Genomic DNA, 56898 nt, shown 5'->3' on the forward strand with positions numbered 1-56898 from the left:
CGACGGCACGAAGGTCGCCACCATCGACGGCGGCAACCAGCAGCCACCGGCGACCGTGTCGCACCAGGTCAACCTCGGCAACTTTACCGGCAGGCACAAGATCCTCGCGGTGTGGAACATCGGCGACACGTCCAACGCCTTCTACGCCTGTATCGACGTCAACATCCGCTGAACGGGGGGCCGCCGCCCGCAAGTCCGCGCCGACCGGGCTTGCGGTTGCGGTTGGTTGCGGGGTCCGCCCTGACGGGCCGGATCGGACAGCCCCGACGGGACCGGTGGCGGCGGAGAGTCCGCTCACCGGCAGCCCGAGGGCGGCGACGGCGCCGGAGGCGGCGGGCGGCGGGGCGAAGTCGGCGGCCTGCGGCAGGCTCGTATAGACCTGGCGGCTGGCGGCGAGACCGCCGGTCACGTACTTGTCGTACAGCTTGAGCTGGTGGACGGCGCCGGTGACGGCGGGCGGCGCGGCGGCGCTGACTCCGGTGCCGGTGGGCGGGGGAGCGAGGGCGTCCAGGGCCGGGATGCGGGCGCCGACGGAGAGCAGCCGGGGGTGTGCGGCCAGCCGTCCGGCGGCCGAGAGCTGGGCGGAGGCGGCCTGCGACGGCTCGGCTCCGACCCGCAGATCGGTGATGTCGACCGTGGACTTCTCGTCGGTCGTGCTCCTGTCGGGGGCGAGTTCGAGGCGGCCGGTGGCGGGCAGCGGGAGGTCCTTGGCGGTGTTCTCGTACGTGATGAGGGGGCCCCTCAGGTCGCCGTGGGCGAAGTTGCCCCGGATGAAGACGAGGGGAGCGGTGAAGTGGACGCGGTGGCCGAGCCGGTCATCGGCGCTGAGGGCGAAGGGCAGCGTCGTGGAGGGCGCGTCGGCGCGGTGCACCCAGTAGCCGACCCGATCAAGCGGGTCCCGGCGGAGATCTCGGTGTCGGTCGGCTGGTCGACCCGGACCCGGACGAAGGGGAAGGCCCGGCCGGCGTGGGGGGAGGGCGGCGACGCCCTCGTAGGTGATCTCCGGCTTCAGGACGGTCAGCCGCGTCGACTGGACGAGTCCGAGGTCGAGCCGCCGCTCGGTGCGGGTGGTGACGCGGACCGGGAACCCGAACGGCAGCAGGTAGCCCTGTTCGTCGACCTGGACGACGAGATCACGGCCGCCTGTCGAGCGGTGGTGGTAGCCGGTGACGCCGAGCGCGGGGTCCCAGACCCCGGTGAGGTCGGCATGGGCGCCGAGCGCGGACAGCACGAGCCCGTTGGCGGTCACCGGCCGGGCGCTGGTGGCGTCGTGGATCTGCTGCCGTTGAGGGGCGGTGAGCGAACTGGTGAAGGGTTGCCAGCCTCGCGGGGGCACGACCCCCACCAGGTTCACCGGGCCGTCCTCATGCGGAAGCGTGCCCGCGGGGGCGATCCGGGTGTGCCAGATGCCGGTGGCCCCGGAGCTGCCCGTGACGGGGGCGGTCACGTGCCGCCACACCAGGCCGGCGGAGGCGGGGCCGAAGAAGATGCCCAGACGCATTTGAGGACGGTGCCCGCCGGGGCGGCCTGGAGCGCGGCCCAGGACAGCAGTCCGTCCGCGGTGAACGGCACGGACGTGCCCGAAGGCACGCGCAGGGCGACGGTGCTCTCCCCGGAGTACCGCACCCGTTTGACGCCGATGGACGCCGCCGTCAGGGACGTGGCCTCCTCCAGAGCGGACTGCGGCGGGAAATGGGCGGTGATCGTTCCCGCGGTGCCGGGTGTGCTGGGCCCGAGGACGAAGGCGCCCGCCGTACCCGAGCGGGAGATGTTGGAGAAGGTGAAGTCCAGGACGAGCATGTCCTCGCGGCGGAGGAAGGTGACGGTGGTCCCGTCCATGGGCGTCCCCGAGATTGCGGCGCACATCGGCACCAGCTCCCGTGTCTATGGAACTCAGCCGGGAAGTACACCCCCTTGGGCAAGTACTTAACCGCCGTCAGGGGCCTGCCAGCGGCCGATGTGGTCTCCACCGTGGGCTGGGAACAGGTGAAGGGGACGAAGCGTCGAAACCGATCGGAGACCCATGCCGTACGACGAAGAACGCCATGAAGAAGGCGGTCAGGAAGGCAGCCCCGCCGCGCTCCTGCCGCTGCTGCGCACCAGCGTCGACCGGCTGCTCTCGACCGCGGCCGCGTTGTCGGACGAGGACGTACGGGCGCCTTCCCTGCTGCCCGGCTGGACCCGCGCCCATGTCCTGACGCACCTCGCCCGCAGCGCGGACTCGCGTACCCGGCTGCTCACCTCCGCCCGTACGGGCGCCGACGTGCCGCAGTACGCCGACGACGAGCAACGGGAGCGGGAGATCGAGGAGGGCGCCGGACGGCCCGCCGACGCTCTCCTCGGCGACCTGGACACCGCGCTCCGCCGCTTCCTGGCGGCCGCCGTCGACCACCCCTCGGACGCCTGGGACGTGCCGGTGCGCTGGCTGGGGGCCGGTCTGCGCCCGGTGCGCCGGGCCGTGGGCAGCATGCTGCGCGAGGTGGAGGTGCACCACACCGACCTGGCCACCGGTCACGGTCCGGCCCGCTGGCCCGCCTGGTTCGTCGCCCGCGAACTGGAGACGACCACCGCGCGACTGCGCGCCGACCCCAAAGCCCCGCCCATGACGGTGTGCGCGGACGAGGACCAGGTCCTTCGGGTGGTCGGTGACGGGCAGGGGCCGCGCGTGACCGGGCCGGCCGCGGAACTGCTGGGGTGGCTCACCGGGCGGAGCGACGGGCACACGCTGACCGTCGACCCGCAAGGCGCCCTGCCGGTCCTGCCGGTCTGGCGGAGCTGACCGTTGCAGCGGTTCGGCACGTCTCCGCAGGCGTGCCACCGAAGGCCTTCGACCGCGAGCTCCACCAGGGCCGCGACATGGTCGAAGGCCGCGTCAGCCGTGCGCCGGTTCGTCTCGGCAGGACTGGGCCTTGATCCGACTCTCCTTGGGCCGGGCCTCACCCATGCCGCGCTCATACGCGGTGGGCAGGCGAATAAGGGCGCATGGGTGACGCACAGGCCCGCCCGCTTCACCTCCCTTCAACACGCGCCGGCCCCTCACCCCCCTGGGACTCGAAGGTGCGCAGGAGATCCGCGGCGACGCTCACGGCGATCGTCGCGGGTTCCTTGCCGGTGATGTCCGTCAGCCCTATCGGGGTCTTGATCCTGTCGATGGTGGCGTCGTCGTGGCCGCCCTCGTGGGAGAGGCGTTTGCGGAAGCGCGCCCACTTGGCCGCCGAGCCGATCAGGCCGATCGAGCCGAGGTGGGTGGTGCGCAGGGCCGCGTCGCAGAGAGCGGCGTCCTCGGCGTGGTCATGGGTCATGATCAGGATGTGGGTGCCGTGCGGCAGGGCCTCCAGCACCTCCTCGGGCAGCAGCGGCGTGTGGTGCACGTGTACGTGCGCCACCGCGTCCGCCAGTGCGTCGAGCCGCCCAGGTGTGAGCATGTCCGCGCGGCTGTCGACCAGATGGAGGTCGAGGTCCTGGCGGGCCAGGATGCGCGCGAGTTCGAGACCGACATGGCCCATGCCGAAGACGGCCACCGCCCGTACCACCGGCAGGGGTTCGAGCAGTACCGAGACCGTGCCGCCGCAGCACTGCACGCCATGCCGGTTGGTCACCTTGTCGTTCAGGGCGAAGTCCATCAGCTCCGGCTCCGCCGTGGCCGCGGCGAGCATCTCCCGGGCCCGGTCGATCGCGACGGCCTCCACATTGCCGCCACCGATCGAGCCCCAGGTCTCGTCGCGCCCCACCACGAGTTTCGCGCCCGCGTCGCGCGGGGCGTGACCGCGCACAGTCGCGACGGTGACCAGCACGCCGGGCTCCCGGCGTGCCCGCAACCGCGTGACCGCGGCGATCCACGTCATGTCAGGCACCGTTCAGTGCCGCGGCTCCGGCCGCCCGGCCCCGGCCGTCGACGTTGCCGGCATCGGCGTTGACGGCATCGGCGTCCCCAGAGCCGGCCATCCCGCCCTCGGCGTTCCCGCCCTCGGCCGACGCGTCGGGCACGTGCCCCCCCGAGGTGGCCGCCGACGCGCCCCGCGCCGCCTCGATCGCCCAGAACACGGCCTCCGGCGTCGCGGGCGAGGCCAGTTCGACGCCGACCCCGTCCGGCCCGAACGCGGCGGCGGCCTGGCGCAGCGCCTCGCGTACCGAGAACGCCAGCATCAGCGGCGGCTCGCCCACCGCCTTGGAGCCGTAGACCGCGCCCTCCTCGGTGGCGTGTTCGAGCAGCGTCACGTTGAACTCCTCGGGCATCTCCGAGAAGCTCGGCAGCTTGTAGGTGCTCGCCGCCTGGGTCAGGAGCCGGCCGCGGTGAGGGCCGTCGCCGGTGTCCCAGCGGAGGTCCTCCAGCGTCAGCCAGCCCGCGCCCTGCACGAAGCCGCCCTCCACCTGACCGATGTCGATCATGGGGGAGAGGCTGTCGCCGACGTCGTGCACGATGTCGACTCGCCGGATGCGGTAGGCGCCGGTGAAGCCGTCGACCTCCACCTCGGTGGCGGCGGCCCCGTGGGCGAAGTACTTGAACGGCGAGCCCCGGAACGTCTTCGCGTCCCAGTGCAGGCCCTCGGTCCGGTAGAAGCCCGCGGCCGACAGCTGGACCCGCTGGAAGTAGGCGGTGCGCACCAGGTCGTCCCAGGCCACCTCCTGGTCGCTGCCCAGGGCCCGCGCGACGCCCTCGACGATGCGTACGTCCGAGGCGTTCGCGCCCAGTTGGGTGGCGGCCACCTGCAGCAGCCGTTCGCGCAGCTGCTCACAGGCGTTCTTGATCGCCCCGCCGTTGAGGTCGGTGCCCGCGCTGGCCGCGGTGGCGGAGGTGTTGGGCACCTTGTCCGTGCGCGTCGGGGCGAGGCGCACCTTGTGCAGCGGGATGCCCAGGGTGGTCGCGGCCACCTGCATCATCTTGGTGTGCAGGCCCTGGCCCATCTCGGTGCCGCCGTGGTTGATCAGGACCGAGCCGTCCTTGTAGATCAGCACCAGAGCGCCGCCCTGGTTGAAGGCGGTGAGGTTGAACGAGATGCCGAACTTGATGCCGGTGACGGCCAGCGCCCGCTTGGTGTGCGGGTGCGCGGCGTTGAACGCGGCGATCTCGCGCCGGCGGTCGGCGACACCGGCGCTGTCCTGCACCTGCTGCCAGACCGCGGAGATCCGCTCGGCCTGCGTGACGGGCTGTCCGTACGGTGTCGTCTGGCCCTGGCCCGGCCGGTAGAAATTGCGTTCCCGCAACACCATGGGGTCAAGACCGAGCTTCGGTGCGCAGCGGCCCAGGATGTCCTCGATCACCAGCATGCCCTGCGGGCCGCCGAAGCCGCGGAAGGCGGTGTTGGAGACCGTGTTGGTCCTGGCGATGCGGCCCGCCACGCGGGCGTGGGGAATCCAGTACGTGTTGTCGATGTGGCACAGCGCCCGGGCGAGGACCGGCTCGGAGAGGTCGAGGCTCCAGCCGCCGTCGGCGACCAGGGTGGCGTCCAGGGCCTGGATGCGGCCCTCGGCATCGAACCCGATCTTCCAGGTGGCGTGGAAACCGTGCCGCTTGCCGGACATGGTCAGGTCCTGCGTCCGGTTGAGCCGGAAGCGGACCGGCCGGCCGGTGAGCTTGGCGCCGAGCGCGGCGACGGCCGCGAACCCGTGCGGCTGCATCTCCTTGCCGCCGAAGCCGCCGCCCATCCGCAAGCACTGCACGGTCACTTCGTGCGCGGGAACGCCGAGCACGTGCGAGACGATGTCCTGGGTCTCCGAGGGGTGCTGGGTGCTGCTCTGGATGAACACCTGACCGTTCTCGTCGATCTGGGCCAGCGCCGCATGTGTCTCCAGGTAGAAGTGCTCCTGTCCGGCGAACTGGAACTCACCGCTGAACACGTGTGCGCTGTCGGCGAAGCCCGCCTCGATGTCACCGGTCTCCATCAGGGGCCGGGCCCCGTGGTAGCTGCCGGCCTCGATGGCTTCCCGCAGTGTGACCAGGGAAGGCAGTTCCTCCAGGTCCACCTCGACGGCGGCCGCGCCGAGCCGGGCCGCTTCCAAGGTCTCGCCGAGGACCCAGGCGACCGCGTGGCCGTGGAACATGACCTCGTCGGGGAAGAGCGGCTCGTCGTGCTTCATGCCCGCGTCGTTGACGCCGGGCACGTCGGCACCGGTCAGCACGCGCACCACGCCCGGCACGGCGAACGCGGGCTCGGTGCGCAGCGCGGTGATCCTGCCGCGGGCCTTCATGACCTGGACCGGGTAGGCGTGCAGGACGTCCTTGGTGCGCTGGACCAGGTCGTCGGTGTAGAGCGCGGCGCCGGTGACATGCTGGACGGCGCTCTCGTGCGGGATCGAGACACCGACGACGGGCTTCTCGGGACGCTGGGACAGATGACTCATGACGACACCGCCTCGGTGGTCTGTGCGTGCAGTTTCAGCAGGCTCTGGCCGAGCATCGCGGAACGGTAGAGGGCGCTGGCGCGGTGATCGCTCATCGGCGTGCCCTCCCCGCGCAGCACCCGGGCCGCGGCTTCGGCGGTCCGCGCCGACCACGGCTTGCCCTCCAGGGCCGCCTCGGTGGCCAGGGAGCGGATGGGCGTGGCGGCCACACCGCCCAGGCCGATACGTGCCGTGCGTACGAGCCCGTCCTCGATGCCGAGCGCGAAGGCGACGGCCACGCTGGAGATGTCGTCGAAACGCCGCTTGGCGATCTTGTGGAAGGCCGTGACGGGTGCCAGCGGCAGCGGGACGCGCACCGCGCGGATCAGCTCCCCCGGCCGGCGCACACTCTGCCGGTAACCGGTGAAGTAGTCCGCCAGCGGCACCACGCGTTCGCCGTCGGCGTCGGTGAGCACCAGCGACGCGTCGAGTGCGAGCAGGACCGGCGCGCTGTCACCGATGGGCGATCCGGTGCCCAGGTTGCCGCCGAGCGTCGCGCTGTTGCGGATGAGCCGGGAGGCGAACTGCGGGAAGAGTTCGGCGAGCAGCGGGACGTCGCCGTCCAGACGGCGCTCGATCTCGGTGAGCGTCAGTGCCGCGCCGATCTCGATGTGGTCGGACTCGACGCGCAGCTCCCGCAGTTCGGGCAGCCGGTCGATGGCGATGACGCAATCCGCCCGTCGGGCACGGATGTTGACCTCGACGCCCCAGTCGGTGGAGCCGGCGACGACGACGGCGTCGGGCCGTTCACGCAGCACCCTCAGGGTCTCGGCCAGGGTGCTCTTGCGCAGGAACACCGCGCCGTCCCGGGCGTGTTCGGTGGTGACCGGCGCGGGCGGGGGCAGTTCGCGGCGCCGGGCCAGCGGGTCGTCGTCGGTGGGTGCCCCGACGGCGAACGCGGCGTCACGGATGGGGCGGTAGCCGGTGCAACGGCACAGGTTTCCGCTGAGGGCGTGCAGGTCGAAGCCGTTGGGCCCATGTTCGGCGTCTGCGCTCTGAGCCGTCCCCGTGGCGGCGGCGGAATGCTCGCAGCGGCCCGGGCGGTAATACTCCGCGGCCATGCTGCAGACGAACCCCGGTGTGCAGTAGCCGCACTGGGAGCCGCCGCGGACCGCCATCTCCTCCTGTACGGGATGCAGGGCGGGCGCCGTGCCGGGCTCACCGGCCGTCGCGAGCCCTTCGGCGGTGACGATCTCCTGGCCGTCGAGCGCCGCGGCCGGAACCAGGCAGGCGTTGACCGCCACCCAGTCGGTGGGCTTGTGCACCCCGGGGCGGGCCACCATGACGGAACAGGCGCCGCACTCGCCCTCCGCGCAGCCCTCCTTGGTGCCGGTGAGGCCGCGCTCGCGCAGGAAGTCCAGCGCCGTGGTGTGGGGTGCGCACGGTGAGATCGGTGTCTCCGTCCCGTTCACCGTCATCCGCGCCCCGGTCGTGCCGGGCATCGGTTCGGGCGTCCGTTCCGGTGCGTGCTCGGTCGCATTCATGTTCGCCAATTTCAGGCAGCTTTCTGTGTTCAGACGCGCCTCACCGGAGCGGCGGGCGCAGCAGGGCACGGGACAGCGACGTGCCGGAAGGTGGTGGTGACGGTAAACCCGGAGAGTGCCGCAGCGGGGCACATCAGAACGGCGTACTCAGCAGCCGTGCGCGATCCGGCCCGGAACCCAGGCGGTGCACTGGGCGAGACGACCGAGGTCAGAGCTGGTGCGCATCTGCTGGTCGCCTCCATTCGAAGCCAGGGGTCAGTGGGATCGGAACCTAGTGGCTGTGTCGCCGCAGGTCAAGGGTTCCTGCCCTTGCGTACGGCGCGGCTGGCCCTCCTGGGAGACATACGTGTGGAGGCGACGGGGACGGCAGCGCGGGAGTGCGCGTACCGCGCGTTCATCGTGCCGGCACGTGGCTGGCCCGCCTCAACTTCTCCGACGGGCGTCTGCCACCATGCTGCTTCAAGGTGTCACTCGGATGGGGGGCGTGCCGAGCGTGTGTTCGCTGGAGTACCGGAGCGAACGGCCGCCGTTCCGGGGCGGCACCCTCACAAGAACGTAAAGGTGAAGCGAGGGCCCATGCCACAGCGCGCAGCGACCATCGTCGGCGGCGGGATCGGTGGTCTGGCCGCGGCCATCGCCCTGCACCAACAGGGATGGCACGTCGAAGTCCTGGAAAAGGCACCGGAGTTCACCGAGATCGGCGCCGGCATCTCCCTGTGGCCGAACGCGCTGCGCGCACTCGACACCCTCGGCCTGGCCGACACCGTACGAGCACTCGGTGCCGAAGAGGCCACGGGCGGCGTGCGGGACCGCAGGGGCCGCTGGCTTTCTCGTACGGACAACGCGGAGCTGGCCCGACGCTTCGGTCACCCGCTGGTGGTCCTGCATCGGGCAGAGCTGCTGCGGGCGCTCCGGGAGGCCCTGCCCTCCCGGAGCCTGAAGCCGGGCAGCGAGGTGTCGGGCGTCCGCGAAGAGGGCGGCCGCCTGGTCGTCGACCATCGCAACGGCGAGTCCCTGGCCGACCTCGTGGTCGCCGCCGACGGTCTGCGCAGCCCCGTTCGCCGGGCCCTCTGGCCCGCGGCCCCCGCCCCGCGCTACGCCGGTTACACCGCCTGGCGCGCGGTGACCGAGCCCCTCGCCGAGCCACCTGCCGAGGGCGCGGTGACCTGGGGGCGCGGGGAGAGGTTCGGTTTCACGGCGCTGCCGGGCGGTCGTACGTACGTCTTCGCCACAGTGACGCTGCCCCAGGCGACGGCCCTGGGCACGTCCGAGTACGCGGAGCTGCTGCGCCGGTTCGGGAACTGGCCGGATCCTGTCCCGGCCTTGCTGGCCGCCGTCCCTCCCGACGCGGTACTGCGGCACGATCTGTACGACCTGCCGCCCCTGTCCACCTTCGTCCGCGGCCGGGTCGCGCTGCTGGGCGACGCGGCACACGCCATGACCCCCAACCTGGGCCAGGGCGCGTGCCAGGCGCTGGAGGACGCCGTCACCCTCGCCCACTGTCTCGGCACCACCGCCGGCACCGACGCGGCGCTGCGCTCGTACGACCGACTGCGCCGCCCCCGGACCCAGGCCATCACGCGTCGCTCCGCGCGCCTGGGCACGGTCGGCCAGCTGGCCTGGCCACCTGCCGTGCTGCTCCGCGACGCGGCCGCGCGGCTGCTCCCGGCACGGGCCACTCTGCGGTCCATGGCGCCGGTGCTCCACTGGAGCCCGCCCGGCACCCACGCTCCCGCCACGGCGGGGGAGGGCCGCTGATGCCCGACTGGACCTACCACCCGCTGCGCGGCGCCGCGGCCGCCGTACTCGGCCGACGCCGCTCCCAGCTGACCGCGCTGCGGTTGCTGGCCTCCATCGGCTCCCGCCCCGGAGGCGCCCGGCTGATCGCGCGGGGCTTCGGGCACCGCCATCCTCCCGAGCGGCTCGCCGGAAAGGTCGCCGGCGTGCCCGTGGCCGTGCGCCTCGGCATATCCGTTTCGCCCCCGCTCGCCCGTGACGTGATACGCGCCATGCCGCCGCTGGGAGCCGGCTTCGTCGAGGTGGGGCCCGTCGCGGCGGCCGACATCGAGACCGTGCGCGAGGCCGCCGCCGACCGCTCGATCCCCGTGGTGGTGCGCGCCGCCGACCCGGAAGCCGAGGCCGCCCTGGGTTCCCACGTCGACGGGTTCACCCACGACGACGACGCGCACCTCGTACGCGTCGGTGACCCGTCGGTCACCGCGGCGGCGACCGTTCTGGCGGAACCGGGAGCCGCGGTGCTCGCCGGCCCCGAGGTGCTCGTCGCGGCGGGTCCCGGCTGGTTCGCACGCGTCACCGAGGCGGCCACACCCACCACGCCCGCCCCACGGTTGCGGGACGTCGGCCGCGACCCCCGGCGCTGGCCCGCCTGGTGGTGGGGGCTGCTCGTCGGACTCGGCATGACCGGCGCCGGGTTCGGCGCGGCCGTCATCACCCTGGGGCCCGTGCTGCTCTGGTACGACCGCGACTACCTCGGGATGACGGTCCACGAGCTGCACGCCGCCAACCACCATCTCGTGCACTTCCTCCAGCACGACCGCATCACGATGGCGGGCACGATGGTGGCCATCGGCGCCCTCTACACCGGCCTCGCCGTGGGCGGCATCAGACGCGGGTGGCCCTGGGCCCGCGAGGTGTACCTGCTCTCCGGGGCGGTCGGCTTCCCCACCCTGCTGTACTTTCTGGCCACCGGGTTCGTGGAACCCCTGCACGCGGCCACCAGCGTCGTGCTGTTCCCGATGTACGTGGCGGCGGTCCGCCGCGCCCCGCACACACCGAGGTGGCGCCCGGTGCCCGAGGGACCGGAGCCGGAGCGCCGAAGGGCGCTGATCGGACAGCTGCTGATGATCGTCACCGGGGCGGGCCTTTTCGTCGGCGGAGCGGTGATCTCCGTGGTCGGCCTGACCGGTGTCTTCGTACCGAGCGACCTGACCTTCATGGGAATCAGCACCGCGTCGCTGGACGGCGTCAACCCCCGCCTGGTCCCCTTCATCGCGCACGACCGCGCGGGCTTCGGCGGCGCGTTGATGTCGGCCGCGGTCGCCATCGTGCTGCTCAGCGCGTGGGGCTGGCGGCGGGGCGAGGCGTGGGTCTTCTGGACCTTGGCGGCGGCCGCCGCCGCGGGCTTCCTGCCCGCCGTCGTGGTGCACGGAGCGATCCATTACACGGATTTCCTCCACCTGGCGCCGGTGTACTTCGGCATCGCACTGACCGGGACGGCTCTCCTGCTGGCCCGCCCGTACCTCTGCGCCAAGACGCGGTGAAGCCGTTCGCGACGCGCGGTACTTCGGGCCGAGCTGATGGGTCGATCACCTCGAACAGAAAGAGTGGCCAGCGCTGACGTACCACCGCGACACCTCGCCCTTCCCCGAGGACCGGGTGCCTGTCATCACCTACGAGGACATCCGGAACTGGAGTGACTTCGACCCGACCCGCCACCCGTTCGCCTGGGACGAGGACGAGGAGGCCCGCTTTCGCTCACTGGTCCGCGAGTGGGTGCCTCCCGTGCTCTCCGGTCAGGCCGGCTGGTGGCAGGGCGAGCGCTGGTGCGAACGTCAGGTCGACGCGATCATCCGGGAGCGATACGGCCCCTGGGCCTGGGGCTGGAACTGGTGCTACCTCGACGGCGGACCCATCGGTGGCTGGGTCAGCGGGCCGACCTCGGTGACGACCCCTGAGGAGACCGCGACACGCGTCGTGGCCGCGCTGTTGGAGTGGCGGGAGTGGTTGGAGCGGACGGCTGAGCGGTTCGCCGAACTGGCGCCACCGCCGGACGCCTCACCCGAGGACCGCAGCTGGCACCTGGAGCGGGCCTGCGTCCGGCTCGTGACGCACGTACTCGACTCGGGAGCGGAGGGCGGCTGGCACGGGCAGGCCTCGATAGTTCTGGGCTGGTTCCTCACCCACGCCGGCATGGACCAGGCCGAGGCGGGGCGAGCGGTGGAGAGCGCGATCGGCGGCCGGTTCGAGAGCTGGGTCACCCCCGAACGGACACTGATCGAATCCGTCGGCGAGGACCTCGCCGTCGGCCTCACCGGCCATGCCCCCTACCACGACCACCGCGAGAGAGCGGCTTTGGAGGATCTCCATGACCGCCGCTGACAGTCTCGCGGTCTGGCTGCGCGTGCGTCGTGAGACCGACTGGCGACACGCACCGGCCCTCCGACGGGTCCCGCCGTCGAGCGACGGCTTCCAGGCCTGGTGCGAAGGGCCGGTGTGCCGCCGCGACCCCGTGCGCGCCGAGCGGCTGCTCGCCGCCCACGCCGTGGCCCGGTCCGATGCCGCACGCCGCGCGCCACTGACCTTCGCCCTGCTGGCCGGCTGGCAGCGCGAGGTCCTCGGCGTGCGAGAGGCACCGTTCCGCGTGACGGATGCCCACGCGAAGGCCGGCCGCGAGCGTTACGGGCTGACGCCGCGTACCCAGGCCGACTTCGCCGCTTGCCTGCGCGAGGCGACCACCCCGGACCTCCCACTGGCGGCTCGCGCGGCCCGCGCCTATCTCGACGTGGCGTTCTTCCACCCCTTCACGGATGGCAACGCCCGCGCCGCCCTGCTGACCTTGGTCCACGTCCTGGCCCGGGAAGGCGTCGTCCTCTCCCAGGTCGGCCCCCTTCAGACCACGCGCTACGCGGATGATCCGAGGGGCGCCGCCGACCTCGCCACGCTCATCGGGGTGCTTCATCACCGCGGGGCGGGCGGGAGTGGTGACGCTCCCTGACCGTGCAGGGCCGAGTCGCTCGCCGAAGTGGTTCGGGGCAGGCTGGGAGGGGTGGCCAGCGGGCGCCGATCGTCGTGTCGGCGGCTTCCCGGGGGTCCCGCTGTGAGAGGACTGCGAGAGGAGAAGACAGTAGATGGACGATGACACGCACGGTATGGCGGCCCGCCGAGTACGGCTGCTGCTTGTCTCGGACACCCATGTGCCGCTGCGCGCCAGGCGGCTCCCCGACGAGCTGCTGCGCGCGGTGGACCGGGCCGATGTCGTCATCCACGCCGGTGACTGGGTCGACGTGGCCACGCTGGACCTGCTGGAGGGACGCGCACGCCGCCTGGTCGGCGTGTTCGGCAACAACGACGGCGCCGAACTGCGCGCGCGGCTGCCGGAGGTGGCCCGCGTCCGGCTGGGTGGCCTGCGGTTCGGCGTCGTCCACGAGACGGGGGCGGCCCGCGGCCGGGAGGCGCGCTGCGCCGCGCTCTACCCCGACCTCGACGTCCTGGTCTTCGGCCACAGTCACATCCCCTGGGACACCGAGGCGCCCGGCGGGCTGCGCCTGCTGAACCCGGGCTCGCCGACGGACCGCAGGCGGCAGCCATACCGTACGTACATGACGTGTGTGGCGGCGGACGGAGCCCTCGGCGAGGTCGTACTGCACCGCCTGCCGACGCGCTGACCGTTCCGTGCCGCGGCCGGCGCGAGGGGCCTGGAAGGTGAGTTGCGAAAAAAAGTCCTCCGAGGGCCGATGAGTTTGGCCGCGGCCCGCCGTCTATCCCTGCGTAACAAGCATCCGATGCGTCACAGGCATCCGATACTTCACGAGTAACAACGATCTCTTCGAAACAGGAGTGGACGGCATGACGGAGCACGCCTACCAGCAGATGGTCTTCATCAACCTCGCCACCAAGGACATCGACGCGGCGAAGAAGTTCTACACGGAGCTCGGATACACCATCAACGCGCAGTTCAGCGACGAGAACACCGCGTCCGTGGTGATCAGTGACAGCATCGTGGTCATGCTGCTCTCCGAGAACAAGTTCCAGCAGTTCGCCTCGAAGCCGATCGCCGACGCGAGGGTCGCCAATGAGGCACTGATCTGTCTGAGCGCCGAGAGCCGCGAGGCGGTCGACGAGCTGTGCGACCGCGCACTCGCCGCCGGCGGCTCACCCGCGAAGGACCCCCAGGACTACGGCCAGATGTACGGCCGTTCCTTCCAGGACCCGGACGGTCACCACTTCGAGGTCATGTGGATGGACCCGGCGGTGGTGCAAGGCTGACCCGAGGTTGCGTCGACGTCCTGGACAGCGACGATGCCGGTATCGACACCACTTCCGTACGGGGTGACTGCGGTACCGGCACCAGCAAGAACAACTCGATGCCCTCACCGGGCACGTCCACGCGTTCGGGAAGACGCTCACCTAGGTTCTCTCCGCCGGATCATGTGACTTTCCGGCCGGGGCGCTCGCCCGGATGGCCGGGGCCACCCTCATGCACCACGTGCGCGGCCTCGACCACACCCGCGGCCACGTCGCCGGCGGCACCGCCGGCTTCCCCGAGCGCGCGCCGTACGACCGGACCGTTGCCTGGTGCATACCGCCGCCGCTGCGAACGCATGGCGGGCCAAGTCACCAACTGCGGCCTCAATGTCGCCTGCTCCCGATCGCGACCGTGCTCGACGTGACTGTCCAGCAAAGATCCCGAGGGAGACCCTCGACCTCGCACCGAGCCATACGCCGAGGCGAGCTGAAGCGTGCGTTCTGGGGGCTTTCGGCGTCACCCCCGCCCTCGCCCGCGGAGCGGAGGGTCGGGCCCCCCACCGGTGCCGGGGCCCGGGCGGGGAGCATGACGGCTCCCGCCCCGGCCGTGTCACCGGGCTTCTCGGAAGGGCTACTGCAAGAAGCTGCTGATGGGTGCCGCGTCGTACTTCCTCGCACCCGATGTGGTGATGCCGGTGGGCGAACCGGGCAGCCGTGCGCTGTCGGCGCCGTTCACATACAGGTCAGCCGTTCCGTCGCCTTCGGTGTCGCGCAGCCGCACCAGGGCACCGAACTGGTCGTCGGACGTCAACGGGCCCGGCACACCGGGGGTGTTGCGGGCGAACCACTGTGAACCGGCGCCGGACAGGCCGCCCTTTCGGCCCTTGAACACGTGTACGCCGCCCGCGTAGTCGTGGCCGTCGATCTCCTCGCCCCGCGCGCCGACCGCGAGGTCCGCGTAGCCGTCGCCGTTGGTGTCGCCTGCCGAGATGGATGAGCCGAACTCGTCGTCGTTCTCCGGGGACCCCATCACGCCGCTCGTCGTCTGGGTGAGGCGGGCGCTTCGGGACGGGCCGCCTGCCGAGCCGTACCAGACGCTGACGCGGCCCTTGTGCCGGGAATAGAGGGAGGTGCCGATGGCTATGTCGCCGTAGCCGTCCTTGTCGAAGTCGGCGATGACACCGTCGCCGCCGCGATCGGTGCTGCCGCCGTTACTGGCCTCGGATTCCAGGCGCAGGGTCTTGCCCGGGGTGAGCGCGCTCGCGCCTCCCTTGATGAACCAGGCGTCGGACGCGATCTTCTCGGGGTTGACCACGTCGCCGATGATCGCGAGGTCGGTCTTCTTGTCGCCGTTGACCTTGCCGGAGATCAGGGCGGTGGCAGAGAAGGCTGCCGTCTTGTCGAGCTTGGTCACGGTGCCTGTGGCGCCGGAGCGCTTGAGCGGGCCGCGGTAGACGTAGGTCTTGGACTCGTTGATGACGGCCAGGTCCTGCTTGCCGTCCCCGTTGAAGTCGCCGGTCGCGAGGTCTTTGCCCATCTGGTTGTAGCGGCCCGGGCTTTTGTTCGGGAGCGTCGTGCCCTTGGACAGGCCGGAGGCGGAGCCCCACAGGATCGTCACGGCACCCTCGTCGGCGCCGCGGGAGCCGTTCTCGCCGGTGGCGCCCACCGCGAGGTCGCCGTAACCGTCGCCGTCGAAGTCCGCGGCGGCCCGTACCTCGCCGAACATGTCGTCGGCCTCGTCGGCGCCGGGCACGCCCGGGCTCGCCTGGGTGATGCGCTGCTCCCTGGAGCCGGGGCCGGCGGCGGTGCCGAAGACCACGGTGACGCCGCCGCCGTCTCTGGCGCTGAAGCTCGAATACGCGTAGTCGCGGTAGCCGTCGCCGTTGAAGTCGTCGCCGTGCTTGGCGGGCGCGGCGCTCGCTGCCGCGCCGGGCAGGGTGAGGGGGGTCAGGCCCGCCACCAGGAAGGTGGTGAGCGTGGCTGTTGTGCGGATGCGCATGGGTGTTGCGGTTCCTTGCGTGTCGAGAGGCGGAGCGGGTGAGAAGGTGAGGCGGTGGGGTTGGGTTGGCTGGTGATCCGGCGCCGAGGCGAGATACGTGGCCGGGTGGCGCGCGGGTTCAGCGAAGCTGAGACCGCTGCCGGGGCTGAAAGGTTGTACGGGACGCCGTCTTCCTCCGCTCGGCACTGGGCGATGCTGGGTACTGGGCGATGCTCTGCGCGGGCGGAGTGGGTAGCGGGTAGTGGGTAGTTGTTAAGCGCCGTCTGCTTTGCCGGGCGTGCGCGGCCGGGGCAGCCGGCTGTTGCCGCGGGGGCCAGCCGTAGCGGGATCGCCTCCGGGCCTGCTCGTGCTCGCGTACGGCCGAAGCGGCCGCCCTGGACTTCACGCACAGCATCAGCGGGCGTCGTGTTTCTCTGCGTACGCCCGCTGGCTCGATGGGCAGGTCAGGGCCGGCTCTGCCGGGGGTGATCCGGACACCAGATACCTCAGCCCTCAGCCCTCAGGCTTCAGACGTTCAAGCCGTACGAACCGGTTCATCACCCGCTGACGTCGGCTCGGCTTCGTACCCTCCTGCCTCGGAAAGATCTCGGCTGCGGGTCTCGTCGGCGCAGCCGAGGGCGATGACGGTGAGCAGGACGGCGGCCATCACGTAAAGGGCGATCGGCGCCGCGCTGTTGTACTCGGCGAGCAGCGCGGTGGCGATGAGCGGGGCCGGGGCTCCGGCGGCCACGGAGGAGAACTGGGCGCCGATCGACGCTCCGGAGTAGCGCATGCGGGTGGCGAACATCTCGGAGAAGAATGCCGCCTGCGGGGCGTACATCGCGCCGTGGAAGAGCAGGGCCACGGTGACGGCAGTGATCATGGCGGGAAAGGACTGCCGGTCGACCAGGGTGAAGAACGGGTAGATCCAGATCCCCATGCCCAGGGCGCCGATGAGGTAGACGGGGCGGCGCCCGATCCTGTCCGAGAGGGCGCCCCACAAGGGGATGGTCACGAAGTGGACGCCGGATGCGATCAGGACGGCGTTGAGTGCGGTCTGTTTGCTGGTGTCGGCGTGCTCGGTCGCGTACACGAGGATGAACGCGGTGACGACGTAGTAGGAGATGTTCTCCGCCATGCGGGTGCCCATGGCGATGAGGACGTCGCGCCAATGGTCGCGCAGCACGGCGAGGATGGGCGGCTTCTCGGCCGCGGCGTGGACGGCCTTGCGGCGTTCGGCTGCTGCCAGGGCGGCTTTGAACACGGGCGATTCATCGACGGAGAGCCGAATCCACAGCCCGACGAGCACCAGCGCGCCGGACAGCAGGAACGGCACCCGCCACCCCCAGGAGTCGAAGGCCGCGTCCGACAGCGTCGCCGTGAGCGTGGCGAGGACACCCGTCGCCAGCAACTGCCCGGCCGGCGCCCCGGTCTGCGGCCAGGAGGCCCAGAAGCCGCGCCGTCGGGCGTCGCCGTGCTCGGCCACGAGCAGGACCGCGCCGCCCCATTCGCCGCCCAGGGCGAAGCCCTGGACCAGGCGCAGTGCCGTGAGCAGGAGCGGGGCGGCCGAGCCGACGGTGGCGTGGGTGGGGAGCAGGCCGATCAGGAAGGTCGCGCCGCCCATCATCAGCAGGCTGTACACGAGGAGCTTCTTGCGGCCCAGCCGGTCGCCGAAGTGGCCGAAGACGAGGGCTCCGATGGGGCGGGCGGCGAAGCCGACGGCGTAGGTCAAGAAGGACAGGAGCGTACCGACCAGCGGGTCGGAGTCGGGGAAGAAGAGTTTGTTGAACACCAGTGCGGCGGCGGCGCCGTAGAGGAAGAAGTCGTACCACTCGATGGTGGTGCCGATGAGACTGGCGGCCACGATCTTCTTGAGGCTGCTGGGAGTCTCGGGCTGGACTGCGGGTGGGGACGGCATGTGAGGCACCACTTTCGGGAGGGTGGCGATGTCTGTCTGCGCTCTTGCGTCAGAGTGGGATCGGTGGCCCGCTATCCGTTATGTGCGCGGCGCATACTGATCCTGCGGGGATGTCCTCACCGCGGCCATACCGGGTCGGGTCAGGTCGGGGGCGGCGTGCTGTGACAGGTGAAGCTGTGCGCGGAGGCGGGATCGCCGTGACCGCGGTACTTGGGCCAGGAGGGGTAGGCGCACAGCGGCCGGGTGCGGGCGTCGTGGGCGGGGATGGAGTCGATGACGACAGGCCGTACGGGCGCCTTGCCGGCTTCGGTCCAGCTCTCCAGGGCGCTGAGCGAGTCGTAGCTCGCCGCGAAGGACGCGTCGACGTTGACGTGGTTGGCGCCGGGGATGAGGTAGAGACGGGCGAAGGCGCCGGTGGCACGTGCACCCATGTGTGCGTGGACGCGTCGGAAGTATTCGACGGTGGAGCGGTGGCTGACGAGTTCGTCGGCGGTGCCGTGCAGCAGGAGGAGCTTTCCGCCTGCCTCGGCGAAACGGCGCAGGTCGGGGTCGTTGACGTCCTGTAGGGCGGAGAGACGGCTGATGCGCTGCTGCCAGGGGCCGGGGCGGCGGGGGTTCACGGCCAGCGCGTCGTGTGCCGGGTCGCGGGTGACGAAGTAGCGTGCCCACTGGTCCCAGAACTGGACGCCGTAGCCGCTGTCCTTCGGCATCGGATGGCCGGGGGCGCGGGTGCCCACGCCCAGCAGGGGAGTGCTCATGTCGGCGCCCGAGAGGAAGGGAAAGCCGGGATAGCCCCGCTCACCGCTGGCCAGGCGGTATTTCCAGCGCAGTGGCGAGGAGAGCGCCTCGACGGCGCGGATCTGGCGATCCGACAGACAACTGCCGGTGTCCCTCGCGTCCTTGCCGCCCGGGCAGCGCAGGGTGCGGGGCTGGAAGCGGCAGCCCGCCTCGTGGGAGATCACGCCGTCGCGCAGGCCGTCGTCACCGTCACAGGATGTGATGACGGCGCGGTGCAGAAGCGCCTGTTCGGCCGGGTCGAGGAAGGCCCCAGGACGGGAGAGGAGCTGCGCCTCGTAGCCGAAGAAGAGGTTGAGGCTCGCGGCGTTCCAGGCGAGGTAGGCGGCGATGACGCCGTCGAAGTCGGTGGGCCATCGCTGGGCGACGGCGAGTCCTTCGCGTCCGCCGCTGGAACCGCCGGCGAAGTACGTGTGGGCGGGGGCGGTGCCGTAGTGCGTGCGGATGATGTGGCGCGCGGCGTCGTGGGTCTTTTTCAGCGCGTCGCCGGCGAAGTTGCGCACGGCCTCGTCATTGAGGCCGAAGGAGCCGTCCAGGGAGGGGGTCGGTGTGAAGTCGGGGGCCGCCTGGTGGCCGGAGTCGCCGGCGTAAGTGGCGTAACCACGGGCCAGTGGGCGCGGGTGGCCGACCGGGCCGAAGGGGACGTTGCCCGTGACATCGGGGATGGTGCCGTCGTAGCCCCCACCGCCGAACATCATCGACTTCTTGTTCCACTGCCGGGGCAGCGCGACGCGCAAAGTGATGTCGGGAGCCGTGGGGTCCACCGGGTGGATGACGGCCTCGACACGGCAGTACGCGCCGGTCGCCGAAGAGCCACTGTCCGAAGAACCACTGCCCGTAGAGCCGCTGCCCGAAGAGTCACCGCCCGAAGAGCCGCTGCCCGAAGGGAAGATGGTGTCCGCCGCTCTCACCTCACCGCCCCCGGTGGGCAGTCCGATCACGGAGGCGGGCAGCCGCAGGCCGCGCAGGCTGCCGCAGTCGGCCGGTTGCCGGGCGGCGTGTGCTGCCGGAGGCGGGAGGGTGCCGCTGCCCAGAGCGCAGGCGAGCACTGTCGCGGCGATGGTCTTCTTCATGGCGTCTCCGTCGCTGATGCCTCGTGCCTCGTGTCTCGTGCCTCATGTCACGAGGCGCAAAGGCTACGAAGCGTGCCGCCATGGACGGTATGGGCCGGACGCACATAGGGGCGCCCTGTGAAGTGTGCCCGCGCCCCGGGGGAGGGGCCCTACGACTTGCTCACTTTCAGCAGGCGCAGGGCGACCTGGATCTCCAGGAGCCGTTCCGGGTCGCGCCAGGTGGCGCCGAGGAGCCGGCCCACCCGGCCCAGGCGCTGGGTGACGGTGTTCACGTGCAGGTGCAGCAGGTGTGCGGTGTTGCGGGCGTGCTGACCGGTGCGGCAGTACGTGTCGAGTGTGTGGACCAGGTCGGAGTGGTGGGTGCGGTCGTACTCGATGACCGGGCCGATGACGGAGTCGATGAACGAGGCGGTGGCCGGCTCGCCGCTGAAGAGGGCTCCCACGAAGCCGAGTCCGCGGGTGTCGGCGATCTCGCCGGCTCTGCCGAGGGCGATCAGGGCGTGCAGGCAGTTGTCCGCCTCGTGGAAGGCGGCGGCGACGTGGCCGACGTCCGCGGCTCGCGCCGTGCCCGCGGTGATCGGGTGGCGTGAGGTCCGCGCGAGTTCGTCGACGGCCCGGCGCGCCACGCACTGCGTGTCCTCTCCGGGCAGCAGCAGGATGACGTTGTCGCGCCGGAACGTGGCGAGGCCGTGGGAGCGTCGGGCGATGGTCGCGGCGGCGGCACGGACGCGCTCGCGCGGTTCGTCGGCGACCCGGGCCACCACCACGGTGCGGCAGGTGGCGAGGTCGACACCGAGCAGGGCGGCCCGGTGCCGCAGCAGGTCGTGGTCCTTGCCGGAGGTGGCCAGCAGGTCGCCGAGCAGTTCTCCGCGTACGCGCGCTTCGGCCTCCGCCATGCGTCTACGGGTGACGAGCACGAGGGAGGCCACCAGGGCGGCCCTCTCCAGGATGCGCCGGTCGGTGACGTCGACCTGTGCGGTGGCGCTCAGGATGATCGTGCCGAGCGGCTCGGATTCGGTGATCAGGGGGACGGCGCACCGCGTCGCGCGGATCACGGTGTGTCCGGCCTGCCAGGCGTCCGCGCTGAGCCGGCCGAGTTCGTCGGCCGGTACCGCCTCCTGGCCGCAGGACCGGGCCACGACAGTGCCTTCCTCGTCGAGTACGACCACCGTGCCCGCGACCGCGGCCGCGGTCGCCTGGACGACTTCGTCGACGTCGTTGCCCTGGATCACCAGCCGGGTGAGGCGTTCGTGGACCTCGGCGGTGCGTTCCAGGTCGGCCATGTGGGAGCTGATGGTGTCGTTGGCGACCCGCAGCTCCGCCACGGCCTGCTGGGCGGCGCTGAGCAGACGGTTGTTCTCGATCGCCACGGCCGCGTGTGAGCCGAGCATGGTCAGAACGCTGATGTCCCGGCTGCTGAACTCCTGTTGACTGCGGTGTGCGGCCAGGAGGACTCCGATCACCCCTTGGCTGAGTTTGACCGGCACTCCCAGCAGGGACTCGATCCGCTCGGCGGCGACCGTTCTGTCGATCTCGGGGGTGTGGGCGAAGGATCGGTCGGTGAGATACGTGGCGACGGCGTACGGTTCACCGGTCCGCGCGACGATCCCTCCCACGCCGGTGCCGACGGGCAGCCGCAGTTCGCGCAGCAGGCCGGAGATGTTGCCGGCGGCCGCTTTGATGTAACTGTCGCCCCGGCCGCGGTCGCTGAGGCTGATGTAGGCCAGGTCGCACTCGAGCAGCCGCCGTGCGCGGTCGGCGATCGCCTGGAGGATGGAGTCCAGATCCCGCAGGGAGGCCAGGTCGTTCGCGGTGTCGTTGAGCAGGTGGAGCTCCGCCTCGTTGCGGCGGTGGCGCAGAAGCCTGTCCCGCAGACGCAGCGCGACGGCTCGTTCCTGCTCCAGCGCGTCGAGCCGGTCAGTCGGCTCCCCCTTGGCGCGGGCCTGCGCCAGTATCTCGTCGAAGGCGTCGATCTCGGTGTCATTGAGCAGCAGTTGCAGGTACGACGTGCCGTAGGTGTGTGCCATCGATCCTCCCGTCGAGCCGTGCTCCAGGCGGCCCGGCAAGTATGGCGCCGTAACGAGGCAGAGACACCGCGGAATAGGTATCGCGGGGAAGAACTGAGGGCAGGCACTGAGGGAAGGGCGCCGCGGGGCGCCCTACGGCTGGGCGAGGTTGCGGCGGATGCCGTTGTCCAGGCGCTGTGCCACTTCTTCGCCCCGCCCGGCCTGCCAGGTCAGCAGCCCGGCTCCGGAGGCGCGGCCTCGATGGCCGGCGCTGAGAGGCTTGTCGAGCGCGGGAAAGGTGACAGCGGCCGAGAGATGGGGCGCCAGGGCGTCGAGGATGTTCCTGGTCAGGTCCAGCCCGATGAAATCCGCGTTCTCCATGGGGCCCACGGCCGCCCAGCGCAGGCCCAGGCTCGACCGCACGACCGTGTCGATCGTCGCCGGGTCGCAGACTTCCTGCTCCAACAGATGCAGGGCCTCCCGTACCAGTGCGAACTGGAGCCGGTTGCCGATGAACCCCGGGACGTCGCGGTGCAGGCGCACGGTCGTCTTGCCCATGCCGTTCAGTGCGTCGCAGGCTTCTTGTACGAACCGGTGGTCGGTTTCCGCGCCCGGGGCGACCTCGACGAGCGGAACGAGGTAGGGCGGGTTCCACCAGTGCACGCCCACCAGCCGCTGTGGGTGCCGCATGCCTTTGGCCGCCTCGGTGAGCGAGAGCACCGAGGTGTTGGACCACACCGGCAGCACGGCCGGGATCTTGGCCTCCAGCGCTTCAAGGACCTGTTGCTTGACGTCCAGGCGCTCGGGCACGGCCTCGATCACGGTGTCCACCCGCGGCACCAGATCGGCCAGGGTTTCCGCCGCTGTGACGCGTGCGGTGACCAGACCGACATCACCGGGCGGCATGTCGCAGCGTTCCAGGGCCCGCACCATGCGTTCATCGAGCGAGGCCAGCGTCGCGGGGTCCGCGTCGTACACCACCACCCGATGACCTGCCTGGGCGAGGGCGACGGCGATCCCGTGCCCCATGAGTCCGCCGCCGATGATGCCGAACCGGGTCATTGTCTGTCCTCCGAGAGAGCTGGGCGGATGCCGGTGCGGAAGTGCGTCCTCGGGAGCGGGAGACGCACGGCGAGAGGCGCGGGAGCCGCAGCCGCGGAGCGTGGGTTCACGGCCGGCGGCCCGTGTGCCCGGTGGCTGCCCGCTACGGCGGGCGCCACCCAGGACACCTCGCGGTCGTTGCAGCCCCGCCGGTCCGCTACGACGGTATGCCGCCCCGCCAGACCGCCACGAGAGCGGCGGCGCACATACGCGGAGCGCCGCGTGTGTGTCCGATGCACACCTGTCCCGCTCGCACGGCCCGGCGCCGACGGTGCGCGCCAGCCCGCCTCCACGGCCACCCCGACGTCGGCGGTGCGCGCACATCCCGGCCAACGAGGCCGGGACGTAATGGCCCGAGCGCACACCACGGGCAGTGAAAGACGTGTGCTGCGCCCATCTGCCCCCGCGACAGGCGGTCCTAGCGTGTTCTGTGCCACACCACCCCCCAGCCCTGTCGGCGCCTCTCCGAGTGCTTACGAGGTACGAGCCGCACAGCAGCACTCGGCGACCGCACGACGGTAAGGAGATCCCCATGCTGTTTACGTCCACCGGGCCCAGCGGGACGGCACCGGCCCACACGAGCACCCGGCGAGCAACTCCCAGGCGCCGGGCGCTCAGCGCCTCCGTCGCCGCCCTGCTGGCCACGAGCCTGCTGGGCCTGGCCTCCCAGACGTCCGACGCGGCGCCCCGGCCTGCTCCCGCCGCCGGACACGACCCCGTGATCATGATCCCGGGCATGACCGGCTCACCGGCCAACATGAACACCATGAAGTCCAACCTGCAGAGCAACGGCTGGCCCGCGAACCGGCTGTTCACCTGGACCGACAGCAGCTCCATGACGCAGGACCTGGCCGCGGCGGCCCGCCAGCTCTCAACCAAGGTCGACCAGGTACGCGGCCAGACCGGGGCCGACAAGGTCGTCCTCGCCACGTGGTCCGCCTCCACCCTGGCCGCCCGGTACTACATCAAGAACCTCGACGGCGCGGACAAGGTCTCCCAGTACATCGGCTTCGCCGGACCGCAGCACGGCACCACCAACAACGGCTGTCAGTGGTACGTGTCCTGCCAGCAGTTCGCCTCCCCGAACACCCCGTTCCTCCAGGCGTTGAACAGCCCCTCCGAGGTCCCCTTCAACGACAAGATCGACTACCTCACGATCAGGTCGACGGCCGACTACAACGCCACACCGACCGATACCGCGAAACTGGCCGGCGCGGACGAGAACTACCTCATGAGCGGGCCGATGGCGCCCAGCCACCTCTCGATCATCTCCAACGCCACGGCGCTGGCGAAGATGCGCTCCTTCATCACCGCGCACGAGAACGACTGACACACCGCCCCGTCAAGGAGGGTGTGCGCCGGGGGTACCGGGCGCCGCACCTGACAGCGCCCGGCACTCAGCCGGACCGCCGCCCTCCTCCGCACGCCGACACGAAGGGCCTTCCCACTTCCATGGACAAGACGATGGCGTCGGCCGCACGAGCGGTGGCCGACATTCCCGCCGGGGCGACACTGGCGGTCGGCGGGTTCGGCCTCAGCGGCGTACCCGACACACTCATCCGGGCGCTGCACGAGCAGGGCGCCGATGACCTCGAAGTCGTCTCCAACAACTGCGGCGTCGACGGGCGCGGCCTGGGAATCCTGCTTGGTTCAGGCCGCATATCGCGCGTCACCGGCTCCTACGTCGGCGAGAACAAGGAGTTCGCCCGCCAGTACCTGAGCGGAGAACTGGAGGTGGAGCTGGTCCCCCAGGGCACGCTCGCCGAACGGCTGCGGGCAGGCGGCACGGGCATTCCGGCCTTCTACACCCCGGCGGGCGTCGGCACACAGGTCGCCGCCGGCGGACTGCCCTGGCGCCACGCCCCCGACGGCACGGTCGCCGTCGCCTCCCCGCCCAAGGAAACCCGGGTCCTCGCCGGACACACGTATGTCCTGGAGCACGCGATCACCACCGACTACGCCCTCGTGCGGGCCTGGCGGGGCGACCGGCACGGCAACCTCGTCTTCCGCCGGGCCGCCGCCAACTTCAACCCGCTCGCGGCCATGGCCGGCCGCATCACCATCGCCGAGGTCGAGGAACTGGTCGAACCCGGCGAACTCGCCGCCGAGCACATCCACGTACCCGGCATCTTCGTCCAACGCGTCGTACAGCTCACGCCGGAGCAGGCGGCCGACCAGCAGATCGAGAAAAGGACGGTCCGTTCCCGATGACCTGGACCCGCGAGCAGATGGCGGCCCGAGCCGCCGCCGAACTCACCGACGGCTCCTACGTCAACCTCGGCATCGGCCTGCCCACCCTCATCCCCGGCCACCTGGCACCCGGCGTACACGTCGTCCTGCACTCCGAGAACGGCATCCTGGGCACCGGCCCCTACCCGTACGAGGACGAGGTCGACCCCGACCTGATCAACGCGGGCAAGGAGACCGTCACCGTCCTGCCGGGAGCCGCCTTCTTCGACTCGGCCCTGTCCTTCGGCATGATCCGCGGCGGGCACATCGACACGGCGGTCCTCGGCGCCATGCAGGTCTCCGCACACGGCGACCTCGCCAACTGGATGATCCCCGGCAAGATGGTCAAGGGCATGGGAGGCGCGATGGACCTCGTCCACGGCGCCCGCCGCGTCATCGTCCTCATGGACCACACCGCCAAGGACGGCACCCCGAAGATCGTGGAGGAGTGCGGCCTGCCCCTCACCGGTGAGCGGTGTGTCCACCGCGTCATCACCGACCTCGGCGTTCTCGACGTGACACCCCGCGGCCTGGCCCTGGTGGAGACCGCCCCGGGCACAACCGTCGAAGACGTCGTCAACAGCACGGCCGCGCCCGTGCGCCTCGACCACGTCTCGGCCGCCTGCTGAGACAGGCAGGCCAGACCGCCGCCCCGCTGATCACGCGGCGCGCCGCCCAACTCACCGACGTACAGCCCTTCTTGAGTAGAGGAGAAACATGCCCTTCCTTCCGCGCGCCCTGAAACGTCGTCACCCGAGCCGCCGCATCGGCACCGTGCTCGCGGCCCTGGCCCTGCTGGCGGCCGGCGGCACCACGGGCACGGCCACGGCCGCCGCGACGGCCTCGACCTGCCCGTCGGTCAACGGCCAGTGGGCCGCCCCCGGCCCGTTCGCCGTCAGCTCCGCCTCCAACGGCCGGGGCACGACCGTCTTCCGGCCGACCGACCTGGGGACCCTCGGATGCACCACACACCCGGTCATCCTGTGGAACAACGGAGCCCGCTCCGGCCTCGACCGGTACGCCCCGTTGCTGAACCACCTCGCCTCGCACGGCTTCATCGTCGCCGCGGCGGAGGGCAACGCGGGCACCGGAGGCCCCATGCTCCGGGGACTCGACTACCTGACCACCGAGAACGGGCGGGCCGGCAGCCCCTACCAGGGCAAGGTCGACCTGGCCGACGTGGGTGCCACGGGCCACTCCTTCGGCGGCGGCGCGGCGGTCGACGCCGGGGCCGACCCCCGGGTGGACACGATCGCCCCGATCTACCCCCTCGCGTTCAGCAGCGGCAGCCGGGTGCGGGGCCCCGCGGTGTTCTACGCCGGCCAGAACGACACCATCGTGCTGCCCTCGACGGTCCGCAGGACCTACGGCCAGGCCACCCAGGTGCCCGCCATCTACGCCGAGCAACGCGGCGCCGACCACTACGGCATACCCGGCCTGCACGGCCCCGTCACCGCGTGGTTCCGCTTCCACCTCATGGGCGACGAGCAGGCCCGCGGCCTGTACTTCGGCCCCGACTGCACCTACTGCTCGTCTCCGCTCTGGTCGGCCTTCGAGCGCAACCCCCGCGCCAGGGCCGTCCCTGGCCCCTGACCCGCCGGCCCCTGACCCGCCGGGACGACGACCGGGCGACGGCTCTGCCACCGCCCGGTCCGACGATGGCCCGGAACGCCCCCGGGCCTCAGCCCCGGCGGCCGGAGCCCGGCCGCACCATCACTTCCACCTCCGCCCCGCCGGAAGCCCACACACGCACCTGCCGTGCCTGCCCGGGCGGCACACTCCGGGCGCTGGGGTGTGCCGTGCGGCCCGACACCTCGATCCGCCAGCCGGTGGTGCTCGGCGGCAGGGACAGCACGGTGGTGCCGGGGCGGCGAGCCGACCGGTAGGCGAGGCGGTACGTGGCGTCGGCCGGGTCATGGGTGTCGGTGCGTACGGTGCCCGCGACCGCCGGGGCGTACGGCGTGGCGGTGCGTTCCTTGTTCGTACGGAAGCGGCCGTCGCGGTCGAGGGCGCAGTAGCCGCCGCCGTAGCACCAGACGTAGGCCGCCCAGCCCGAGGAGTAGCGGGTGAAGGAGGCGAGCGCGTCGTCGTGGAAGCGGCGCATGTTCGGCAGGCCGCTGTTCAGCGGGCCCCACTCGCCCACCACGACGGGAACCGAGTGCTCGCGCGGATAGGCGGTGACGGCGTTCTCGTACGCCGTGATCCACCCGGCCGCCGGGTCGTAGTCGGCGCCCGCCTCCATCGCGGTGTTGTAGAAGTGCGGGGCATAGACGACGCGTTCGTCAGGAACGCGGCCCAGGCCGGTGGGGACGCCTTCGCCGACGATCGGGGTCGGCTCGATGAACAGGTGGTTCGAGCGGTCCCGCGTGCGGATGGCGGCGGCGAGGCGGCGGTACATCGGGGTCAGCTGCGTCGCCTCGATGCGGCGTGCGGCACTCGCCAGGTCCTCGCCCGCGCGCAGCTCACCCATCGGCTCGTTGATCAGGTCGTAGCCGAACACCGCGGGGTGCCCGCCGAAGCGGTCCGCCAGCAGGCGCCACATGCGGGCCTGCGCGCGTCGCAGGTCCGCGTCCTCGTAAAGATGGGTGAAGGCCCGCTGGACGGCCGGTTCGAAGTACTCGGCGAACCAGTCGTCGGGGTGCGGGGTGAACGGCAGCCCGTCGGTCCGCGTCGCCCACGCCGGGATTCCGCGGTGGCCGAACGCGGGCCCGAACACGTCCTGGTGGGCGTCGATGACGACGTGAACCCCGTACTCGTGCGCCCAGTCGAGAATGCGTCCGATCTTGCGCAGGTACGCCTCGCTGTAACGCCCGCGCCGCGGCTCCAGGTCGTCCCAGAAGACCAGTAGGCGGGCGAAGTTGAAGCCGTGGGCCCGCAAGTCGGCGAAGTGCCGCTCGGTGATCGCGCTGAGGGCGTCCGGGCCGCGGTGGATCTTGTCCTCGACGTTCCAGCCGCGCAGGGTGAGTGTGCGGCCGCGGGCGTCGGTGAGGCGGGGTATATCGGCGGCAGCGGGGGCGGTTGGGGATCCGCGGCCGGACGTGGCCCCTGTGACGGCGCCGGAACCGGTGCCGACGCGCCTGCTTTCCGCTTCCCCTGAAGTGGCCGGGGCCAGGCCCACACCGAGCAGCGCGGTGACCATCAGGGCGATCAGGGCCACGGGGCCGAGGTGCTGCCGTGTGAAGCGCTTGCCCATGAGGGACCTCCGACACTCGGGGACTCGGGGATACGCGGTCACGTACATGTGTCCGTTCGGCACGCACCGTACCTATCAGGAACCGCTCTGACAGACCAGCGAACCGACAGCGCTCGGGCGGCCGCGCTGCAACTGACGCGACGGAAGCTCCAGGTGGGGAGCGGCCACCCGGGCGCGCGGGGCCGGGTGCTCTCAGACGCGCCCGGGCCACCACGCCCGGTCGCCGATGTCGCGGACCAGCGCGGGGACGAGGAGCGAGCGTACGACCAGGGTGTCGAGGAGGACGCCGAAAGCGACGATGAAGGCGATCTGGAGGAGGAACGCGAGGGGGATGACGCCCAGGGCGGCGAACGTCGCGGCCAGGACGACACCGGCCGAGGTGATGACACCCCCGGTCGCCGTCAGCCCGCGCAGGACTCCCTCACGCGTGCCGTGGCGTACGGACTCCTCGCGGACCCGCGACATCAGGAAGATGTTGTAGTCCACGCCGAGGGCCACGAGGAAGACGAAGCCGTAGAGCGGTACGGAGGCATCGGTGCCGCTGAAGCCGAACACGTGCCGGAAGACCAGTGAGGACACCCCCAGGGTGGCGACGAAGTTGAGGGCGACCGTCGCGACCAGGAGCAGCGGCATGAGGAGCGAGCGCAGCAGGCCGACGAGGATGACGAGGATGATCGCGAGGACCACCGGCATGATCAGCACGCGGTCGTGCTCCGCGGCCTGTTGGGTGTCGTACCGCTGGGCGGTGTAGCCGCCGACGAGGCCGTCGGCGCCGTTCACCCCGTGGACCGCGTCGCGCAGCCGCACCACGGTCTCCTTGGCGGCGTCGCTGTCGGTGGGGTCCTTCAATGTGACGTCGAGGCGTACGCGGCCGTCGACCACGAGGGGTTCGCCCGCACCGGGGCGGCCGGACCTGGTCACGGCCGCGGCCTCGGCCACACCGTCCGTCTCCTTCACCGCCGCGGTGACCCGGTCGAGCCGCGAGGCGTCGACGATGACGACGGCCGGGTTTCCGGAGCCGCCGGGGAAGTGCTCGCCCAGGGTCTTCTGCGCCGCCACGGAGGGCGCGTCGTTGACGAAGATCTCGTCCAGCGGGACGCCCTTGGAATGCAGGTTCGGCGCGAACGCGGCGCACACGCACAGTGCGGCGAGCGTCCATGCCCAGACCTTGCGCGGCGCCCGGTCCACGGTCCTCGCCACCCTGCGCCACACGCCGTGCCCGGCCGTGCCCTCCCGCGCGGCACGGGGCCTGGCGGGCCAGTACGCGGCCCGCCCGAGCAGCAGCAGCGCCGCAGGCAGGAAGGTCAGCGCGCTCAGGACGGCACAGGCGATGCCGATGGCGCCGACCGGGCCGAGCGCCCGGTTGTTCGCCAGGTCGCTGAGCAGCAGGGCGAGCAGGCCGAGGGCAACCGTCGCGCCACTGGCGACGATCGGCCCGGTCGAGCGGCGCAGCGCCGAGCGCATGGCGGCCACCCGGTCGCCGTCGAGCGCCAGTTCCTCGCGGAACCGGGCTGTGAGCAGCAGCGCGTAGTCGGTGGCGGCGCCGATGACGAGGATGGACAGGATGCCCTGCACCTGCCCGTCGACGCGTACGACGTCATGGTCGGCCAGCGCGTAGACGATCGCGCAGGCCAGTCCGAGCGCGAACACCGCGCCGACGATGATGACGAAGGGCAGCAGCAGACTGCGGTAGACGAGCAGCAGGATCAGCAGGACGGTGACCAGGGCGACGCCCAGGAGGATGCCGTCGATCCCGGCGAAGGCGTCGGACAGGTCGGCCTGGCCGGCCGCCGGGCCCGCCAGCCGCGCGGTGGTGCCGGGGACCTTCGCCGCCGCCTTCTCGATCCGCTCCAGGGCCTTGGGCAGCTCGTCCCCGAGATCAGGCCGTAGCTGCACGACGCCCTGCAGCGCGCGGCCGTCCTCGGCGGCCAGGGCCGGCGAGGCGCGGCCCGTCGTGCCGGGGGAGCCGTCCAGCGAGCGCAGGGACCGGGAAGCCGCCTCCTTCTGTGCGGCGGTCAGACGTTGTGCCCGCTCGTCGTCGGCGGTCCACACGACGACGGCGGGCAGGGTCTCCTTCTGGTCGAAGGCGCGTTGCGCATTGATGACCTGGGTCGATTCCGCGTTCTGCGAGAGGAAGGCGGCCTGGTCGTTGGTGGCGACCTCTCCGAGCTTCCCTGCGTAAGGACCGAGCACTCCGCCGATGCCCAGCCAGGCGGCGAGGAGGACGACGGGGACGAGCCAGCGGGCGATACGTGCACCGGCGGACATGTAGCTCCTCAAGGTAACTCAACCAAGAACTATCTCAATGATTGAATCAAATACGGGGTGAGTTCGGGGTTCGGGTGGTGGCGGCCGCCCCTGTGGGGCGGTCGGCTCGGCTTCAGGGGGACGGAGGGCGGCGTACGTCCGAGAGTTCCTCGTTGAGCGCCGTCAGAAACCGCATGACAACGGTCAGTTCCTCGGTGTCGAAGAGGGCCCGGGCGCTCTCCGTGGCGACCGCGAGCGGCTGGAAAAAGGCGCGGGCCGCGGAACGGGCGCTGTTCTCGTAGTGCAGATGAACGACCCTGCGGTCCTGGCTCTCCCGGGAGCGCCGGATGTGCCCGGCGCGTTCGAGCCGGTCCAGGCACGCGGTGACGGCGCCCGAGGTCAGCCCCAGATGTGTCCGCAGCCGCCCCGGGGTCATCGGCTCGTCGGCGTCCAGGATGGCGCTCAGGGCCTGCACATCGGTGGCGTGCAGGTTCTGACCGGCCGCGAAGGCGTGCACCACGCGGTTGAGCTCGCCGTTCATACGGCGCAACTGAACCGCGAACGACTGCAGGTCCGTCGCGGTGCCGCTCTCGTCCGTCGAGTCTTCGGTAGGTGCCACGTGATCAGCCTATATATCTGTCACCGGGCCTCGGGGCGGGGGCTTCGGGGAATGGAAGGGGCGCGGTGAGAGCTGCGAGGGTGTGCTGACGGGTGAGCCCTACGGGTGCCTCGGGTGGTCCACTCCACACCTCTCCACTTCATTGCAGGCGTCCAGTAGCGCGGTCAGCCGGTGGGACGGGGGGCCCGAGCGTACGGCCAGGCAGGTCCGTACGGCCGGGGCGGGTTCGGCGAAGGGCCGGAAGGTGACGCGGGGAGCCGGCTGTATCTGGGCTTGGGCCTCGTAATAGACCGTCCAGCTCGGCCTGCCGGAGGCGATGGCGGCCAGGGTGTCCTGATCGGTGGTGAAGGCGGGGCCCATGACGGGTTCGAACCCGGCTGTCCGGCAGGCGCCGACGACGATATCGGCCAGATGCGGGTTGGCTTCCCGGGGCGCGAGCCGCAGGGGCAGGTCGGCCAGGTCGGCGAGAGCGACCTCCCGCTGTGCTGCCAGGGGGTGCCGCGAGGGCAGGGCGGCCACAAGGACGTCGCGCCACAGGGGGAGTAGCTCCAGGTCCGGGCTGTGCTCGACTCCGCGGATGAAGGCGGCGTCCAGCTCCCCTTCGCGGACCTGCTGGAGCCGGGTCGCCGAGGACACGCTGACCAGGTCGACCACGAGTTGGGGAGCCCGTTCGGCCAGGGCCGTCAACAAGGCGTCCAGGCGGGTGCCCAGCCCGACGTGGGTGCCGAGGCGCAGGGTCGATTCCTGTTCGGTGCGCAGCCCGGCCATCGCCTCGGTCGCCGCGCGCTCGGCCCTCAGGAGGGCGCGGGCATGCGGCAGGAAGGCCCGCCCCGCCGCGGTCAGGGTCACCGTGCGGGTGGTGCGGTCGAACAGATCCAGCCCGAACTCGCGCTCCAGCCGGCGGACCTGCTGGCTGACGGTCGGCTGCACGATGTGCAACCGCTCGGCGGCACGTCCGAAGTGCAGTTCCTCGGCCACGCCCACGAAGTAGCGCACCTGACGCAGTTCCACGGGCACCTCTCATCCATCACGGTTCGTGATCAGTCTAGGAGCGGATCACTCCTTGGTCGTCACGGACCGCTCCGCTGGAATTGCCCACGTCAGCGCAGTTCGGCGAGAGCGGCCCCGCGAGGCGGGACCGCTGAGGGAAGGACGAGAAGATGACCTGTGCGACCGTCAACGGCGCCCGGCTCCACTACGAGGACCACGGCACCGGCCGCCCCCTGGTGTTCCTGCACGGCTGGGGCACCAGCGGCCGGGTGTGGGACGCCCAGGCCGCGGACCTGATGGCCGACCACCGCGTGATCACCGTCGACTGGCGAGGCTGCGGCCGCTCCGACCGGCCCGCCACCGGCTACACCATCGCCGAGATCACCCACGACATCCTGGAGTTCCTCGACGCCCTGGCACTGGACGAGCCTGTGCTGATCGGGTCGTCGATCGCCGGGGCGTTCACCATCGAGACCGCCCTGGCCGCTCCGGACAAGATCGGTGCCATCGTTCCCGTCGACGCCGGCATCCACCATTTCTCGGGCATGCAGAACGCGATGGACAAGCTGCTGGCGGACCTGCGCGCCGGCCGAGCGGGAACGCTCGCCGACCTCGTCCCGCAGTGGTACCGCCCCGGCGTCGGCGCCCCGATGATCGACTGGACGATACGGCAGCTCCTGGATTCGACCTTCCTCATCGACCAACTCCTCGTCGACCAGGCCACCTACGATCCGCGCGGCCGCCTGGGCCGGGTGCGCGTGCCCACCACGTTCCTGCACGGCGAACTGGACACCGAGGTACCGCTCGGCATTTCCCGTGAGTGCGCGAGCCTGATCCCCGACGCCCGGCTGACGGTCATCGAAGGCGCCGGCCACATGTCCCAGCAGGACCAAGCCGAGCGTTTCAACCAGGCGCTGCGCGAGGCCCTGCGCTAGACGGCCCGGCAGGCCGCCGGCTTCGAACTGCCGGGTCACACCTCCGCAGGCAGTTCCTCCGGCTCGGGGCGGCGAAGCCGCGATGCGTCGACAACCACTGCAGGGGATCAACTCGCAACGGCGGTCAGGGCGTCCTCCCGTATGCCACGTCCGGTGAGAGAGGGAGAGCCCTTCATGGCCACGTACGCCTTACCCCGCACTCTGGTCGCCCTGCTACTGGCGGGAGCGGTCGCCGTGACAGCCGCCGTCCCGGCTACCGCTGCACCACCTACCGCCTCACGCCATCCCACTCACTCCGCGACGCAGGACACCCTCCAGGCGATCACTCGTGCGGGGACCCCCGGAGCCATGGCCCGGGTCGACCGCGCACACGAGAGCTGGCACGGGACTTCCGGCGTAGCGGATCTGCGCACCGGCCGCCCCCGCCTGCCGCAGGACCGGTTCCGCGCCGGCAGCCTGATGAAGCCCTTCATCGCCACGGTCCTGCTGCAGCTCGCCGCAGAGCCCGAGTACGGCCTGGCGATCGACGACACGGTGGACAAGTGGCTGCCCGGCCTGGTGCGCGGCAACGGCAACGACGGACGCCGGATCACCCTGCGTCAGCTGCTCCAGCAGACCAGCGGGCTCCATGACTACATCAAGGATTCCGGACTCCGCGCCAAATTCACCGGTGAGGCGTTCTTCGCCCACCGATACGAGGGGGCCACGCCGGAGGAGCTGGTGCGGGTCGCGCTCGCCCATCGGCCGCGCTTCGATCCCGGTGAGCAGTGGGAGTACTCCAACACCAACTACATCCTGGCCGGCATGGTCATCGAGAAGGCCACCGGCAACAGCTACGCCTTGGAAGTGGAGCGGCGCATCATCAAGCCCCTCGGCCTGCGGGGGACGACGCTCCCCGGCACGTCGTCGTCAGTCCCCGGCCCGCATGGGCGGAATCACTCCAAGCTGTTCGTGGACGGCCCCGCCGCCCGAATTTACGATGTCACCGATTTCAACCCCTCGGTCTCCGGGGCATCGGGCGAAATCATCTCGACCGCCCGCGACCTGAACGTCTTCATGCGCGCACTCCTGCGTGGCGAGTTGCTTCCCCCGGCCCAGCAGAAAGAGATGTTCACAGTCCGTGACCTTGGGGGCGGCAGGTCGTACGGCCTCGGGATCAGGTCGCAGACGCTCGAAACCTGCGGCGTGGAGGTATGGGGGCACTCAGGCGACACCTTCGGCTCCGCGACCCGGACGGCGGCCACCGCTGACGGCGAGCACGTCATCACTCTCAACCAGAACAGCGATTGGGGCGACCACACACTCAAGCAAGCGGTCATCGAAGCAGAATTCTGCGGACCGCGACACCGTTGACATGAAGCCGACAGCGCGAAACTGCTTGGCCGCGCCACTGATGCTCGCGACCGTCCGGATTTGCTCGGACAGAGGGGGAGGGGATTCTCTGCCGTTTGGGCCGCAGGCTGCCGGACAATTCGACATGGTGGAACCCTCGGACCAGTACCGGAGGGGCCATGTGGACGACTGATCAGTACGGGGCCGCGCACGAAGGGTACGTCGGCGCTGTCCTCAACGACGGCACCGAACCCGAGCCCGCCTACCTCGATCCCGGTAGCAGCGCCAACTTCCATGAGACACGCGAGTGGTGGGCCTACAACGGCATCCTGAACCGCCCGCAGGCCGCACGAGGACGAGGCGCCTGCTCCTGCGGGTGGCGCGGAGTGGATGAGTACGACATCAACTGGGACGCCATCGGCAGGTTCACCGAGGTGTTTCCCTCGACCGGGCCGCGCGAGGCCTGGCACCAGCACATCGCCGATGTCGACGCCAGTACGGTCCCGCTGCCCACCGAGATGGTCGCACTCCTGGAACAGCTGGACGACCGACTGACGCGCCTCACCGATGAGACGCCGCTCGCTGCCCTCAAGGTCGTCGCCATCCTGGAGACCCTGGTCAAGCAGGTGGCCCCTGTGGCCGCGCGGTATGCGGAGAACGACGGTCTCTCGGACGAGGTGCTCGGGCAGGGGCTCGGCGTATCCCCCTCGGACGCGAAGTCGCGCCTCCTGAGGTACCGCCTCATGAGGTAGCCGTACGTACACGCCTCGCCTGGGCATGACGAAGAGCCGGGGGAGTGGGGCCGTCCTGAGCGGCATGGATTTCCAGCTGGTTGAGCGCGCTCTGGAGCTCGCGATCCGCCGAGGCTGTGACATGACGCCCCGCCCGGACGGCACCGCTCGACGTGTCGCGCCGTCGATTCCGCGGCGGCGCCTACCGGCGCGGGGGCACAGCGAAATTGCGGGTCACGACCCCTCTCGTGGCTCCGTGCGGAAGTCGAAGTATGCCCACGCGAAGATCCCGACAGCCGCCACCACGCCCACCACCAGGGCCTGCACGAGGGTTGGCGCGCTTCGCGTGAGGTAGCCGGCCAGGCCCGCCGCCAACCCGCCCACCAGCATCACCATGCGGCTGACGAAGTACTGCCCTGGGGCGGCGCCGACACCACCTTGCCGCTCCGCGAACAGCCCTCTCGCCGCCGCCTTCACCGGCTTATCCGCACCTCGGCGCCGCTTCGTCCGATACTCCAACACGAGACCGACCGCCAGATAGAGCACGAGAATCCCGATCACCAGGGCCCAGTCAGCCGGCCCGTCCATGCTGTTTCCGCGCGCCGTCGTCGTGGTCGAGACAGCAAGACTCATCAGAGCACCCCGTTCTTCCTCAACGGACAGGCCCCTCCGGCCTGACCGGCACAGGAATCCCAACTACCCCGTATCTGCGTTTTGTTGCCGGGTCCGCTGGAGGGGAGGGGATCAACTTCCCACCGTGCTGCGGGCGGTCGCCTCAGGCCTACCGGCCCGCGATGACTCGGCTGCCCTGGCCGCCATGGGAACCGGGGCGATGTCCCACACCGACACCTCCAGCCGCCCACCGAGCAGCTGAAGATCGACCACGCATGGGCTAAGGGACCTGTTCCTCTCTCGCGTAACGCTACGTCGAAGCTGCAGCATGCTCGGCGGCTGTGATGCCCAAAGCATCAGGGGGAAGGAGGTGTACAACGTGAGGAGGCTGTTGTGCAGCGTGATCGAATGGGACTGGCCGAGGTACTGGCAGCGGCGGAGGATGCCGCGCCGGTACGTTCTCTGGATGTCGTGGCGCACAATCTGCGCACACGGTTCGGCGCGCGTTACGTCTCATTCCTGTTCGTCGACGTCGTCGGCCGACGCCTGCTGCGGGTCAACGAGGAGAAGACGACGCGAGAGGAACGCGGCGCGGATCAGGTCCCTCTGGACGGCAGCGTCTATGACGAGGTCCTGCGCACCCAGAAGGTGATGCTGGCACCGCAGGATGCGCAAGGGCAGCGCGTGCTCGCCCCGGTCACCAACCGCGGCGACGCCATCGGCGTCCTGGAGCTCTACCTCACCTACGTCACACAGGACGTGCTGGAGCAGGTCGAAGAGGCCGCGCACGCGCTCGCGTACATCATCGTCACCGACCGTCGCTTCACCGATCTCTACCACTGGGGCAACCGCACCGCCACCGTCACCCTGGCCGCGGAAATCCAGCGCCAGCTCCTGCCCTCCGCGCCGTCGTGCGAGGCCGACGAGTTCGCTCTCGCCGGAGCGCTGGTGCCGGCCTCCGACATTGCCGGCGACACCTATGACTACAGCCTGGATGAGGACACCCTGCATCTGTCCATCACCGATGCCATGGGCCACGACGTCGACGCCTCCCTCATCGCCACCCTCCTGGTCAACGCCTCCCGCGGCGCCCGCCGCGCCGGCGCCGGACTCGCCGAACAGGCCCGCCAGGCCCTCCTCGACCACAGCCGCCGGACCTTCGCCACCGGCCAGCTCCTGCGCATCGCCCTGGACGGGTGCGGCGCCCAGTTCGTCAACGCCGGTCACTCATGGCCCCTGCGGTTGCGCGACGGCACGGTCGAGGAGATCAAGCCGCACATCAACCTCCCCTTCGGGGTCCCCGGTCAGGGCCCCTACCAGGTGCAGGACATCGACCTGCGCCCCGGTGACCGTCTCGTGCTCTACACCGACGGCATGCAGGACCGTCAGGCAGGAATCGTCGATCTGCCCGGCCTCATCCGGGACACCGCCCTCGAGCACCCTCGTGAGGCTGTGCGGGCCATGGTCGCCGCAGTCTCCGACGCCTGCGACGGCGATGTCGCAGACGACGCCACCGTGCTGTGCCTGGACTGGCGCGGCCCCCGTCCATAGGGTTCACCGGGCCCATGTGGGTGGGGGGCAGGGCATCCGCCCACGCTGTAACACGCCTCGAGGGGTTCACCAGCCGGACGAAACATCGCCAAAGGGGCCTGTTTGCTCCGCTATGCACGGCGCACCATACGCGAGCGCAAGCGCCCAATGGGCACTCTGTGCGCCCTCCCGGTTCCCATGAGTGACGGAAATGATGAGCACACTGCACATGAACCCGGTGACGACCCGCGTCCCCCGGTCCCTCGGCCGGTACGCGGGCCGACGGCGAAAGGAGTTCTGGGTGTTGCTTCTCATCTCCCCGGACGGTGTCGAGGAGGCTCTCGACTGTGCGAAAGCGGCGGAACATCTCGACATCGTCGACGTCAAGAAGCCTGATGAGGGCTCTCTCGGGGCGAACTTCCCCTGGGTCATCCGGGAGATCCGCGACGCGATACCGGCGGACAAGCCGGTGTCCGCCACCGTGGGCGACGTTCCGTACAAGCCGGGCACCGTTGCGCAGGCCGCGCTCGGCGCGGTCGTCTCCGGCGCCACGTACATCAAGGTCGGTCTCTACGGATGCACGACGCCCGATCAGGGCATCGACGTCATGCGCGCGGTCGTTCGGGCGGTGAAGGACCACTGCCCGGAGGCGCTCGTCGTGGCCTCCGGTTACGCCGACGCCCACCGGATCGGCTGTGTCAACCCGCTCGCTCTCCCCGACATCGCCGCCCGCGCCGGTGCCGACGTAGCCATGCTCGACACCGCGATCAAGGACGGGACGCGGCTCTTCGACCACGTATCGCCGGACGCGTGCGCCGAGTTCGTCCGGCTGGCTCACGCCGCCGGCTTGCTCGCCGCCCTCGCGGGGAGCATCAAGCAGGCCGATATCGGCCCGTTGACCCGGATCGGCACGGACATCGTCGGGGTACGCGGAGCGGTCTGTGAGGGCGGCGACCGGAACACCGGCAGGATTCAGCCGCATTTGGTGGCCGGCTTCCGCGCGGAGATGGACCGACACGCCCAGGAGCATGCGGCCGGCGTCACCGCCGTGAGTTGATCACCGGCATGCCGACTCGCGAGCCCCATCGCGTGCCCGGACGCCGGGCCGGACGTCTCCCCGCTGTCGACCCGGCCACCGGAGAGGTCTATGCGGAAGCCCTCGACGAGCAGCCGGTCGGGCCCGGCCTCGCCCCGGACACCCTGCTGGGGGGCCGGTCAACAAGGTCACCCCAGCTGGTGATCGAGGAGCAGTTCGGGCCGGTCCTGCCGGTCCTGCCGTACGGGAGCCTCGACGAAGTCGTCGACGCCGCCAACGGAGCCGGCTTCGGACTGGGTGGCTCCCTGTGGGGGCTGGGACACCAACCCGCCCGGGCCGAGGCGGTGGCCGACCGGCGCGGATGCGGCACGGCCTGGACCAACCACCGCGCCGAACTGTCCTTCGCCCAGCTCTGCACCGCAGGCGCCGAAGGCAGCGGTGCCGGCATGGCGGGCGGACCGAGGGGGACGTACGGCGGCGACCTGCGGCCGCTCGCCGTCCACCACCTGCGAAGGGCGTGACCATGAAGTTCCAGGCGGCCGTACTGCGCTCGTACGAGGGCCCGTTCACGATCGAGGAGGTGGGCCTGCAGACCGAGCCCGCCGTCGGCGAGATCCTGGTGGAGATCGCGGGCACCGGGATGTGCCGGACCGATCTCGCGGTCCGGCGACCCGCCGGCCGCAGCCCCCTGCCGGCTGTCCTCGGCCACGAGGGTGCCGGAGTCGTGGTGGGGACCGGCGGCGGCCCTGACACCGCGGTCGATGTAGGTGACCACGTCGTGCTGAGCTTCGACTCCTGCGGGCACTGCCGGAACTGCCGCAGCGGGGCTCCCGCCTACTGCGACTCCTTCGCCTCCCTCAACCTCCTCGGAGAACGCGACGAGAAGCCGCCGCGGCTCACCGACGCGACCGGCAAAGCACTGGCCCCCCGCTGGTTCGGCCAGTCCTCGTTCGCCGCATACGCGCTTGTCCCGGCGCGCAATGCCGTACGGGTGGACCCCGCACTGCCGCTCGAACTGCTCGGGCCCCTCGGCTGCGGCTTCCTCACCGGTGCCGGAGCCGTGCTGAACTCCTTCGGCGCGGGCCCCGGGGACCACCTGACGGTGCTCGGCGCCGGAGCCGTGGGCCTGGCCGCGGTGATGGCGGCCACCGCCGCCGGAGTACCGGCCATTGCCGTCGACCGGCATCCCGAGCGGCTCGCCCTGGCCGAACGGTTCGGCGCGACCCCGCTCCACGCCGGCTCAGCCGATCTGCCCGGATGTATCCGGCGCCTGACCGATGGTGGCGCCCAGTACGCCCTGGACACCACGGCCGCGCCGCCCCTCATCAACGCGGCGCTCCAAGCCCTGCGCCCCACCGGCATCCTCGGCCTGGTGGCACGCCTGCACACCCCCCTGTCCCTCGAACCGGGCGCACTCGACCGGGGCCGCAGCATCCGTCACATCTGCGAGGGGGACGCCGTACCCGCAGTGCTGATACCCCGGCTGATCCGACTGTGGCAGGCCGGCCTCTTCCCCTTCGACCAGCTGCTCCACACCTACCCGCTGGCCGGCATCAATGAGGCCGAACGCGACTGCGACGCGGGCCGGGTGGTCAAACCCGTCCTGCTCCCGGAGAGGGTGAACCGATGAGCGAGGCACACGGCATCAAGGACGCACCCCATCCGACGAGTGCGCACACGAGTACACACACGAGTGCACACCTCGCGTCCCCACCACCCCCGCCGACGGAGGAAGCATGAGCGACACGGCGTCGCAGCACACAGACGTGGACGGTGTGAACGGAGGTGTGGGCCTGACCGCCCTCCTGGTCGCCGCGGCACGGGCGATCGAGACATACCGCCACGACAGCCTGGCCCAGGACGTCCACGCGGAACACTTCGTGCGCGCGGCCCCCGCCTGCGAGCACTGGCCGGTGCGCATCGAGCAGGTTCCGGACGGGGACGCCGACCCGCTGTGGGGCCGGTTCGCCCGCTACTTCGGTCTGCGGACGAGGACCCTCGACGACTTCCTCCTCCGGTCGGTCGGTACTGGCGCCCGCCAAGTCGTCCTGCTGGGAGCGGGGTTGGACACCCGTGCCTTTCGGCTGGACCTGCCGTCCGACTGCGTCGTCTTCGAGATCGACAGGGCGGGCGTGTTGGCCTTCAAACAGCAGGTGCTCACGGACGTGTCAGCCGCCCCGAAGGTGACACGTGTCCCCGTACCGGTCGACCTGCGCGCGGACTGGGTCGGTGCGTTGACCACCTCCGGCTTCGATCCGGCCGTGCCGAGCGTGTGGCTGGCCGAGGGGCTGCTCTTCTATCTGCCGGGCCCTGCCGAGACGTACCTCATCCACACGGTGGACAGGCTGACCACCGCCGGGAGTGCTCTGGCCTTCGAGGCCAAGCTGGAGAAGGACCTGCTGGCGTACCGCGACAGCGCGATCTACACGGCGACGCGAGAGCGGATCGGCATCGACCTGCTCCACCTCTTCGACAAGGGGCCACGTCCCGACTCCGCTGGAGACTTGAAGGCCAAGGGCTGGTCCACCGCCATGCACACGCCCTTCGACTTCACCCGCCTCCACGGACGTGGCCCCCTCCCCGAACCGAACGACGCGCTGGAGGGCAACCGGTGGGTGTTCGCACACAGGCCCCGGCCATGACGGGGCCCGCGGCCATGACGGGGCCCGTCGCAAGCCCCGCCCGGAAAGACGTGCCCCGATGGAGGCGGCAACTCGGGTGCGGTCGGAACCCGGGTGCGGTGGAGCGGTTGCCGCCTCCGCCTGGCGAGGCCGTGGACGGGCCGTGTCAGACGGCCTGGGCGGCCACCAGTCGGTCACCGGGAATCCCGGCCATGTCCGGCGCGTAGTAGTCCTCGATGCCGGCGGCCCACGTGGCCACGGTGATGCGGTCCTGGGCGTCCGGCTCGAAGGCGTCGAAGAGCGCGTGGATGTTCGCCTCCTCGAAGCCGATCGCCGTCATCAGCGACACGAAGAGGGGGCGCTCGATCAGGCCGTCCCCGTCGGGATCGCCGAGGGCGGAGAGTGCCTGCGCGAACTCGGTGATCGTAGGCCCGAAACGCTCGGGGTCGAGCACGAACGGACGGAACTCGTCCACGGTGATCACACCGTCGCCGTTGGCATCCAGTTCAGTGGCCAGTGTCGTCCAGTAGCGACGGAACGCGGCACGGATGGCGGCCTTGGCGTCGTCGTCCGACGCGGTCGCCGCCTCCAGAACACGGTCCGTCATGAGATCGAAATCACCGGAGTCGATGACTCCGTTGCCGTTGGCGTCGAAGAGAGAGAAGACCAGTTCCACACGCTTGGCGGCCTCGATTCGCAATGTCCTCACCTGTCTGCTCCGACCCGACGATTCCGGGCCTGCCCAATGGGTGCCTCTACCTGACCGTGTGGGGACACACGCCCAACCCGGCTCGTATAGCGGCCATGAACCATGGAACCGCCACGGAGGGCCGCGGACCATGCGATCTCCGCTTGTAGTGACAGAAGGACTGCGGAATGAGCGTGTGTGACAAATCAGATGCTTACATGTGTCAACCGGACTGCTTCCACCGATCCCGTTCATCAGCTCATATGACCCCACTGGTGGACTGGCCGACGACTCCACGGCCCCGGCGGAGCTCGCGTAGCGGGAGCGCAGCATCGGCGGGGAGTTCGGTCAAACGATGTCGCCGGTGTCCGGCGCGTAGGTCGTAGGCGATGCCCGTCGGCGGCGCGGCGGTGCGCAGCGGGACGATGCTGGACACGCTGACGCAGACCGGGCCCCGCGACGGTGACGAAGCCGCCGCGACGAACTCGCGCCGCGCGCCGGTGGGTCCGTCCAGACCAACGTCGACGCCTGGCTCGCGCGCACCAAGGGCCGCGCCCTTCGGGCACTATCGCGCCCGCCCGCAGTCCGCGAGCCGCCGCCGGCCTCCTGACCCCGCCGGTTCTCGCGCACTCCGGGCATCGGCCGGCGTACGCGCAGATACTCGGCGTGAGACCAACCGGCGTGCGGGAGGCGGCCCGACCAGCGGAACCGCGCTGCCAGTTGCAGGTGTCTTCGGCACAACAGACGGAGTGCACATGAGCCAGCCACAGCGTGATACTTCGAACCTTTTGTCCGAGAACCTGGACTACGCCCTCAGAACGGCTGCGAGTGAACTCACCCGCGGCGAGACGAAGGCGAGCATTCTCCTGGCCATCAACAGCGTCGGCCTCGGCTTCGCCACGACGAGCCTCGACAGCGAACAACCCGTTGCTGTGCTGGTCCTGGGAGCGGCCGGTGCAGTCTTTCTCCTGCTCGCCACTCTCACTCTGCTCGTCGCCGTTCGCCCCAACCCTGTCGACCGAGCCGGCACCTCGTTGGGCTGGTCTCGCTGGAGGACGATGGACGTCGACGAGTTACGGGCCCATCTGGATGTGGAGAGGCGAGCGGAAACGATTGTTTTCTTGTCACGCGGGGTCAACTTGAAGTTCCAGATGTTGCGACGTGCAGTGAACTTCATTCTGGTCGGCGTCACCTTCGTGGCCGCTGCCGCGCTACTGAGAGCCTTTCTCTGACCTTCCATCTGCGCCCCCGGTATCCGGCACACGGACTCGGCGTGTGTACGCCGGGGGGGCAAACCGTGAAGCAGGCGAGGGGGCTACGTGCGCCCGCTGCACCAGGCTGTGGACCGGACGCGAGGTATACCCTCCAGCGTCAACTGGCGCACGGCGGCCACCTCGGCAGAGCCCAGGCGGCGGTGCAGTCCTGGCCGTCCCCCACCGCTCGGGGCCAGAGAGACGGCCGCGCATGTGGGTGGGGCCGCAGAGCAGGATGTCGTCGCGGGGGTCTGATGGAACCGCTTCGGCGCGATGGGCGAAGGACAGGTGAAAGCCCACGTATTCGAGCATCGTCCCCTGGACGAGAGGAGCCCCGATGACCGTCGGACCAGGCGTCGACATCGGCACCGCGCGTGCCGATGCGGAGAGCGACGCCTCCGTGATCGCGCGGTCCCGGGATGAGCCCGAGGCGTTCGCCGCGCTCTTCGACCGGCACGCCGACGCCGTGCACCGCTACGCGGCCCGCCGCCTCGGTGGCGAGGCCGCCGATGACCTCGTGGCGGAGACCTTCACCACCGCGTTCCAGCAGCGGCACCGCTACGACCCGGCCCGCGGTGCGGGCGCCGACGCCCGGCCCTGGCTGTTCGGCATAGCGACCAACTTGGTCGGTCGGCATCGGCGGGCCGAGGCGCGCCGGTTCAAGGCCATGGCCCGGGTCCCGGCCCCCGCCGACCACGACGAGCCGCTGGCCGACCGGGCTGCGGACCGGGTGGTGGCGCGGGCCGTACGCCGTGAGTTGGCGGCGGCGCTGGCCGCGCTGCCCGCTCGGCACCGGGACGTGCTTCTGCTGGTGGCCTGGGGGGATCTCAGCTACGAGGAGGCGGCCCAGGCCCTCGGTGTCCCCGTGGGCACGGTGAGATCACGGCTGCACCGGGCTCGCACCAAGCTGCGCGAAGCATTGGGCGGAACCAATCCGACGGCACTGCGAGAGGTATCCGACCATGAATGACGAACTCGAACTCCTGAGGGAGTGGGACGCGGACGCGGCGCCGCTCACCGGCCAGGCCCGGGACCGGGCCCGGCACCAGCTGCTCAACGCCATGGCCCACGCGGACCAGCGCGCCGGCATCAGCCCCGGTCGCCGCCATGTACTGCGCTTCGCGGCGGCCGCGGTGGTCGCCACGGCCGTAACGGGGACGGCGGTGCTGATGGGCACGGACGGCTCCGGCGAGGGCAGTGCACCGGGCACGAGCTCCCCGCGGGTGGAGATCGCCGCCGCGACGGTGCTGAACGGGGCGGCGGCGTGGGAACGCAAGCAGGAGAAGGAGCCGGTGGCGCCGCGCGACGACCAGTTCATCTACTCCAAGCGGATCATCAAGGAGACGGAGCAGAAGACAGGCAAGGTCAAGACTTACACCGACGAGATGTGGGACTCGGTGGACGTCTCCAAGCCCTCCTTGTCCATGGAGCTGGGCCGCGAGATGTGGGAGGAGCCCGCGGGCAAGGGCGGCGGGGTGTGGCCACCCCGGAAGTGGAGCGAGCTGAAGAAGCTGCCCCATGACCCGGAGCAGCTCATCTTGGCCATCATCTCCATGGGCTCCCGCACCGACGACCGGTCGGTCAGCGATCTCGACAAGATCGAACGGTACGAGGCCTACTGGCTGCTCGGCGAACTCCTGAAGAACCCGGTGCTGCCCCAGGGGCTTCGGCCCGCGGCGTACGAGGCGCTGGCCGTTGTGCCCGGCGTCAAGACGATCCCGGGAGTGAAGGACTCCGCCGGGCGGACCGGGGTGGGGATCGCCCATACCGGGCGTGGGTCCTCCGAAGACAAGTACCTGATCTTCGCCCCGTCGTCGTATGAATTCCTGGGTTTCCGCGACGAGCGCATCTCCGCTTCCGGGAAGAGGAAGTACATCCAGCTGTCGCACGTAGTGGACTGGGGGATCGTCGACCGGGTGAAGCAGCGCCCGTAGCCGCCGTCCCGCGGCGGGGGCCCACTGGGCTGTCGGCACCGGTAGATGGTCGCCGGCAGCCCAGTGGCGGCGGCCGTCTGGATAGCAAGCAGTCGGTGTAGGAGCGACAGCGGCTGCATCGGCCCCGGGCGATTACGGGCGTTAGGTTCCTGAACCGAGGTTCGATACGTGCCTTACGAGAAACAACCGAAGGTGTGGTGATGCCCGGCTAGGGCCTGTTCCGGAAGTGGACCTGTAGATGACTGCCGACCGGGCGGGCGCCCGAGGGCGTCCGCCCGGGAGTGTCAGAGTTGGCGGAAGTAGACGGTGCGTGGGTGGCGAGTGCAGTCGAGCGACTCGTAGAGGGCTCGAGCCGGTGCGTGGAACTGGTCTCCTCCGGTGCCGATCTCGACGACCTCGGCTCCGAAGGCCCGCATCTGGTCGAAGGCGTGCTCGCACAGTGCCGTGCCCACATGGTGACGTCGATGCTGGGCCGAGACGGCGAGGACCTTGACCTCACCCTTCTTGCGGTCCGGGACGACGTTCCACGCCACGTAACCCGCGATGGTGCCTTCTCCTTCGGCGATGGCGACGTGCGAGTGCCGTTTGGGAGAGTGGAGCTCGGCGACCTGTTTGCGGTAGTCGTCGCGCCAGCTGCCGTGCTGAACAGCGAAGACGGCCTCGCCCATCAAGGGGCGGAAGGGATTCCTCATAGAAGGGCCGGAACGTGTCGATGGTCAGTTCGGTGAGTGGTGCCAGGTCGTGCTGGGTGAATGCGCGGATGAGCACGGAAGTGTGCCTCTCAGGCCGAGGGCTTGATACCCGGGGCGGAACACGGACATCGTGCAGCCCGCCCCCTGCCACAGAATCGGCGGTGAGACGGGCTCCTCAGCGACGTGTACGCCGGGCGTCAAAACACTCCATGGCCCGCATCGTAGCGCCCAGCGTGTACTCCCAATACTTCGATCATAGTCACTCGTTGATGGCTGCGATAAGAACGGCCGCCTCGTAGCGGACCGCCAGCTTGTCGTATCTCGTGGCCACGGCGCGGTGCCTCTTGAGGCGATTGATTCCGCACTCGACTGCGTGACGCTCGCGGTAATCGACCGGGTCGAACTTCGGCGGCCGGCCGCCGCGGGAGCCGCGCTTCTTGCGGTTGCGGGCCTGGTCGGCCTTGTCCGGGATGGTGCAGCGGATACCCCGTCGACGCAGGTAGGCGCGGTTCTTGAGGGAGGCGTACGCCTTGTCGGCCCGCACCCGGTTCGGTCGGGTGCGGGGTCTGCCGGCCCCGGCGCGACGCACCCGGATTTTCTCCAGCACGGGCTCGAATTGCGGGGAGTCCCCACGCTGCCCGGCTGTGATCACGATCGACATGGGCTTCTGTCCCTGCTCGACGGCCAGGTGCAGTTTGGTGGTGAACCCGCCGCGTGAGCGCCCCAGTCCGTGATCTCCGGGCTCGGTGAAGACACCGCCCGGCGGTTCCTTTTGCAGGTCACCCTGCTTGCGTGCCCCGGCCGCATGCTGATGAGCGCGGCACACGGTGGAGTCGATGCTGAGGTCCCACGTGATCACGCCCTTGGCGTCGGCCAGGGACTGGAGCCGGGTGAGGACTCGGTGTCAGGTGCCGTCCCGCTGCCAGCGGCGGAACAAGTCGTAGATCCGGCCCCACGGTCCGTACTGGACGGGCACGTCCCGCCACGGCACACCGGTCCTGATTCGGAACCGTATGCCGTCGATCAGCTGACGCCGGGACCAGACGGGCGGTCGCCCTGCCTTCCTCCCCCGTAGGCAACAACGGCTCTAACACCGTCCCCTGTTCACCCGTGAGATCTCCCCGACCCATGAACCGTGATCATTCACACCTCAAGATCCACTTTCGATACACGGCCTAGGCGACGGCACGGCGGTCCAGGGGGTGGCGCGGTGGCCGCAGCCGCACGCCTGCCCCCGCTCTCGCGGCTTCCTTGGCTCTCTCGGCTCCCCCGACTCCCTCGACGTCTTGGTCAACAGCCATGAGACGAAAGGTACTTGCTTGCCCGAGATGCCTGCTCACCGGCTGAAGCCGGACTCGGCCGATCATCGACCGCGACCGGCGCCGGGCCGAACACGGCTGACGCCGACGTTCTCGCCGTCACCGGACAAGGGGTGTGCCCCCTGCCAAATAGCAGTGGGGCACACCCGGCAGTTCATTCAGCAAGGAGGTGACCTTGCGGCCTAATCAGGGCCGCCGGAAGCTGTTCACGAAAAGGACCGGAGCCCCGTAGTCGTCCTCGTCTGCCACTTCCACGTCGAAACCCGCCGAAGTGAGGATTCCAAGAAGGGCGTCCCGCATATGTACGCGGACGGTTGAGTGATGGCGAAGAGCGAAAGGCTGATTCGCAGGATCGAATCTTCCGCCCTCCAGAAGAGCGCCCTCCAGAAGTTTTACGGCAGCAGTCGTCAGTTCTACCCCCGTGTTCCAGTCCACCACCACTCGGCCGCCGGGGGTGGCTTCCATGTGAACCTCCGCCCCAGGCCTGCCTTCAGGCCCACCCCCAAGTTCAACCCGATGAACGGGAATTCCGGCTTGGGTCAGTGCTCGGCAAGCCTCATCGGCCAGCTTGTCGCGTTCAGCGAGGATCTCCGGTGAGGATTTCAACGGCAGATCAAATTCGTACTCGGCCATACGTCATTCACTTCCCTTCCTGTTGTTGGCCTGCCAGGGAGCGCGCCGAACGCCCCCCGCCAGCTCGCTTGACGTATTCAGCCAGCAGTTGCTTCGCGCCGCTCTCCATGCCGGGGAGGTATGGGACCGACCAGGTGACCGGTGTGCCCTCTTTGAGAGCGGCGGCCAGTTCGGAGGCGCAACTCCCACAGGGTGAGCGCTCAGTGTAGAGAGCGGTGATCTGCTTGGGGTCGAATCCCTTTGCCTTCAGCTTGTCCAGGATCTCTGTCTCCGAGTGACCGGAAAACTTGCTGTTCGCGACCACGAGGTCTCCGGTCTTAGGGTCGTTCCACCCCGGCACCTTGGCGACGGCGACATTGTGCTGCGCTCCGAAGTAGCCGTTCTCGGTCCTGTAGTGGTAGGCCATGCGGCTCAGCTCGTCGCTGTTGTAGCGGATCAGGCCACCGCATCCCGCACCGGGCACGGATGCCGGTGCGGTCAGGAGCCTACGGGGCGTCCTCTTGGTGCAGAACTTGGCAAACTCGTCCAGTGCCCGGTACCCGATGCGGGCGACGACGTCGTCGGCCAGACCGACCGTACGCAGCGCCTTGAAGGCGTCGGTGATGCCGATGCCGGTCCTGACTGCGGCGTCCAACGACCTGACAGCGTCGGCGATGGGCCGGAGAATCTTGCCCGCGAACAAGGTTGCGACATCCACGGCCGCCCAGGCGCAACCGCCCAAGCTCCCCTTCTCACCACCGGGGAGGATCTTCTGGACGCATCTGATCCAGCTCCCGAAGAGGATGTCGATCGGGTCGACGCTCTTCTGGTACTCCGCGATCGTGATGTTGTGTGTGACCTCGGTGGACAGTGCCTTGGTCGAGTGCTCTCCCAGATACACCGTCGAATCGGCGGGGCAGCCCCACTTCATCGCGTCCACGCCTTCGGCGGTGCAGAGGAACAGGTCGAGGTCGGCCTTGTATCCGATTTTCCCGGTGATCGTGCAGTCGCCGTCGTAGAAGAGCTGGTCCCACCAGCCGTCGCAGCCCTCCGTCTTCTTCAGGACCTTCATGTCGCCGACTTTTTCTACGCGGTTGATGACGTAGAACATGCCGCCGATGGATACGCCAGCTTCATCCGGGACCGTTCCGGTCTCGATCTGCTTGTTGGCCTCCTTGCGCTGTGCGGAGTCCGAGGCTTCCTGCGCTTCTTGGGCGTACTTCTCCGCGTCCTTGGCGTACTGCTCGGCCTCGGTCGCCGCCTCGTCGGCACGGTCGGCCGCGGCACGGGCGTCCTTGGCGTCCTGTTCGGCGGCGTCTGCCGCGTCCCTGGCCGCTTGTGCGTCGAGGGCGGCTTCGTCGGCGGAATCGCGGGCGTCCTTGGCATAGCCTTCGGCCCGGCCCGCCGCCTTGTCGGCCGCCTCGGCGTCCGCGGTGGCCTGCTTGCCGTACTCGACCGTGCGGGCCAGGGACTGCGCGGCCTTCGTGGCTGCCTTGGCGGCGGCTGCCGAGTGGCCGAGGGCTTCCTTGGCGTAGCCGCGCGCGGTGGCCGCGTAGCCGGCGGCGTTGGCGGCGTGCTGGTAGGCCGCCTTCGTGTCGTCCTGCGCCTTGTCGGCGATGGCCTTGGCGGCCTTGGCCTCCTCATCGGCGTTCTTGGCGTGGGCGTCGGCGACGGCCTGCTGCTGTTCGGCGATCGTCTTCGAGCCCTGTCCCGTCAGCACCACCAGGGAAGCGGCGCTGTCGGTGTCGGTGTAGGGCGAGCCGATCTGGATCGCGTCGTTGGCCGGCTGGGCCACCTGCACGGCGGCTTTTCCGGCGTCGACGGCGGCCCCGGCGGTGACATGCGCGTACCCGGCGGCCTTCACCGATGCGGCGCGGGCCTTGGCGGACTGTTTGCTCGCCTCGTCCGCGTGGGATTTGGCGGTCTTGGCGAGCTGCTCGGCCTTGTCGGCCTCCCTCACGGCCTGGTCGGCCTCGTAGGCGGCGTCCTTGGCCGCCTGGATGGCGTCGGCGGCGGAGCTGGTGGCCTTCTTGACGGCCGCGTCGGCTTTGAGCTTCGCCGCTTGCGCGTCGTCCGCGTGCGCGCGGGCTCTGTTGGCCGCGGCCTCGGAGCGGGTGGCCGCGGCATCCGCCTCGGCCGCCGCACGGGTGGCGGCATCAGCCTCGGAGCGCGCCTTCTTCGCCGCGGTCTCCGCCTCGGTGGCGTGCTTGTCCGCCTTGTCGGCCGCCGCGCGGGCGTCGTCTGCCGCGTCTCCCGCGTCCAGTGACCGGGCGTGGGCCTGTTTGGCGTCCGCCTTGGCGCGGGCGCTGTCGGCCTTCTGCTCGGCGTCCCACGCGTCGTCGCGCAGGTCGCGCGCCTTGTCGCTGGACTTCTTGGCGTCGTCTCTCTTCGACTGGGCGGTGGCCTCGGCGCCTTCGGCGTCCTCCTTGGCCTTCTTCGCCGTGGCCGCGTGGCCTTGTGCCTTGGTCTTGTGCTCCTTGGCCTCGGCCTGCTTGGCGGCGGCGGTCTCCTTCTCCGCCTTGGCCGTCTTCTCCTCGGCCTCGGCGGCGAGTCGCTTGGCGTGCGCGTCCGCCGCGGCGGCCTTCGCTTCCCCTTCGGCCTTCTCGGTCTCGGCGAGCTTGGCCTCGGCGGTCTCCCTGTCCTCCTTGGCGTTGTCCCGGTGGACCTTCGCCGCGTCCCGGGCGGCCTTGGCCTGCAACTCCGCGACATGTGCCGCTTCCTTGCGGAACTCCGTCTTCGTCTGCGCCGTCTGGGCCAGCGCGCGCTGTGCGATGGTCTTGCTGTCGCCGCCCGAGGCGCGGGTGGCGGCTTCGGCGGTCTCGCCGGCCTTGACCATGGCGTCGAGCGCGGCGGCCGCTCCGTGGGTGACCTGGGCCTTCTGCTGCCCGACGAGGAGACCGCGGCCACGCGGGGCGCCGGCTGTGTCCGCGACCTGGTAGGCCGCCTGTTCGGCGGTGTCGGAACTGGCTGCCGCCTTCTTCGCCTTGGCGGCCTGCGCCTTGAGGAACTCAAGGTTCACCCTGGCCTTGCTACGCGTCTTCGCCATGCCCGCGGCGGCCTGGTTGAACTGGACCTTCGGCGGCACGTCTCCCGCGTAACCGGACGGCTTGATGTCGAACTGCTGCGGGCCGGAGCCGTTGCACGCGCCCAACTGCGCGTTGTGACCGTTGTCGTACTTGGGCAGACTCAGGCACTTGCCCGTCCCGGCGTTCTTCAGCGCCGTGGTGGCGTTCAGGTTGTACTCCCACGTCTGCGCCGGGCCGCTTTTGCACGTCCAGATCTGGATGACCGTGCCGTTGGCCGCAGTGTTGTTGTCGACGTCGAGGCACTTGCTGGAGTTGGCGTTCTCCAGGCGCAGCCCGTTGTCGTCGCCGTGGACCAGCCACTTCTGCGCCGCGCTGCCGTTGCAGGTGTAGATCTGCACCGGGGTGCCGTCGGTCTTCCCGGAACCCTGCACGTCGAGGCACTTGCCCCGTGCGGCGTGCACCTCGATGACCGCCGGCTTGTCGCCGACCGTTCCCACTCCTCCGGGGGACCAGTAGTCCTGCCAGCGGGCCAGGCGATCCGCCGTCCACGAGTAGCCGATGAGCTTGCTGAGCGTCTTGGCACCCTCGGTCAGCGCGTTCGTGGCGTCCTTGTTCGCGTCCAGGATCTGGTTGCGCTGGACCGCCTGGGAGGCGATCTCCTGCTGCCACTCCTGCGTCGCGGTGTCCGAGACCCCGCCGAGGACCTGGCTCGGGTCGATCGCGTCGCGCCACGCGCACGTGGCGAACCGGCTCTTCATGTCCTCGACCGCGATGCGGAACTCCGCTGTGCCCGGCTCCGGCGCCAGCCGGGGAAAGCCTCCGGAGGCCAGGAAGAGACGGGCGTCGTCCGCGCCCATCGGCTCCTCCAGCACCCCGTCGGTCAGGTGCTCGAACGCCTCCTGTTCGGCATAGGCGCGATCACGCTCGTCCCGCGGCAGGCCGGGATCCGGGTCCTGCTTGTAGAGCGGGGCGCCGAGCTCCTTGACCGCCTTGACGGTCGTCTTGTCGGCCGACGGGGTGGTGTCCTCGTAGAAGTCGGCGTCGTCCTGCCAGAACCGGTCACTGATCCACTTCGTCAGACCGGTCTGGGAGTCGAAGGGCTCTCCGTCGTTCCCGGAGGTTCCCGGCGGCCAGTAGAAGCCGGTCACGGAGAACCCCGCCGGTGTGGCGAGACCTTCCAAGGGCTCCTGCCACGTCCCGCGGTCGGCGTACAGGGCCTCTTCCTGCTTGTCGTAGTCCTTCTGGTCGGTGGCGTACGCCGTCGCGAGCGGGGTGTTCTCCCAGTGTTCCCGGTTGGCCAGCGCGTGCAGCCGGTCGGGGTCCTGATCGAGGCCGCTCTGCGCGACGCCCGCCATGGCGGGCCCGCCGAGGCGCAGCACTTCGGTCATCAGACACTGGTCCTGCCGCAGTTGCTCGGCGGCGGTGTCCTGGCTCCAGTCGTACGGTCTGTCGTCGCCGGCGGCCGCACCCGCTCCGGCGAGCCGGTTCAGCAGATCCGGGTGGACGGCGAGCGTGAGCAGCACCGCCACGGTGGTGAGGAGCAGGACCGTCCGGGCGAGGAACCCGGACTTTCCCGGTCTCGGTAACAGGAAACCTGGCGACCTGGAACGCATGAGTGCGTCCCCCCGTCATGAGGAACGCGGCCGGGAGTCATCCGTGAGGCGGTCCCGGCGTCGGTCGTCGCTGGGCCCCTCCCGCAGCGGCACTTGACCCCGGCCGCTGAGTGAAAGTTTCGTGACGGAATGGTGGAGGTCCGTCAGCACGGCGATCACCGTAGGTCCGGGCCAAGCGGCGAACAAGGGTCCAGTTCCGTACGGCTCGAAAGCGCCTGACGGGACTTACGGGTCTGGCGGGTGCAACTCGCGTGTGGTGAAAGGGAGTTACTTATGCGTTTCCTGTGAAGAAGTGGGCGGCCTTCGTTCCAGAACGACTGAAAGCCAAGATCGGCGCCGAGCGAGGCAGGCGGGACTTTCGATACAGGCCCTAGCCGCTGCTCGACAGGATTCCCGTCGTCGCGGGCCGGGCCGACAGACCGCGCCGACGCGGACCGGTCCGGGCATCTTCCGTTACGTCGTCGAGCGCGCAACCGCCTGGCTCCACGGCTTCCGCCGCCTACGCATCCGCTGGGAAGTCTCCACGGCTGCGATGTCTCGCACTGCAGAGGCGAGTAGCCCTCTTCTGCCTGTGGCTGACGTATCTCCGAGATCAGATCACCAAGGTGTGAGCCGACCCTGCACTGGCGCGTTCGCGCCGAAGGGCGTGGCGGTCTTTGGGGGCCCGGGTTCGCCGACCGCGCCGGCCACGCGGGCGCAGTGCCAAGCAGTAGGCGGCTGCCCTGCTGGTCATGCGGGCGAGGAATGGCAGCGTTCACAGACACATGTCGGCACACCGACGCGCGGCGTGCCGCTCGCCGGTGGTCTTGCTGGGAAGCTGACTGCTGGCCGTTGGTCGCCGAAGCGGCGTGAAGTGATCTGCGCCCGCCGCGCGCATCTCCTCCAGCGCGACGCAGGGTGAGAGGATAGGAAATGGTCACACGCAGAGGATTCATCGACGGAGTTTCGGCGGCCGGTGCGGCAGCGTTGTTCGGCGTGCCCCCGTCGGCCTTGGCCGCCACGGCTGAAGATGGGGCTGGGACAGACACCGAGGTGAAGGCGCGTGACGCGATCCGAGAGGTCAACGCGGGGATGCGCGCGAGTTATGCCGCACTCAAGTCCGAGATGATCCGTCGTCTGAGTCCCGTGATCGTGGTCCAAAACGACGCCACCGGTGGCAAATTCACTCTTGTCCGTGACGGAAACCCCCAGCAGTCCGTCAGGCCGGTGCCCGAGCTGTTCGAGCTGGCGAAGTCGATCAGCCACGTACCCCAAGGCATTTTCTCGATCCTTGCCGCGTATCTGAGCGACAGGGTGCCCCACCTCCCCAACGCCTGCCGCATCGACCCCCATGACCTGGACATGGTCGCCTTTGCGGGACCTCGGTCAGACGGCTGGAGCGGCCCGCTCCAGAGTTACGCTGCCACGCTCACCACCGCACGCAGCCAGCTCGGAAAGGCCAACCTGCCCCGTCAACTGGAGTTTTCCTGCGGGCAGATCCTCGATGAAGCGCTCCAAATCATCCGTGATTGCGTCAGCAGCGGGACCTTCGACATGGCCTCGCTCCAGGAGTTCTCGTCCAAGACCTACCCCAGTATCCGCACGAACATGACGTATGCGGCCGCCGCGCAGATCTCGGGTGTGGAAGGGCTCATGCGCTCGTGGCGGGACCTGGTCGGAGAAAAGGCATGGGAGAACCTGTATACCGTCGTGCTGTCGATCTGGACGACGTCGGAGCTGAACCAGGCATCGATCATCATCAGGCGATGCATGAACCCGGCGAAGGTCGCCACGCACCTGATTGACCTGTCGACGGCCGAGGTTCCCCGCGACCCCGTCTTCGTGGCTCTGGACAACCTCGCCCGGATCGTTCAGGACAACGTCTCGGCCGAGACGGTCTTCCCCACCGATCCGGCGATCGCGGACGCCTTCAAGGGCAAAGCGGACCTGCTCTCCGTCGAAATCCTGGACCAGCTCGGAGCGCCGACCGGGGCATCCACTCTCGCTCCCCTGGCGGCGTCCGCCTGTCCCCTCGGTAAGCAGAAGCCGCACCCCGCCGTGTAACGGACTGTTCGGTGCGTCAGCTCCAGTCGCCTGCCCGCTCGTGGCGCGCCCAGGGAGCGGTGGGTGGCGGTGGCGGTGTTATGGGGTTGACCGTGCTGGCCGGGCCGATGACCGCAGGAGCAGTACAGGCCGCTTCGGAGCCCGACGTCATGACGTGAGGGGCGGAGGACGCCGGCCAATTGGGCGACGCGGGCAGCGGGGACCGCCGGTCGCCCGGGGCCGTGACCGGGCCGAACCGGGCCGAGGAGGAAGAGATCTCCACGGGCCGTAGAGGACGGCACCGTGTGGTCGTGGGGCAGTGGTGTGTGCGGGCAGCTCGGCACGAGTGGGCGGACCTCGCAGGACGTGCCTCAGCGGCCCCACCGCCCGCACATCGCCCCCAGATGATCAGGCGATGAGGAGCGAGTCGTCCTCCACGCGAGCGCCAGGCAGCCGGTGGCGCGCGGCGATGAGGGCCGCGTCGATGTCGCGCGTACCGGTCGACACGCACAGGGTGTATTCGACGTCGTTCATGCGCTGCCGCGCCTCGGCGGTGCCGTTCTCGGCGTGCAGGGCCCGCAGTGTCTCGTACTGCTCGACCAGATCCTTCAGCACTGCCGGGTGCGCCATCAGCATCGGAAGCTCCCTTTCACCGAATCCACTTGGGTCTTACATCCATCCTCTGCCCCGGTTCCGCACCACTATGCTCATCTTCTTCCGGACAGATGCTGCCTGCGGCAGGGCACGGGGTGTGCATCAGCCCTCCGGCTCGGGCGGCCGGAGAGGCACCGTGCACTACGGCGCCCGCGACGAGATCCTCCGCACCGCCTGGCGCTGCCCTGCTGTCCGGCGGCAGTAGCCGGGCAGCGCGGACCTGCCCGGCCGCTGTGGCTGCCGCTTTCAGGGCCTCGGCAGCGCTTACCACAGGACTCTGAGTCGGTCGGGCGGGTGGGTGGGTGAGGAACTGGGCCGGGGCAGAAACCGGGCGGTTGCGGGCCACAACCAGGCCGGGCCGGCCCTGTGCGGGGCGCGGCCGACGCGTTGGGGAGCCGTGAGCGGCTGGTGGGGGAGCGTACGCCGTACCGTGTGCTTTCGCCCCAGTGCGCCCCATGCCGCTGCACGTCGGCGAGTGCCGCTCATCCGGCGAGCGGTCGGGTCATGACACCTTCGTAGCGAAAATCGTCGGCCCCCGTGCCAGACCGGCACCGGCTGCAGGTACAGGTGGCGAAAGGACCACGGACGTGGAACCGCAGAAGCCAGTGGAAGCGGGAACGCTGCGCACGGAGGAGGACGCCTACCGGCAGGCTTTCACACGTTTTCTCGCCGGGACGGATGAGAAGAGCAATACGCACGCATACCTGCGCGACATGGTGGGGCGGCTTCACGCCCGGCAGGTGTTCCTGGACGTGGGGTCCGCCGACGGCACGACGACGCGATACCTCGCCCCGTACTTCGAACGGACTGTCTGTATCGAGCCCAGCGAGCCGATGCGGCGTGTTCTGCAACGGGCGTGCCCGCAGGCCGAGGTGGTGGGCGAACCCGTCATGGAGGCCAGGATCAAGGCGCGGGCCGACCTGGCCTTGCTCTCCCACGTCCTGTATTACGTTCCGCGCACCCAATGGGTGGCGACGGTGTCACGCATCATGCGGTGGCTGGCGCCCGGCGGTCTGCTGCTCGTACTGTTGCAGAATCCCGATGAGGCCTGCATGCGCATGGTGCGGCACTTCACCGGAGCCCGGTTCGATCTGAGAGAACTGGCGGATGAGCTGGCCGCGCTGCCACCCGGCCTGATCAGCGGCATCGAACTGGACACCGTGCCCGCCTCCTACCGCAGCAGCGACTTGGACGAGACCGTCGCCACCGCCGCTTTCCACCTCAGCATCCCCGGTACGCCTGCTCCCAGGCGGGAGGCCGTCGAGGCGTATGTCCGAGAGCACCTGCGCAACCGCGAGGGCGAGTACGTCCTCCGTCACGACCAGCACGCGCTGCGCCTCCAGCGCTCGCCCTCCTAGAGGCAACCCCGGCCCGGGCAGGGCGGCCGTGCGGGGTCAGTGGGGGGTGGCAGGATGCCTTCTTCCTGGGCAACGTGAGTGCAGGCCATGGCCGCGGCCGTCATTCCGAGTCGGTCGAGTACCTCGATGGACTCGAGCAGGATCCGGGTGTCGGCATCGGCCATGGCATTGCCGCAGCGGTCACGTTCGGCCAGGTCGTCGGCGGCCGTGGCGGTGCGAAGTGCTGTGACGCGATCGGCCAGCACGTTGCGGGAAGACTCCATGGCGGCGATGCCGCGTACCGCACGGACGATGTCTTCGTCAGTCATGTCGTTCATGTCCTCCCAGACGGTGCCCGTCTGCCTCACGTCACACCGCGGTCCCTGTCTGTGAGGCAGCACACGGTGCGTCGCCCATGCGTTCTCGGCGGCGGGGGGAGGACAGGCGGCCCCCCCACCCGGGGGGGCGGGGCCGGCGTGCTCGGAAGGGGGGAGCCGAGCTGTCTGAGGTGCTGGTGCCCGGGATTCGGGGCGGTATGCCTGAGGCGGCGTACATACGGTCGGCTGGTTGATCCGGTACCGGCGTATCGAGAAACGCATACATCACCGTGACCCTCCCCTGTTTCCATGGAGGCACGGATCACAGAGGTCGGGCCGAGGGCGTGGGGCTCTCTGGTTTCGGAAGGTGCTCATGAGAGGGCATGTGCCGTGTTATGTGTGAACGCTCGTCCGGGGTTCGGGAAGGCCGTGCTGGCGGCCGGTGTCGCCATGCTGATGATGGTTCACACCGGGCCCGCCACCGCTACCGCCAACGCCGCCCCGACCCGGAGTGGTGGGAACGTGCAGAAGGCGACGGAGGAACTGGCCAGGATTCCCGGGGTCGTTGGGGTCGTGGGCGGGGCCTACGTCGACGGTAAGTCCCTCGGGCTGGGCAGTGCGGGATCCCGGCTGTT

At 70.1% G+C, this 56898-nt stretch carries 48 protein-coding genes and 2 pseudogenes (2 of these 50 running past the window's edge); 28 read left to right on the top strand and 22 right to left on the bottom strand.

Annotated features, from left to right (window positions below; genetic code table 11):
* On the top strand, positions 1–172 hold the final stretch of the coding sequence (locus J2N69_RS35405; protein WP_127911535.1) for a lytic polysaccharide monooxygenase auxiliary activity family 9 protein. 344 nt of this gene lie to the left of the window's left edge; the window shows 172 of its 516 coding nt (coding positions 345–516); its start codon lies beyond the left edge, outside the window; its stop codon occupies positions 170–172.
* Between the two features lie 1271 nt (positions 173–1443).
* On the opposite strand, the gene J2N69_RS35410 is transcribed toward J2N69_RS35405, so the two are convergent.
* Complete coding sequence (locus J2N69_RS35410) at positions 1444–1866, bottom strand: hypothetical protein (protein WP_230904385.1); 423 nt, start codon at positions 1864–1866, stop codon at positions 1444–1446.
* Between the two features lie 157 nt (positions 1867–2023).
* On the opposite strand from J2N69_RS35410, the gene J2N69_RS35415 reads away from it, so the two are divergent.
* Positions 2024–2779, top strand: coding sequence for a maleylpyruvate isomerase family mycothiol-dependent enzyme (locus tag J2N69_RS35415; RefSeq protein WP_230904386.1), 756 nt, complete (start codon positions 2024–2026; stop codon positions 2777–2779).
* A 229-nt stretch (positions 2780–3008) separates the two neighbouring features.
* Here J2N69_RS35415 and xdhC read toward each other — a convergent pair whose 3' ends face one another.
* The 3 genes from xdhC to J2N69_RS35430 are packed head-to-tail and all read right to left on the bottom strand — an operon-like array spanning position 3009 to position 7823.
* Positions 3009–3845: a xanthine dehydrogenase accessory protein XdhC gene (xdhC, locus tag J2N69_RS35420; protein ID WP_230904387.1), complete on the bottom strand. Its 837-nt coding sequence runs from the start codon at positions 3843–3845 to the stop codon at positions 3009–3011.
* A gap of 1 nt (position 3846) precedes the next feature.
* Complete coding sequence (gene xdhB, locus J2N69_RS35425) at positions 3847–6342, bottom strand: xanthine dehydrogenase molybdopterin binding subunit (RefSeq protein ID WP_230904388.1); 2496 nt, start codon at positions 6340–6342, stop codon at positions 3847–3849.
* On the bottom strand, positions 6339–7823 hold the full coding sequence (locus J2N69_RS35430) for a xanthine dehydrogenase small subunit (protein WP_230905011.1): 1485 nt from the start codon (positions 7821–7823) through the stop codon (positions 6339–6341). Before J2N69_RS35430 ends, xdhB begins: the two co-directional genes overlap by 4 nt.
* A 618-nt stretch (positions 7824–8441) precedes the next feature.
* On the opposite strand from J2N69_RS35430, the gene J2N69_RS35435 reads away from it, so the two are divergent.
* From J2N69_RS35435 to J2N69_RS35460, 6 genes are all read left to right on the top strand, one after another.
* Positions 8442–9623 carry an FAD-dependent monooxygenase gene (locus tag J2N69_RS35435; protein ID WP_230904389.1) on the top strand — a complete coding sequence of 394 codons (1182 nt, stop codon included), beginning with the start codon at positions 8442–8444 and terminating at the stop codon, positions 9621–9623.
* Positions 9623–11146 carry a hypothetical protein gene (locus J2N69_RS35440; protein ID WP_230904390.1) on the top strand — a complete coding sequence of 508 codons (1524 nt, stop codon included), beginning with the start codon at positions 9623–9625 and terminating at the stop codon, positions 11144–11146. Before J2N69_RS35435 ends, J2N69_RS35440 begins: the two co-directional genes overlap by 1 nt.
* A gap of 115 nt (positions 11147–11261) precedes the next feature.
* Positions 11262–11984 (top strand): hypothetical protein, encoded by a 723-nt coding sequence (locus tag J2N69_RS35445; RefSeq protein WP_230904391.1) that lies wholly within the window; start codon positions 11262–11264, stop codon positions 11982–11984.
* Positions 11971–12600, top strand: coding sequence for a Fic family protein (locus J2N69_RS35450; RefSeq protein WP_230904392.1), 630 nt, complete (start codon positions 11971–11973; stop codon positions 12598–12600). Before J2N69_RS35445 ends, J2N69_RS35450 begins: the two co-directional genes overlap by 14 nt.
* Before the next feature lie 133 nt (positions 12601–12733).
* Entirely contained in the window at positions 12734–13270 is a 537-nt protein-coding gene (locus J2N69_RS35455; RefSeq protein WP_230904393.1) for a metallophosphoesterase family protein, read from the top strand.
* Between the two features lie 181 nt (positions 13271–13451).
* Positions 13452–13871 (top strand): VOC family protein, encoded by a 420-nt coding sequence (locus tag J2N69_RS35460; protein ID WP_230904394.1) that lies wholly within the window; start codon positions 13452–13454, stop codon positions 13869–13871.
* Between the two features lie 610 nt (positions 13872–14481).
* On the opposite strand, the gene J2N69_RS35465 is transcribed toward J2N69_RS35460, so the two are convergent.
* The 5 genes from J2N69_RS35465 to J2N69_RS35485 all read right to left on the bottom strand — a co-directional run bounded on the left by J2N69_RS35465 (position 14482) and on the right by J2N69_RS35485 (position 22682).
* Positions 14482–15849 carry an FG-GAP and VCBS repeat-containing protein gene (locus J2N69_RS35465; protein WP_230904395.1) on the bottom strand — a complete coding sequence of 456 codons (1368 nt, stop codon included), beginning with the start codon at positions 15847–15849 and terminating at the stop codon, positions 14482–14484.
* A 514-nt stretch (positions 15850–16363) separates the two neighbouring features.
* Positions 16364–17746, bottom strand: a complete 1383-nt coding sequence (locus tag J2N69_RS35470) for an MFS transporter (RefSeq protein WP_230904396.1) — start codon at positions 17744–17746, stop codon at positions 16364–16366.
* Between the two features lie 140 nt (positions 17747–17886).
* On the bottom strand, positions 17887–19614 hold the full coding sequence (locus J2N69_RS35475; protein ID WP_230904397.1) for a tannase/feruloyl esterase family alpha/beta hydrolase: 1728 nt from the start codon (positions 19612–19614) through the stop codon (positions 17887–17889).
* A gap of 149 nt (positions 19615–19763) precedes the next feature.
* A complete protein-coding gene (locus tag J2N69_RS35480; RefSeq protein WP_230904398.1) occupies positions 19764–21641 on the bottom strand; it encodes a helix-turn-helix domain-containing protein in 1878 nt (625 codons plus the stop codon).
* A 132-nt stretch (positions 21642–21773) separates the two neighbouring features.
* Positions 21774–22682, bottom strand: coding sequence for a 3-hydroxyacyl-CoA dehydrogenase family protein (locus J2N69_RS35485; protein WP_230904399.1), 909 nt, complete (start codon positions 22680–22682; stop codon positions 21774–21776).
* 571 nt (positions 22683–23253) lie between these two features.
* Between J2N69_RS35485 and J2N69_RS35490 the strand changes: the two genes are divergently transcribed.
* The 4 genes from J2N69_RS35490 (at position 23254) to J2N69_RS35505 (ending at position 26543) form a co-directional block, all read left to right on the top strand.
* Positions 23254–24051: an esterase/lipase family protein gene (locus J2N69_RS35490; RefSeq protein WP_230904400.1), complete on the top strand. Its 798-nt coding sequence runs from the start codon at positions 23254–23256 to the stop codon at positions 24049–24051.
* Between the two features lie 122 nt (positions 24052–24173).
* Entirely contained in the window at positions 24174–24932 is a 759-nt protein-coding gene (locus J2N69_RS35495) for a CoA transferase subunit A (protein WP_230904401.1), read from the top strand.
* Positions 24929–25579, top strand: a complete 651-nt coding sequence (locus tag J2N69_RS35500; RefSeq protein WP_230904402.1) for a CoA transferase subunit B — start codon at positions 24929–24931, stop codon at positions 25577–25579. Before J2N69_RS35495 ends, J2N69_RS35500 begins: the two co-directional genes overlap by 4 nt.
* A gap of 88 nt (positions 25580–25667) precedes the next feature.
* Complete coding sequence (locus J2N69_RS35505) at positions 25668–26543, top strand: poly(ethylene terephthalate) hydrolase family protein (protein WP_230904403.1); 876 nt, start codon at positions 25668–25670, stop codon at positions 26541–26543.
* Between the two features lie 88 nt (positions 26544–26631).
* Here the strand turns inward: J2N69_RS35505 and J2N69_RS35510 are convergent, their stop codons facing one another.
* The 4 genes from J2N69_RS35510 to J2N69_RS35525 all read right to left on the bottom strand — a co-directional run bounded on the left by J2N69_RS35510 (position 26632) and on the right by J2N69_RS35525 (position 32020).
* Complete coding sequence (locus tag J2N69_RS35510) at positions 26632–28143, bottom strand: glycoside hydrolase family 5 protein (protein ID WP_230904404.1); 1512 nt, start codon at positions 28141–28143, stop codon at positions 26632–26634.
* A gap of 192 nt (positions 28144–28335) precedes the next feature.
* Positions 28336–30411: an MMPL family transporter gene (locus J2N69_RS35515; RefSeq protein WP_230904405.1), complete on the bottom strand. Its 2076-nt coding sequence runs from the start codon at positions 30409–30411 to the stop codon at positions 28336–28338.
* A gap of 112 nt (positions 30412–30523) precedes the next feature.
* Positions 30524–31009, bottom strand: coding sequence for a MarR family winged helix-turn-helix transcriptional regulator (locus J2N69_RS35520; RefSeq protein WP_230904406.1), 486 nt, complete (start codon positions 31007–31009; stop codon positions 30524–30526).
* Between the two features lie 99 nt (positions 31010–31108).
* A complete protein-coding gene (locus J2N69_RS35525; RefSeq protein ID WP_230904407.1) occupies positions 31109–32020 on the bottom strand; it encodes a LysR family transcriptional regulator in 912 nt (303 codons plus the stop codon).
* Positions 32021–32169: 149 nt separating this feature from the next.
* Between J2N69_RS35525 and J2N69_RS35530 the strand changes: the two genes are divergently transcribed.
* The 3 genes from J2N69_RS35530 (at position 32170) to J2N69_RS35540 (ending at position 35018) form a co-directional block, all read left to right on the top strand.
* Entirely contained in the window at positions 32170–32934 is a 765-nt protein-coding gene (locus J2N69_RS35530; RefSeq protein WP_230904408.1) for an alpha/beta fold hydrolase, read from the top strand.
* A 174-nt stretch (positions 32935–33108) separates the two neighbouring features.
* Positions 33109–34287: a serine hydrolase domain-containing protein gene (locus J2N69_RS35535; protein WP_269075657.1), complete on the top strand. Its 1179-nt coding sequence runs from the start codon at positions 33109–33111 to the stop codon at positions 34285–34287.
* Between the two features lie 158 nt (positions 34288–34445).
* Positions 34446–35018, top strand: coding sequence for a hypothetical protein (locus tag J2N69_RS35540; RefSeq protein WP_230904410.1), 573 nt, complete (start codon positions 34446–34448; stop codon positions 35016–35018).
* A gap of 213 nt (positions 35019–35231) precedes the next feature.
* On the opposite strand, the gene J2N69_RS35545 is transcribed toward J2N69_RS35540, so the two are convergent.
* Positions 35232–35630, bottom strand: a complete 399-nt coding sequence (locus J2N69_RS35545; protein WP_230904411.1) for a hypothetical protein — start codon at positions 35628–35630, stop codon at positions 35232–35234.
* Positions 35631–36002: 372 nt separating this feature from the next.
* Here J2N69_RS35545 and J2N69_RS35550 point away from each other — a divergent pair, with 372 nt between their 5' ends.
* From J2N69_RS35550 to J2N69_RS35570, 5 genes are all read left to right on the top strand, one after another.
* On the top strand, positions 36003–37160 hold the full coding sequence (locus J2N69_RS35550) for a PP2C family protein-serine/threonine phosphatase (protein WP_230904412.1): 1158 nt from the start codon (positions 36003–36005) through the stop codon (positions 37158–37160).
* 280 nt (positions 37161–37440) lie between these two features.
* On the top strand, positions 37441–38196 hold the full coding sequence (locus J2N69_RS35555) for a (5-formylfuran-3-yl)methyl phosphate synthase (protein WP_230905012.1): 756 nt from the start codon (positions 37441–37443) through the stop codon (positions 38194–38196).
* Positions 38197–38228: 32 nt separating this feature from the next.
* Complete coding sequence (locus tag J2N69_RS35560) at positions 38229–38696, top strand: aldehyde dehydrogenase family protein (protein ID WP_408056859.1); 468 nt, start codon at positions 38229–38231, stop codon at positions 38694–38696.
* A 2-nt stretch (positions 38697–38698) separates the two neighbouring features.
* On the top strand, positions 38699–39805 hold the full coding sequence (locus J2N69_RS35565) for an alcohol dehydrogenase catalytic domain-containing protein (protein ID WP_230904413.1): 1107 nt from the start codon (positions 38699–38701) through the stop codon (positions 39803–39805).
* 106 nt (positions 39806–39911) lie between these two features.
* Entirely contained in the window at positions 39912–40817 is a 906-nt protein-coding gene (locus J2N69_RS35570) for an SAM-dependent methyltransferase (protein ID WP_230904414.1), read from the top strand.
* A 145-nt stretch (positions 40818–40962) separates the two neighbouring features.
* Here J2N69_RS35570 and J2N69_RS35575 read toward each other — a convergent pair whose 3' ends face one another.
* Complete coding sequence (locus J2N69_RS35575; protein WP_230905013.1) at positions 40963–41496, bottom strand: EF-hand domain-containing protein; 534 nt, start codon at positions 41494–41496, stop codon at positions 40963–40965.
* 743 nt (positions 41497–42239) lie between these two features.
* Between J2N69_RS35575 and J2N69_RS35580 the strand changes: the two genes are divergently transcribed.
* The 3 genes from J2N69_RS35580 to J2N69_RS35590 all read left to right on the top strand — a co-directional run bounded on the left by J2N69_RS35580 (position 42240) and on the right by J2N69_RS35590 (position 44671).
* Positions 42240–42716, top strand: coding sequence for a Pycsar system effector family protein (locus tag J2N69_RS35580; RefSeq protein ID WP_230904415.1), 477 nt, complete (start codon positions 42240–42242; stop codon positions 42714–42716).
* 358 nt (positions 42717–43074) lie between these two features.
* A complete protein-coding gene (locus J2N69_RS35585) occupies positions 43075–43707 on the top strand; it encodes an RNA polymerase sigma factor (protein WP_230904416.1) in 633 nt (210 codons plus the stop codon).
* Entirely contained in the window at positions 43700–44671 is a 972-nt protein-coding gene (locus tag J2N69_RS35590) for a CU044_5270 family protein (protein ID WP_230904417.1), read from the top strand. Before J2N69_RS35585 ends, J2N69_RS35590 begins: the two co-directional genes overlap by 8 nt.
* A 284-nt stretch (positions 44672–44955) precedes the next feature.
* On the opposite strand, the gene J2N69_RS35595 is transcribed toward J2N69_RS35590, so the two are convergent.
* The 5 genes and pseudogenes from J2N69_RS35595 to J2N69_RS35610 all read right to left on the bottom strand — a co-directional run bounded on the left by J2N69_RS35595 (position 44956) and on the right by J2N69_RS35610 (position 51933).
* Positions 44956–45363 carry a GNAT family N-acetyltransferase gene (locus J2N69_RS35595; RefSeq protein WP_230904418.1) on the bottom strand — a complete coding sequence of 136 codons (408 nt, stop codon included), beginning with the start codon at positions 45361–45363 and terminating at the stop codon, positions 44956–44958.
* 259 nt (positions 45364–45622) lie between these two features.
* A pseudogene (locus J2N69_RS35600) lies at positions 45623–46493 on the bottom strand (IS5 family transposase).
* A 45-nt stretch (positions 46494–46538) separates the two neighbouring features.
* Positions 46539–46664 carry a hypothetical protein gene (locus J2N69_RS36475; protein ID WP_269075658.1) on the bottom strand — a complete coding sequence of 42 codons (126 nt, stop codon included), beginning with the start codon at positions 46662–46664 and terminating at the stop codon, positions 46539–46541.
* A 204-nt stretch (positions 46665–46868) separates the two neighbouring features.
* The gene (locus J2N69_RS35605) at positions 46869–47315 is read right to left on the bottom strand and encodes a hypothetical protein (RefSeq protein ID WP_230904419.1); all 447 of its coding nucleotides are present in this window, start codon (positions 47313–47315) and stop codon (positions 46869–46871) included.
* A gap of 7 nt (positions 47316–47322) precedes the next feature.
* The gene (locus J2N69_RS35610) at positions 47323–51933 is read right to left on the bottom strand and encodes an RICIN domain-containing protein (RefSeq protein ID WP_230904420.1); all 4611 of its coding nucleotides are present in this window, start codon (positions 51931–51933) and stop codon (positions 47323–47325) included.
* A 382-nt stretch (positions 51934–52315) separates the two neighbouring features.
* Here J2N69_RS35610 and J2N69_RS36785 point away from each other — a divergent pair.
* The 3 genes and pseudogenes from J2N69_RS36785 to J2N69_RS36790 all read left to right on the top strand — a co-directional run.
* Positions 52316–52450, top strand: a pseudogene (locus J2N69_RS36785) (IS5/IS1182 family transposase); the annotation flags it as partial.
* Positions 52451–52845: 395 nt separating this feature from the next.
* Positions 52846–53976: a twin-arginine translocation signal domain-containing protein gene (locus J2N69_RS35620; protein WP_230904421.1), complete on the top strand. Its 1131-nt coding sequence runs from the start codon at positions 52846–52848 to the stop codon at positions 53974–53976.
* A 282-nt stretch (positions 53977–54258) separates the two neighbouring features.
* The gene (locus tag J2N69_RS36790) at positions 54259–54363 is read left to right on the top strand and encodes a hypothetical protein (protein ID WP_408056860.1); all 105 of its coding nucleotides are present in this window, start codon (positions 54259–54261) and stop codon (positions 54361–54363) included.
* On the opposite strand, the gene J2N69_RS35625 is transcribed toward J2N69_RS36790, so the two are convergent.
* Positions 54364–54591 (bottom strand): DUF5133 domain-containing protein, encoded by a 228-nt coding sequence (locus J2N69_RS35625; RefSeq protein WP_230904422.1) that lies wholly within the window; start codon positions 54589–54591, stop codon positions 54364–54366.
* Between the two features lie 605 nt (positions 54592–55196).
* Between J2N69_RS35625 and J2N69_RS35630 the strand changes: the two genes are divergently transcribed.
* A complete protein-coding gene (locus J2N69_RS35630) occupies positions 55197–55967 on the top strand; it encodes a class I SAM-dependent methyltransferase (protein WP_230904423.1) in 771 nt (256 codons plus the stop codon).
* On the opposite strand, the gene J2N69_RS35635 is transcribed toward J2N69_RS35630, so the two are convergent.
* Positions 55964–56275, bottom strand: a complete 312-nt coding sequence (locus J2N69_RS35635) for a hypothetical protein (RefSeq protein ID WP_230904424.1) — start codon at positions 56273–56275, stop codon at positions 55964–55966. The genes J2N69_RS35630 and J2N69_RS35635 overlap by 4 nt on opposite strands.
* 297 nt (positions 56276–56572) lie before the next feature.
* On the opposite strand from J2N69_RS35635, the gene J2N69_RS35640 reads away from it, so the two are divergent.
* Positions 56573–56898, top strand: partial view of a serine hydrolase domain-containing protein gene (locus J2N69_RS35640; RefSeq protein ID WP_230904425.1) — the start only. The gene runs 943 nt beyond the window's last position; the window shows 326 of its 1269 coding nt (coding positions 1–326); the start codon lies at positions 56573–56575; its stop codon lies off the right edge, out of view.

The organism is Streptomyces huasconensis (assembly GCF_021028635.1).
Classification (GTDB): domain Bacteria; phylum Actinomycetota; class Actinomycetes; order Streptomycetales; family Streptomycetaceae; genus Streptomyces; species Streptomyces huasconensis.

Bases quoted from the DNA above. Each gene is read 5' to 3' on its own strand.
- xdhC (WP_230904387.1), bottom strand. From the start codon at position 3,845: ATGACGTGGATCGCCGCGGTCACGCGGTTGCGGGCACGCCGGGAGCCC.
- J2N69_RS35415 (WP_230904386.1), top strand. From the start codon at position 2,024: ATGCCGTACGACGAAGAACGCCATGAAGAAGGCGGTCAGGAAGGCAGC.
- J2N69_RS35430 (WP_230905011.1), bottom strand. From the start codon at position 7,823: ATGCCCGGCACGACCGGGGCGCGGATGACGGTGAACGGGACGGAGACA.
- J2N69_RS35570 (WP_230904414.1), top strand. From the start codon at position 39,912: ATGAGCGACACGGCGTCGCAGCACACAGACGTGGACGGTGTGAACGGA.
- J2N69_RS35470 (WP_230904396.1), bottom strand. From the start codon at position 17,746: ATGCCGTCCCCACCCGCAGTCCAGCCCGAGACTCCCAGCAGCCTCAAG.
- J2N69_RS35530 (WP_230904408.1), top strand. From the start codon at position 32,170: ATGACCTGTGCGACCGTCAACGGCGCCCGGCTCCACTACGAGGACCAC.
- J2N69_RS35635 (WP_230904424.1), bottom strand. From the start codon at position 56,275: ATGACTGACGAAGACATCGTCCGTGCGGTACGCGGCATCGCCGCCATG.
- J2N69_RS35475 (WP_230904397.1), bottom strand. From the start codon at position 19,614: ATGAAGAAGACCATCGCCGCGACAGTGCTCGCCTGCGCTCTGGGCAGC.
- J2N69_RS35590 (WP_230904417.1), top strand. From the start codon at position 43,700: ATGAATGACGAACTCGAACTCCTGAGGGAGTGGGACGCGGACGCGGCG.
- J2N69_RS35540 (WP_230904410.1), top strand. From the start codon at position 34,446: ATGTGGACGACTGATCAGTACGGGGCCGCGCACGAAGGGTACGTCGGC.
- J2N69_RS35510 (WP_230904404.1), bottom strand. From the start codon at position 28,143: ATGGGCAAGCGCTTCACACGGCAGCACCTCGGCCCCGTGGCCCTGATC.
- J2N69_RS35495 (WP_230904401.1), top strand. From the start codon at position 24,174: ATGGACAAGACGATGGCGTCGGCCGCACGAGCGGTGGCCGACATTCCC.
- J2N69_RS35435 (WP_230904389.1), top strand. From the start codon at position 8,442: ATGCCACAGCGCGCAGCGACCATCGTCGGCGGCGGGATCGGTGGTCTG.
- J2N69_RS35515 (WP_230904405.1), bottom strand. From the start codon at position 30,411: ATGTCCGCCGGTGCACGTATCGCCCGCTGGCTCGTCCCCGTCGTCCTC.
- J2N69_RS35565 (WP_230904413.1), top strand. From the start codon at position 38,699: ATGAAGTTCCAGGCGGCCGTACTGCGCTCGTACGAGGGCCCGTTCACG.
- J2N69_RS35620 (WP_230904421.1), top strand. From the start codon at position 52,846: ATGGTCACACGCAGAGGATTCATCGACGGAGTTTCGGCGGCCGGTGCG.
- J2N69_RS35485 (WP_230904399.1), bottom strand. From the start codon at position 22,682: ATGACCCGGTTCGGCATCATCGGCGGCGGACTCATGGGGCACGGGATC.
- J2N69_RS35455 (WP_230904393.1), top strand. From the start codon at position 12,734: ATGGACGATGACACGCACGGTATGGCGGCCCGCCGAGTACGGCTGCTG.
- xdhB (WP_230904388.1), bottom strand. From the start codon at position 6,342: ATGAGTCATCTGTCCCAGCGTCCCGAGAAGCCCGTCGTCGGTGTCTCG.
- J2N69_RS35410 (WP_230904385.1), bottom strand. From the start codon at position 1,866: ATGTGCGCCGCAATCTCGGGGACGCCCATGGACGGGACCACCGTCACC.
- J2N69_RS35605 (WP_230904419.1), bottom strand. From the start codon at position 47,315: ATGGCCGAGTACGAATTTGATCTGCCGTTGAAATCCTCACCGGAGATC.
- J2N69_RS35585 (WP_230904416.1), top strand. From the start codon at position 43,075: ATGACCGTCGGACCAGGCGTCGACATCGGCACCGCGCGTGCCGATGCG.
- J2N69_RS35440 (WP_230904390.1), top strand. From the start codon at position 9,623: ATGCCCGACTGGACCTACCACCCGCTGCGCGGCGCCGCGGCCGCCGTA.
- J2N69_RS36475 (WP_269075658.1), bottom strand. From the start codon at position 46,664: ATGGCTGTTGACCAAGACGTCGAGGGAGTCGGGGGAGCCGAGAGAGCC.
- J2N69_RS35460 (WP_230904394.1), top strand. From the start codon at position 13,452: ATGACGGAGCACGCCTACCAGCAGATGGTCTTCATCAACCTCGCCACC.
- J2N69_RS35580 (WP_230904415.1), top strand. From the start codon at position 42,240: ATGAGCCAGCCACAGCGTGATACTTCGAACCTTTTGTCCGAGAACCTG.
- J2N69_RS35545 (WP_230904411.1), bottom strand. From the start codon at position 35,630: ATGAGTCTTGCTGTCTCGACCACGACGACGGCGCGCGGAAACAGCATG.
- J2N69_RS35505 (WP_230904403.1), top strand. From the start codon at position 25,668: ATGCCCTTCCTTCCGCGCGCCCTGAAACGTCGTCACCCGAGCCGCCGC.
- J2N69_RS35535 (WP_269075657.1), top strand. From the start codon at position 33,109: ATGGCCACGTACGCCTTACCCCGCACTCTGGTCGCCCTGCTACTGGCG.
- J2N69_RS35480 (WP_230904398.1), bottom strand. From the start codon at position 21,641: ATGGCACACACCTACGGCACGTCGTACCTGCAACTGCTGCTCAATGAC.
- J2N69_RS35490 (WP_230904400.1), top strand. From the start codon at position 23,254: ATGCTGTTTACGTCCACCGGGCCCAGCGGGACGGCACCGGCCCACACG.
- J2N69_RS35450 (WP_230904392.1), top strand. From the start codon at position 11,971: ATGACCGCCGCTGACAGTCTCGCGGTCTGGCTGCGCGTGCGTCGTGAG.
- J2N69_RS35500 (WP_230904402.1), top strand. From the start codon at position 24,929: ATGACCTGGACCCGCGAGCAGATGGCGGCCCGAGCCGCCGCCGAACTC.
- J2N69_RS35595 (WP_230904418.1), bottom strand. From the start codon at position 45,363: ATGAGGAATCCCTTCCGCCCCTTGATGGGCGAGGCCGTCTTCGCTGTT.
- J2N69_RS35465 (WP_230904395.1), bottom strand. From the start codon at position 15,849: ATGCGCATCCGCACAACAGCCACGCTCACCACCTTCCTGGTGGCGGGC.
- J2N69_RS35625 (WP_230904422.1), bottom strand. From the start codon at position 54,591: ATGCTGATGGCGCACCCGGCAGTGCTGAAGGATCTGGTCGAGCAGTAC.
- J2N69_RS35610 (WP_230904420.1), bottom strand. From the start codon at position 51,933: ATGCGTTCCAGGTCGCCAGGTTTCCTGTTACCGAGACCGGGAAAGTCC.